Genomic DNA, 57,671 nt, shown 5'->3' on the forward strand with positions numbered 1-57,671 from the left:
GGCAAACCGGTCGGCCTTGTTCGTGGCTTCGGGGCGGTCGAGGGTGTGCGGCTGAGAGCCGCACCTACGAAAATTGAAGGGTGATTTTGTCGAAAGCCTTGAGGGAGTTGTTCGGTCTTATGACGGTTTCACGCGAGAACTCAAAAGCGGTCTATCAGGGCATCAAGGACGCCGGCGTGCGTTCGATTTCGGCGCTGCCGGAGACCTGGCTCGTCTATCTCCTGCAGCTCGCCAGCAACGACCCGGAGATGCACCTGATCGAGGTGGCGAAGGAAGAGGAGGCGATCGGCATTGCAGCCGGCGCCTATTTCGCCGGCGAAAAGCATATTCTGCTCATGCAGAATCACGGCTTTCTGGCCGCCATCAACGGCATCGTCTCGCTGGCGCAGCTGTATAAAATTCCTCTGTGCATGTTGATTGCGCTGCGCGGCCACTGGGGCGAGCCGTACCCATGGCACACGCGCGGGGGCATCGTCACCGAAGAAGTGTTGCGCGCGCTGCAAATTCCTTTCGAGTATGCGCGCGATCCGGCGAAAGTCGGCAGGCAGATCCGCGAGGCGTACACCCTGGCGCACAGCGCGCTGTGGCCTGTGGCGCTGCTGTTAACCCGCGACCTGATGGAGGATTGAATCATGCAACGCGCCAAATGCATCGAAGCCATCTACCCCGAACTGCACGATAAACTCGTCGTCACCAACATGGGAGCGTGTGCGCAAGAGCTGTATAATCTCGGCCACCGCGACAACTTTTTCTACCTGCAACATGCCATGGGGCTGGCCTCGTCGATCGGGCTGGGGTTGGCGCAGAGCCTGCCACAGGTCAAGGTCGTGGTGTTGGACGGCGACGGTTCGGTGTTGATGAATCTGGGCGCGCTGGCGACGATGGCGCGCTACAAACCGACGAACCTCATCCACATCATCTTTGACAACGGCAGCCTGCTTTCCACAGGCGGCTTCCCTTCCCACACAGCGGAGGGCGCCACCGATCTCGCCGCCATTGCGCGCGGGGCGGGCGTGCCGCACGTCGACAGCGTGAGCACCCCTTATGACTTCATGGAGGCCGCCGCCGACGCCTTTGAGCGCAACGCACTGAGCGTGATCGTGGCAAAGGTTGAAGCCGTCGGGCCGGATCACTACGGGATGCATTTTCAGTTGCCGGAGAATGCGTTCCTGTTCAAACGCTGGATCGCCGAACACGTCAGGAAGTCGTCTCACTCACCATCATCAACGCAAGGAGGAATCAAAGCATCATGAGCAACGCTGTTCTTTCTCAACTGGTCGAGGCGCTGCGCAGCGGCGCAGTGCGCGTCGTCGATCTGACGCAGCCGCTTGGGCCGGACACGCCTGTGATCGAGCTGCCGCCGATCTTCGCCTCGTCCCCCGGCTTCAGCATGGAGGTCATCTCTCGCTACGACGACAAAGGGCCGGCGTGGTACTGGAACACGATCCACCTCGGCGAGCACACCGGCACGCATTTCGACGCGCCGGTGCACTGGATCACGGGCGCCCAATTGCCAGACAATACGCTGGACAAAATCCCGGCGAGCAAGCTGATCGGCCCGGCCTGCGTGATCGACTGCAGCAAGGAGGCGGAGGCCGACAACGACTTTTTGCTGACGCGGGAGCATGTGCTGGCGTGGGAGGCCGCGCATGGCCGAATTCCGCCCGGCTCCTGGCTGCTGATGCGCACGGACTGGTCCAAGCGCAAGGGGCGCGAAGCGTTTCTGAATATCCGCGCGGATGGTGCGCACTCCCCTGGCTTTACGCCCGACTGTGTGCGTTTTCTCGCCTTCGAGCGCGATGTATTGGGCGTGGGCGTCGAATGCGTAGGCACGGACGCCGGCCAGGCGGCGAGCTTTGACCCCCCCTTCCCGGCGCACAACATCATGCACGGCTCCGGCCGCTTTGGGCTTGCCAGCCTGGCAAACCTCGATCAATTGCCTCCCACCGGCGCCATTGTCATCGCTGCCCCGCTCAAGATCGTCGAAGGTTCGGGCAGCCCGGCGCGCGTGCTAGCACTGGTTCCCTGAGATGATGCTACGGGCGGTCACTTCCATCGAGGAAATTGAGCACTTTCAACGACTGGAGCAGCTTATCTGGCAGTCTCCGCCCGATGAGCTCATGCCGGTTCACATGGTGATCACCGCCATCCACAACGGCGGCGGTCTGATCGGAGCGTTCGCCGAAGATGGGCCGGCGGAGACCGGCGGCATGGTGGGCCTTGCCTTCTGGTTTCCGGGGCTGGGCGTTCCGACGACGTCGCAGTGGCGCCGCGCCGGAGGAAGCGCCGGGGACGCGCCAGAGATTTCTGCGCCTCAGGGCGCACTCCAACTCAAAATGTGCAGCCACATGGTGGGCGTTCTGCCCGGCTGGCAGGGCCGCGGTCTGGGCGTGCAGCTCAAGCTGGCGCAACGCCGGGCGATCCTGGCGCAAGGGATGACGGATTGGGTGACCTGGACCTATGACCCGCTCTTTCGCGTCAACGCCGTGCTCAACATCCATCGCCTGGGGGCGGTCTGCAACACCTATCGGCGCAACTGGTACGGCGTCATGAAGGATGGCATCAACGCCGGCCTTCCCAGCGATCGCTGTCAGGTGGATTGGTGGATCGCCAGCGAGCGGGTGCGCCGACGAATCGAGGCAGGCTCCAGAGCCGATAACAGCGGACGGTCAGCCGCGTTCGCTCGCCTGGCGGAGGAAATGCACGTGATTCCGACGACGGCGAGCGGCGCTCATTTCCGCGCGCCGCTCGAGGTGGAGCCGCCCCTGGACGGACGGCCGCTTGCGCTGCCGATTCCGGACGACATTGCCGCAATCCGCCGCAGCGATCCAGCGCTGGGGATGGCGTGGCGAATGGCGATGCGCGCTTATCTGGAGCAGACGTTCGAGGCCGGCTATGTGATGACCGACTGCGTTCACCTCCCCGACCGAGGGTGGCACTATGTGCTGGAGATGCGCCCTGGGGAGCATGAAGCAGCCGGAGCGTAATGCTTTTGCAATCAAAAAGCGGGTCGAAAGGCGCCTCTCGACCCGCTTTTTCTTAAATACCCAGCAGCTCTCTCACCGCCTCTCGCTCCTCCAGCAGCTCGTCGCCGGTGATGCGAATCATCTGTTTGTCGAAGTCGCTCAACTCCAGCCCCTCCACGATCGTATATTTCCCATCTTTGACGGTGACCGGATAGCTGAAGATGACGCCCTCCGGCGCTCCGTAGGCGCCGGTGCTGGGGATGGCCATGCTGACCCAATCGCCCGCCGGCGTGCCGCGCCACCAGCTCTGCACGTGGTTGATGGCGGCGTTGGCTGCGCTGGCGGCGCTGCTTTGCCCGCGCGCCTCGATGATGGCTGCCCCGCGCTTTTGCACCGTGGGGATGAAGACCTCCTTGATCCAGGCGTCGTCGTTGATCACGGCGGGCGCCGGTTTGCCGCCGATCTCGGCGTGGAAAGCGTCGGGATATTGCGTGGCGCTGTGGTTGCCCCAGATCGTCACCTTCTTCACCTCGGTCACCGGCACGCCCGCCTTGATGGCGAGCTGGCTGACGGCGCGATTGTGGTCGAGTCGCGTCATGGCGGTGAAGCGCTCCGCCGGCACGTCGGGCGCGCTGCGCATGGCGATCAGGGCGTTGGTGTTGGCCGGGTTGCCCACGACCAGCACGCGCACGTCGGAGGCGGCGCGCTCGTTGATCGCCTTGCCCTGCACCGTGAAAATAGCGCCATTGGCGCTGAGCAAGTCCTTGCGCTCCATGCCCTTGGTGCGCGGCCGCGCGCCGACGAGCAACGCCCAGTTGGCGCCGTCGAAGGCGATGTTGGGGTCGTCTGTGAGCACCGTGCCGGCCAACAATGGAAAGGCGCAATCCTCTAGCTCCATGGCGACGCCTTCCAGCGCTTTCATGGCGGGCGCAATCTCCAGCAATTGCAAAATCACCGGCTGATCGGGCCCAAAGAGATCGCCATTGGCGATGCGAAACAGCAGCGCATAGCCAATGTTGCCGGCGGCGCCGGTTACGCTCACCCGAATTGGAGTCTTCATATGTCTCACCTCCGTCAGAAAAGGATGTTTTGATTTGGATTCGGAACGTTTCAATTGGGGTGCACGTTGCTTACTGTGTACAATGCGATGGATCGATTCACAATCGATGGAACCAGGATACCGCTACTTATAGTTTTTGGCTAATGGAGTCCGCCTGATTTGAATTTTAGGGCGCAGCGTCCAGCAATGACATTCTAAAAACACTTTTAACCAAAAGGGCGCAGCCCCAGAGACCTGGCGCGCAGGCCTTCCTGTGCGCTCAAACTGATGATGTTGACGTGAAAGGAGAGAAGTTGAAATGCGACGACCATTGCGTCACAGGCTGCTTTCCGTGGCAGCGCTGCTCATCCTGTGGCTTTCTCTGTTGCCAGCCGGATCGCTGCCTCCCCAGACGGCGCTGGCTGAAGGCGAGGCGGCCTATACGCCGCAAGCCTCCGGAGGCGATGTCGCCAAAGAGATCATCTACACCGATCCCGACGGCTTCATCCGCATCCTGGACCCTTACCACCCCGGCCAGCAGGTGCAATGGGTCAGCCCGACCGGCAACTGGCGCAGCATCGCCGTGGGCGACTTCAACAACGATGGAGACATGGAAATCGTCGCCGTGCGCGGCGCGCCGGGCACCTCGGTGGCGCCGGAGCTGGCCATCTTCGATCCGGTGGTGGCGCGCGGCTCTACGCCGGCTGATCCGAAGATCAACGGCATTCCCTGGCGGCAGCTTGCCAGCATTCCGCTGCCGTCGAGGCCGGAGCTGGTTTTCGCCGGCAACTTCGACCCCAATGTGCCGGGTGATGAGATCGGCGTCCTGCGCGCCGTCGTGCCGGAGGATGGCGCGCCCGCCGGCACCGTCCTGCGCGCAGTGATTTATAAGCAGACCAGTCCCACGCCCGACGGGACTTCCTGGACCGTGCATCAGTTCAGAGATTTCAGCGAGCCGTGGGAGCGGGTGGCCGTCGGCAACCTGGATCGCACGGGCGGCGATGAAGTGGCGTTCGTCTCGCCGGACAAAGGCGAATTCTCGGTCTTTCGACCCGACGCCGGTTTCAGCAAGATCAGCGGCCCTGGCGGCAGCAATAGCCGTCCTTTCCGCGATGTCGCTTTCGCCCAGTACATTCGCGGGGGCAACTTGGAAATCGTGGCCGTGCGCAGACAGGACAACAGAGGTTCGCCCACGTTTGAGGTGTACAGCTACGATGGAACTCGCCTCAACCTGGCGGTCAGCGATGTGCTGGTGCCCGGGCCCAACGTCGTCTTTGCAGGCGACATCAACGGCGCCAACGAAGATGAAGAGGCCATGATGATCCGAAGATGCGCCGGCGATTGTGTGCGTTTCATCGTGCGCAACGATGGACCGGACGGCGTGATTCAGGAATTCCTCAACGGTCTGCGCCTCGATGACGACGATGGCTGGAGCCTGGGCGCCGCCGGCGACATCGACGGCGACGGCCGCGCCGAAATTGTGTTGATCCGAGACAACAAAATTCGCTGGTATCCGGACGCCCACAACTCCCCGCGCTTTGAGGAAGTGAGTGCGTCCACCAATCGTCGCAACCTCGTGTTAGGGGACGTAGACCGCATCGGCTTCATCTCCGGGCCGGCGTTGGCGGCGAACCCGGCCAGCGTCACCACAGTGGCGTACAAAGGCTTCACAAAGACCGGGACGATCCAGCTGCAGAACCCGGCTACGGCCGACGCCATCCCCTTCACGGCGACGCGTGACCGAGATTGGCTGTCGGTGTCGCCGGTTTCTGGCCTTGCCCCGGGCAACACGAGCGCGCCGCTCAATCTCACCTATCAGATCGACACTTCCTTGCTCGTCGTAGGTCAGCAATACACCGGCGCCCTCATCTTCACCAGCCCAAACGCCACCAACAGCCCGTTGACGGTGCCTTTCACGGTCACGGTCGAATATCCACCTTTCGGCGCCACGCCCTCCAGCATCACCACCTTGTACCTCCCGTGCCAAGAACCGCTGGAGGAGAGATCGGTGACGGTGCAGGTGGTGGGAGTGCCGGGCAACCCCTTCAAAGCGCAGGTGCTTGCGCCGGTGACGGCGGGCGCAGCTGCCGCGCTGCAGGGCGAGATCCTGCTTGTGGAGCCGACGGACGAGGGTCTTCTGCTGACCGATCGCACCGGCGCGCAAGCGGCGATGGCCGACCTGGGCGGCGAGGTGATGGCCGCCGCCAACACCTGGCCTTCGGAAGTGGCCTGGATCTCCAACGTTTCGTCGAACGCCAGCACCCTTCCCGCCACGCTGACCATGACCATCACCCCGACGCTGCGCACCTCGAATCTAGAGCGCGCCTTCCTGTTCCTGCGCACGCCGGACCCGCAGCAACCCGGCTCTGAGCTGGCCAGCCTGCATCCAATCACGTTGCTGTGCACATCCAATGGTTTGTGGATGCCGGTGATCGCCAGATAGCACAAACGGGCATTACGGAAGGCAAGGCGGAGACGACCGGAAACGGGTCATCTCCGCCTTGTCTTTTCGAGGTTTGCACCGCGCATCGTGGACTCCTTGACGCAATCTCATCGTCAAGGTAACATCTTTCCCGAAGAGGACAATTGGCTTTTGTTTTTCATGTTCCAGAATGCGTGGGAAATCATGCTCTCGAAATATGGACGCGACTGGATAGCGACGCCGCTCAATCAGATCACCCGCGCCCTGGAAGGGACGGGCGTCAGCCCCAATGCGTTGACAGTGATCGGCTTTGTCCTGACGGCGGCCGTTGCGCTGATTCTAGCCACAGGCAATCTCTTTGTAGGTGGCCTTTTGTTGATCTTTGCGGCGCTCTTCGACACGCTGGACGGTGCACTGGCGCGCAACACCGACCAGGTGACAGTCTTTGGCGCTTTTCTCGACAGCACACTCGATCGCTACTCCGAAGCGGTGACCCTGTTGGGGCTGATCTATTTCTACAGCGGGCGTCCTGACGGCGCCCTTTACATCTTGCTCCTGGCCTTTACACTTGTAGGCTCAATGATGGTCAGCTACACGCGCGCGCGCGCCGAAGCGGTCGGGATTGAATGCAAGGAGGGATTCTTTCAACGCACGGAGCGAATCGTTGTGTTGATCGTTGGCCTGCTCACCGGATGGATGCTGCCTGTGCTGTGGATTCTGGCGGTCTTCACCAATCTCACCGCCCTGCAGCGCATCCTCGACGTGTACGCCAAAAGCAGGTCCATTTCATAAACGAAAAACTTGCAACGTAGGCGGGCGTCGCACCCTCACACCCTTTTCAGACGCTCGCCCCCCATGCAGACGCCTGCCATGCAGGCGATGGAACAGCGCCAATCCCGTTACGAATTCTCCAAATCGACCGTTATTTTTTATAACGATTTTCGTCATCATGTTCAAAGGGCGTTCGCATCCAGCTCATACTGAAGCACCCACGCCTGTCGCCGACGCCAGCGAGGAAGCGCTGTTAGAGGCTGCTGCACAATACGATGAAGCGGCGCTGGGTGAGCTGTATGACCGGTACGAAGCCAAAATTTTCAATTATATCTATCGTCGCACCGGGGATGAGTCCCTTGCAGAGGACCTGACTTCTCAGGTCTTTCTCAAAATGTTGGAGGCGATCCGCGATCAGAAGGCATGGCGATCTTCCTTTTCTGGTTGGCTCTATCGAATCGCACACAATCTCGTGATCGATCACTATCGACGGAAAGGGAGACAGGGAACGGTGGATATTGAAGAAGCGACGCCGGCGACTGCGCAGGAAACGCCGCTCGACGCCGTCGTCGAACAATCGCTCGACATCGAACGCCTGCGCGCCGCCATTCGGCGCCTCACCGACGAACAAGCAGAAGTGGTCAGCCTGCGCTTTTTGGAAGGATACAGCATCAGCGAAGTCGCCAAGATGATGGATCGCTCCGAAGGCGCAATCAAAGCGCTGCAATATCGCGCCGTGGCGACGCTGCGCATGTTCCTGTATGGAGGAGAGCCTTGAATCTCGTTCGTGCACAGCAAGCCAACGCCGTCAACCGAATCGAAGATCGAAGAAGTGGGCCAAGCGCAGTCGCCCGGAGCGAGAAACTCAACTGAAAAGTTTTATGTCCATGGAAGATTATTTCGCCGAAGCGGTCGACAGACTGCAGGCGGGGGAAACCATCGAGCAGATTCTCGCCGACTATCCTGATGAGGTGGCGCAGGAGCTTCACCCCTTGTTGCTGGTGGTGGAGCTGGCGGAGCAAACGGCGGCGCAGGCGCCTCCCCAGCGCCTGCCGTTGAATCGCCTCGCCGCGCGCGTCGCCTTTGCACAGCGCGCCGCCGAGCTGCGCGCCGAGATGGAAGCGGAGCGCGCCAGAGCCATGCCCTCGCAACAGCGGGAAGCTGCGCCGACGGCCTCCTTTTTCGCACGCCTTGAAGCCCGGCGCCGCCAGCTCATCCACGCATGGCCCATAGCCGCTCCGGTGATGCGGCTGGCCCCGCTCACGTTGTTGCTCGTCGTCGTCTACCTGTTGACCTCCGTCGTGGTCGCCGTCGCACAGGAAGCGCTTCCCGGCGAGCCAGCCTACCCGGTCAAGCTCTGGATCCTCGAGCAGCAGGTGGCGACTGCGCCGGAAGACCAACGCGCCGAAGCGCGCTGGATGGCGGACAGGCGGCAGTCGGAGGATGTGGCGCGGCTGGCCAGCCGGCTTCAAGCCGACCCGAACGCAGCTCCTGTCACCGCCATCACGATCCAGCAGTTCCGCGGGTTCGACGGAGAGCAGCTGCTGATCGGCGATCTGAGGGTGATTCCGTGGCATCAACCCCCTGGAGCCGATGCGTGGCTGCCGCTTGAAATCGACGGCGTGCTCGAACCGGGCGCCGTCGTCATGCTGCGCTACCAGGCGATCCCCGGAGCGCCGAACGTCGTGCAGGGCATTGCCCTGCGCGTCATGCAGGCGCCGCCGGTCCCAACCCCCGAACCGACGCCGACGCCGACTCCGGCGGCGAGCCTTGTCTGTCAGCGCATCCAGCCGCCCCATTGGGTGGAATACATCGTGCGGCCCGGAGACACACTGAGCCATATTGCCGCACGTGCGCAGACATCGGTGGCGGAACTGCGCCGCGTCAACTGTCTGACGGACGGCGTCCTGCGTGCAGGAACAACCATCCTCGTCCCAATCAGAATTCTGGGACAGGCGCCGACAGCGCCGCCGCCCGCCGTGATCACGGCCCTCCCAACACAGCTATTTACGCCGACGCCGGCGCCAGCCACCCAGACGCCTGCGCCGATTGAAACGCCCACCAACACACCGACAATGGAGCCGACCGCCGCGCAACCGGGAGGCGAGAACGAAACGGTGGAGCCAACGCCGACGACCGCGATCGAAGAGACCACGGCGCCGGACGTCACCAGCAGCCCCACGGAGACGCCAGCCCCGGCAGAGACGCCGTCGCCCACGGAGACGCCGTCGACGCAAGCCGGGCCGACCGAGACGGGCGCCCCGCCCCAAACAGCGCCGGCGAACACGCCGACAACGACTCTTCCCGCGACCGAAACGGCCGCCGCAACGGCGACTGCAACAGCCCTGGCAACCGAGACCGCAGAGCCGCCCATCGAGGTGACCGCCGCCGCCTTGACGGAAACGGCGCCGCCTGCGACCGCCACGCCTGAACCGACTGCGACGGTCGGCGCTCCCAGCCCCACGTCCACCCTTGCACCGACGTCTACGGCGACGCCTCCCCCGCCATCTCCCCCATCACCCACCGGGGAGGCGTCGCCGCTCGCCGAGCCACCGGCGGCAGGCGAAGAATAGCGCCGTTTTGGCAAGACGCGCGTGGTATGACCGCTTCACCGCTTTCCGACGTCCGCGTGCTCGATCTCTCGCGCATCCTGGCCGGCCCCTACTGCACAATGGTGCTGGCCGACTATGGCGCAGACGTGATCAAAATTGAAGAGCCGCTCACCGGCGACGGCACGCGCGCCTGGGGGCCGCCTTGGGTCGGCGACCAGAGCGCCTACTTCCTCGCCGCCAATCGCAACAAGCGCAGCGTCGCCGTCGATCTCAAGCGGCCAGAAGGGCGCCGGATCGTGCATGAACTTGCCCAACGAGCGGACGTCGTCATTGAAAACTTCAAAGTCGGCGGCGCGGAAAAGCTTGGCGTCGATTATGCGACGCTATCCGCCTTGAACCCGCGCTTGATCTACTGCTCGATCACGGGCTATGGCCAGACCGGCCCTTACAAGGACCGCGCAGGCTATGATTTCATCATCCAGGCCGAAGGCGGCGTTATGTCGATCACCGGCCCGGAAGAAGGCGAACCCTACAAGGTGGGCGTGGCGATCGCCGACATCACGGCGGGGCTGTTTGCTGCAACGGCGATCCTGGCGGCGCTGCACGAGCGCGAACGCAGCGGCAAAGGGCAGGCGATTGACGTGGCGCTGCTCGACGCACAAATCGCCTGGCTGGCGAACGTAGCGCAAAACTATCTGGCGACGGGCGAGCCGCCCCAACGCTACGGCAACGCCCATCCCAGCATCGTCCCCTATGAGACCTTTCCCACCGCCGATGGGCGCATCGCGGTCGGCATTGGCAGCGACGCGCAGTTTCGCAAGTTTTGCGAAGCGGCGGAACGCCCCGAACTGGCGGAGGACGAACGATTTTGCACCAATCGGGCGCGCGTCGAGCATCGACGGACGCTGATTCCGTTGCTGCAGGCGCTCTTTCGCACACGCACGTCGGCGGAGTGGCTATCGCTCCTCGCAGCGCTGGGCATTCCCGCCGGCCCCATCAACGACGTTCCTGCGGCGCTCAACAGCCCACAGGTGCGAGCGCGCGCCATGGTGCAGGAGGTTGACCATCCGACGCTCGGACGCATTCGCCTGCTTGGCCCGGTCGCCAAATTCAGCCGCACGCCTGCACAGATTCGTCGCCCGCCGCCCCCGCTCGGCTATCACACCGACGAGGTGTTGCGCACCCTTCTCGACTATAGCGACGATCAGATCGCTGCGCTGCGCCGCTCTGGCGTCATCGCCTGATTTCATCATCGCCTGATTTTATCGACGTCGCCCCTGGGAAGAGGACAAATTGTCGAGCGCATTCATGTCGCACCAAGCTTCACCGGCGCAGGCGCTATAATACATGCTATGGAACAGGCTATCGCCTATCTGCCGCGTGATCGTCGTCAGGCGTTGTTGACCGGCCGACCGCTGCCGGAGCGGGCCGTCGGCGCCGTGCTTTTCGTCGATATTTCCGGCTTCACCCCCCTCACCGAAGCGCTGGCGCACCAGTTCGGACGAAGTCGCGGGGCCGAGCTGCTGACGCGTGCGCTGAATGCAGTGTACCAGACGCTGATCGATCAGGTCGATCGCCACGACGGCAGCGTGATCGGTTTTGCAGGCGACGCCATCACCTGCTGGTTTGACGGTGAAGGATCGCTGCGGGACGCCGCCCTGCGCGGTCTGGCGGCTGCGCACGCAATGCAACGCGCATGCGCCCAATTCGTCGCGTATGAAGTCGCCCCCGGCGTCGTCGCAGAACTGGCGCTGAAAATCGCCATGGTCAGCGGAGAGGTGCGCCGTCTGTTGGTGGGCGACCCCTCGATCCAGGTCATCGAGGCGCTGGCAGGCGCAGCGCTCGACCGCATGGCTGCGGTGGAGCATGTCGCCCAACGCGGCGAGCTGGTCGCCGATCGAGAGACGATCGACTTGCTGGATTTACATGCATTCGTCGGCGTCTGGCGCCCTCTCGAAAGCGGCCAGTGGGCCGGCGTGTTGACGGGATTGGACGATTATTTTCTCGACCAGAATTTCGGTGCGTCCGAAGGGAGCGCCGAAGCGTCCCCCCTTGCAGCTGCGTTGCCTGCAGAACAATTGCGTCCCTGGCTGCTGCCGGCGGTTTGGAACAATCTTCGCCAGGGGGAAGAGCACTATCTCGCCGAATTAAGGCCGGCGGCGGCCCTCTTTCTGCGCTTTTCCGGCATCGATTTTGAGCACGATCCTGCGGCGGGCGCACAACTGGATGCATTCATCCGCTATGTTCAGCAGTTGCTTGTCGAACACGAAGGCGCGCTGATTCAACTGACGACGGGCGACAAGGGCAGTTATCTGTACGCAGCCTTCGGCGCCCCCATCGCCCATGACGACGACGCTGCGCGCGCCGTCGCTGTGGCTCTGGCGCTCCGCAACAACGCCGGCCGCTTTGCGTTCATCCGCCAGATGCAGTTCGGCGTCGGCGCCGGCATGATGCGCGTCGGCGCTTACGGGAGCAGCACGCGACGCACCTACGGCGTGCTGGGCGATGAAACCAACGTGGCGGCGCGCCTGATGATGCAAGCTGCGCCTGGACAAATTTTGATCAGCGCGCGCGTCGCCGAGTTGGTGCAGGCGCGCTATTTGCTGGAGCCGCTCGGCCTGAGAACCTTCAAAGGCAAGCGCGAGCCGCAGCCCGTCTACGCCGTCACCGGCCTTCGCACCCCCACCACGCTTCAACTTGCGGCGCTTTATCCAGAGCGCCCGATCGGTCGCGAGCGCGAAGTCGAGGCGATTGCAGGCGCGATCCAACGCGCAGCTGCCCAGCAGGGCAGGTTGGTGCGGATCGAGGGAGAAGCCGGCATAGGCAAAAGCCATCTGGCTGCGACGGCCGCACACCTTGCCTCTCAACAAGGATTCACCTTGTTCTACAGCTCCTGCCAAAGCATCGGCCAGCAGCCCTATGGCGCCCTGTCGGAGCCGCTGGCTCACCTGCTGGGCTTGGCCGGTTTGCGTGCAGAGCCTGTCGAGACGCAGATTGCCCACCTGCACTCGACCCTGCATGCACTGGACCCCGCCTGGAGCGTGCGCTTGCCGTTGCTCGGCGACCTCTTTGACCTCCCGATCCCGGACAACCCGACCACCGCAGCGTTTGACGTTCGCCTCCGCCGCGCTGCACTCACCGCGCTGGTGGTTGACCTGCTTAGCCGGGCGGCTCAGCGGCGGCCGATCTTCCTGTTGGTGGAGGATGTGCACTGGTTAGATGAGGCGGATCAGGAGATTGTTCTGGCGCTGGCGCGTGCGACGATGAACCAGGCGTTGCTCTTCTGCATGACCCATCGCTCCGTCAACGCCGCCGAGAGCGCATTTTTCGATGCGCTCGAGAAAATTCCGGATCAGCTGCACCTTTCGCTGGGCGAGCTCAGCGCGCCGGCCATCGCCGCCCTGACGGAAGAGCGCCTGCAAGGTCCGGTGGCGACGCTGGTGATCGACCTGATCTACGCCTACACCCAGGGCAATCCATTCTTCGCAGAGGAAATGATCGACGCGCTGCGGGAACATGGGCAAATTGCGCTGCGCGAAGGCGTCTGGCAACCTTCACGTCCGTTGTTGCACGCGCTGCACGAGGCCGGCGCGCTCGAACGCATGGACGAGCAATGGCGATTGCGCCCCAATGCCCGCCTGGACGCAGTGTCGTTAGGCATTCCCGACACCGTGCACGGCCTGGTGCTTGCGCGGTTGGACAGCCTTTCTGAAGAGACCCGACTCACGCTGAAGGTGGCGGCGGTGATCGGGCGCGCCTTTGAGCCGGCGGTGCTGCGCGAGGCGCATCCGCGGCGCCCTTCCATGGAGACGTTGCACCGCCAGATCACCGAACTGGAGCAGCGCAATTTTATCTACACCGAGCCGCTGTTCGCCGAACCGGTTTACGTCTTCAAACATAGCATTTCACAGGAGGCTCTCTGCCAGACGCTGCTGGAAAGCCAGCGTTGCGAGCTGCATTTGGCCGTCGGTGAAGCGCTCGAACGCCATGCCCCCCATGCCGTGGAGCGCCTGGCGCATCACTTTCTGCAGGCCGACGACAAACATTCTGAAGTGCGCAGCAAGGTCATTCGCTATCTGGACGCTGCGGCCTGGCGTGCCAAGCGATCCTTCGCCAATGAAACGGCGCTGGCGTATTTCGAGCGGGCCTTGTCGCTGGAGACGCGCTGGCAATGGCTGGCGGGAAAAGCGGAAGTGTTGCATATCCTTGGGCTGCGCCTCCAAGAAGAGGCGACGTTGATGGCGCTTGAGGCGCTGCCGGGCAGCGATCCCATGCGCACGCTCGAACTGTGGGCCGATTTTTATGAAGCCACCAGTCAGCTTTCCCAGGCGCGCGGCGCATTGCAGGAGGCGCTGGTGCGCTACGAAACCCGGCAGGACTTGCTCGCTCAGGCGCGTATCCTTTCGCGCATCGGCGAAATCGCACTGCTCGAAGGCGACATCGACGAGGCGGAGCAATACTACCGTCGCGCATTGACCTTGCTTTCTGGCGCCGACCGGCGCGAACGCCTCTCTACAGACGAAAGCCGGGCGACGCTCCCCTCGGCTTCGGACGCCGCCGGCCTCGATAGCCTGCGCGCGCAGGCGCTGCTGGGCTTAGGCGTCGTCATGCGCCAGCGCGGCCATTACGACGAGGCAGCCGCTATGCTCACGGAGGCGTTGCGACTGTACGAGCAGGAAGGCAACCAACCGGAAGTGGCGACGGCGTTGACGCGGTTAGGCGGGGTCGCCTACTTGCGCCGCAATTTTCCAGAGGCGTTGGCGGCTTGGGAAAAAGCGTTGGCGATCCGCCGAACCATCGGCGACCGCGAAGGGGAAGGGAGCAGCCTGCTCAATATCGCTCAGGTGCACACCAGCCTGGGCGACTACGCCGCTGCATTGCCGCTGCTTCATCAGGCCTTGGACATTCAACGCACGGTCGGCAACCGGTGGTGGGAAAACGCCGTCTGGAACGCGCTCGGCATCATCGCGCTGACGGTGGGAGATTACGCCGAAGCGCGACGCTGCCTGACCACAGCTGAACGTCTGAGCGCCTCGGTGGGGGACGAGTCCGGCGTCGCCATTGCCAGGTTCAACCTGGCGCAGGTTGAGCGAGAATGCGGCGATGATGCGGCTGCCTTTGCGCGGCTGCAGGAGGCGCAGCAGTGGGCGCACGAAAATGAGGATCGGGAGTTCGAGGCGCAGTGTCTCACCGAATTGGCGTTGACCGCGGAGCGGACCGGCGAACTGGACCAGGCCGAAGCCTTCGCCAACGCTGCGCTGCGCATCTATGAGGGTCTGGATATCCAGGCGCTGACAACCACCGACCTGGCCACTCTGGCTCTTGTTCATCTTGCACGCGGCCAGATCGACGCCGCCTGCGCCTTGATCGACGCCATCCTACGCATCTTCGACCAGAGCGAGATTCATCAGATCGAGTATCCACAGCGGGCGCTCTACGTCGCCGCCTGCGTTGCGGCGGCTAACCGTGACCAGCCTCTGGCGAAACGCTGCCTCCATCGCGCTCGCAGCTTCATCCTCGAACGGGCTGCAAAGATCTCCGACGAGAAGTTGCGCCGCTCCTACTTGGAGAACGTGCGCATCAATCGGCTCGTGCTGGAGGCGGCGCCGTCGGCGTAATCCGTTGCTTGCGTCGATCAGTGCTTGCATCGCTCAATCGTCAGAAAGACGTCCTGAAAGCGTCCGAACAAAGTCGCGCGGCTGAGACGTCGCAGGCGTTATAATTTTTTCACCTTTTGGGCGATGTTCGAGCAATAAACATTCCCGAGCGGAAAATTGCATGATCTCGGTACATCGATGAGATGGCCCGGCGCATCAACCAGGTTACGCCGGGCGGGTTCGACCCCAACCGAAACCCCGCCATCACGGATACGGCCATGTGCCGGTATCTGTGGCATCACTACGTCCACGTGATTCGTCTGGGCGAGCGCTATCTGCAGCAGCCCTCGCGCGGCACGGCGCAACAGACGCTTTGGAATCAGTTGGTGCGCCACGTCGATCGCAACTACACCATCCCCACAGGGGTGCTAACTGGTAGTCTTGATGGTTGGGAGGGGCGAAATGTTGCCCACGTCATCGCCCTCATCGGCTACGACGCAGACCTGGTGAATGCAATTTATCCTGTCGTTATGCATTCGGTGCGCTATACAGAGCCTGCCGACACCATGGCCGGTTACAAAGGAGGCAAGTTTAAGATTTGGCTTCCTGGTTGGCGTATGTGGCAAGCGATCAATGGGGAACCCAACAACTCTAACAACACGCAATGTCTACTCAGGTCAGACTTGTAACCTCAGGCAGTGCATCGAGCAATAGACCAATGGCCTTGAAAATGCAGAGTCGCCTTTGACGGAGAGGCGCCAGAGCTGAGAGGAACGGAGAAACAGCGCAGGATGCACCCTGCACGAAACCCACTCCGCATCTCTGCGCCTCTTGATTTCCAATAGTTGCAAGGCTTTCTATGCGATGCCTGCCGACTCTTTGAGAGAAAGCGAGATTTTACATGCTGAAGCATCTACGGCTGTTGTGTTTCCTATTCACATCACTGTGGATCATAGGCTGCAACCAGACGCTTTCTTCTCCGACGCCTACGCCGACCAAAACGCCTTTAAGCGATGTTTCCCCGGCGACTGCTCATGCCAGAGCAACGCCAACTCCAGAACACCTTCTTGAATCCACTCCTACACCGTCGACCGTGGCGGCCTACGAGCTGCGGTTAGAAAAACTCGAGATGCGTGCTACATGGCTGGACAGCGACGACACATACCTTTACTGGACTTCGGCCAGTCGCTTTGACTGGGAGTCGGGTGAACCTCTCGATGGCCAAATCTATCGATATCCACTGATAGGCGGCGAAATTACAGCACTCGTTGCAACCAGATATCCCGAAGGCTCCGTAGCCACTCTTCGTCCAGCAATCCATGGAGAATGGATGGTGTACGCCGATCAGGAATCCTGGTATTTATATTCTCCCTACATCCTCTATGCGTACAATCTGCGCAGCGGCGCCTTGATTGAGCTTTTCTCCGACCCAAGACCACAAGCCCTCCCTCCCGCCTACGCGCTGGCGGGCGAGTGGGTCGCATGGACGACCCTGATCGAGAGCCACAAGGACGGCTGCAGCGCCGACAGCGTCCTCGTCCTGCAAAACATCGCGAGCGGCGAACGCCGAGAACTGGACAGAATTTGCATCGACGACAACTACATGTGGAAAGCCATCAGCGGCATCGGCATGACGGAGCAGTACATCGTCGTCGAACAGCAGATTGCAGACAGCCAGGGAGGCGGCCATTTCATCCATCTCTTCGATCGACAGAGCGGCCAACGCCGACGACTGTCGGAAGGCTACGGCCGCATGCCCGCCATCAACGGCGACTGGGTGGCCTGGCGCGACATGCGCGCACTGGACGACGCCGACGGCGTCACCATCGCACTCAACCTCAAAACCGGCGAGCGCAAGGAGATTCCATACCCAACCTCCCCAGATGAAAAATATCCCTACCTGCGCATCGACGAGCCTTACATCGTCGGGAACCGGTGGCTCTACTGGGATGTCATGGGAGACATCTTCCTGCCCGTGTATGACCTCACAACCGACAAAATGTACATGGTGCGTTCGACGCCGCTATCCCCATACCACGTCGGCCTCGGCAGCGCCTGGCATCTGTCCGAGCGCCTGATCGCCTGGAGCCTCGACCGCTACGAGCACGGCTTTGGCCGCCTGGTCGAAAGCACGCTGCACTGGCGCACCGGCCCCGACCTCTTGACCCTCCTGGAGTCGTTGACGCGTTGAGATGAGGTGCGCAGAATGTACTCTCTGGCGATGCTCGGAGCAGCGCTTCTTCGATTCATCCAATGCTTTGGGGACCGCCAGGGACGTGCGGGCGCGAGCCGCATCTACGATGAAACCGACGCCTTCGCGCAGGCGCTCCCCTCTCCCAGCATTGGGAGAGGGGGCCAGGGGGTGAGGGCCTCCACTTGCGGGCCCTCAGGAACGTGCGGCTGCGAGCCGCACCTACGATGAAACCGACGCCTTCGCGCAGGCGCTCCCCCTCTCCCAGCATTGGGAGAGGGGGCAGGGGGTGAGGGCCCACTGCGCCCCTCACCGCCACTGGGCGTAGGGGGAGGCGGCGATGACGCCGATCACCGGGCGCAGCCGCGGGGAGGCGCTCGTCACCGCGGCCTGGGGATTGCCCGCGCCCAGGTAGTCGATCAGCGCGCTGCGGTCCTGGGGATCGATCCTGCGGCCTACAAACCGGTCGAGCAGGCGGTCGATGACCTGAGTGGCCGTAGCTGGCGCGGCGATGAGCTGATCGAGCGCAGCGTTGACAGGCGCGCTGTCCACTTCCGTCTGATCGCCGAAATAACGGCTGATCAGCGCATTGGCGAGCGTCCAACGGCCAAAGACCTGGTTCGTGTTCCACCAGGCGAAGCGCACGTCGGGCAGGCCGGTGGGCGCCGAAAACTCAAAGAGCTTCTGACCTAGCATCTCGATCTGGCTCTCGAAGAAGCGCGCGCCGAGCGCGTCGTGCCAGTCGTCCGGCAAAAAGTTGATCATCTCCCGAAGCCCCAAGGCGCGCATCGTCGAGATCAGGAACTCGAAGGGGCGTTTGATCTTCTGCCCCCAGCTCGCTGCGAATTTCGGATGCAGCAGGATGGCGCGCAGGGTGGCGCGGATATCGCCGTGCGTGCTCAAGAACGCCTGCGCGCCCGCCTCGATGGCGTCCGGACAAAAGGCGTCGGGGAAGTCGCTGATGAAGCGCCGACAAAGCTTGAAGGAGATGAAATAGGCGGTGCTGGGGTGCTCCGCCAGAATGTCGAGCAACTGTTCGCCCTGCTCTTCGCCGCCGTAGGGGAAGTAGTAATAGTCGTCGTTGCCCAGCCACATGCGTTTTTCATGCCAGTGATGCGACGGCCAGGCGCGCCCGGCGTTGAAGCGATAGGCGTCGTCGGGCGATCCCATCGTCGTCCAGCCGCTGAGGATCTGCGCGGCGGTGTGCACATCCTCCTCGGTGTAATTCGGTCGCATCAGAAAGCCCGGCCCCGGCACGCGACTGTAGCTGCCCATCGTATGAAGCTCCATCAGCTCGCGCGCGTAGTTTTCGTTCGGGTTGGCGCCGTCGCTGTAGGTGTTGCTCAGGAAGTAGAGCATCGACGGGCTTTTGGCGCTGGCGCCGATCAGGTCACGGAAATTGCCCAGCGCATGGCGACGAATGACGTGATAATCCTCCCAATATTTCAGACGACTTTGGAAATTCGTCTGCAAATGGTTGGTCCAGAAATCGACCATCACCTCGAACAGCTGGCGTTTGCTCAGCAACGCGCGAGCATAGGTGACCGTCCACAGATGGCGCTGCAAGTTGCCGTTGGGCCAGCCGCCCGCCGCCTCGCTGGCCTGGCGATAACGCTCGATCTCCGCAAGTGAAGCCTCCGGCGGCGGCACAGCGATCCCCTGGGGATCGGTGCGGTCGAGTCCGGCGATGTAGGCCTCGCAGGCCGAATCGTCGATGCTCTCCGGCGCGAGCTGGGCGTCCACATAGCCGGGGAAGTCAAAAGCGGAGAGGTTCGCCAGGTCCTCGGGACGCGGGCCGAATCCCAGCCGATTGTAAGCCAGCCTTGCCAGCGAAGGCGCCTCGCCGGGCGGCGTGGAAGGAGAATCGATGTCCATGACGTTCATCTCTTCCAGATGCTTCTTCTTTCGACGCTCTTCAAAATAAAAGAGACCCAGAGCGCACTGCGATCATCGTCGAACGGAAGGCAGGTAAACTTTTTGCGAAAGATCGATCGGGACGCCCTCCGTCGTCGCTGCGACGAGCGTCGGCGAGCGGCCGTTGCTGCGCGTCGGGAAGACCGCAATCCACCGCTGCCGGAGCGCGTCATAAACGACGGCGCCGGCGCTGTCGCCTTCGTACCACTGGCCGTCGTAGTCACCCTCCGCGACCCAATTCGTCGTCGCCTCGCCAAGTCGCTGAACCGTTGCCACGGCTCCGTTGCGGATCAGCGCCGCGTAGAAATTCCAACTTCCTTCGACGCGCGCGGGGTACAGCACCATCACCTCATTGTCGGGGCCGACGGCAAGCGTCGGCCTGCTGGCGGTGCTGTTATGGTGTTCTTCGTCGTCTTGCGCAATGGTGAATCCAACGCGCAGAGGCGCGCTGAAGGTGACGCCGCCATCGCTCGACATTGCATAGAAAACGTAGCTGTCGTGCGGCCACTCGTCCGGCGGGTTGCGCAACGCACAGCCGGACCAGACAAGGTGCAGGCGACCGGCGGCGTCGCTGCGCATCTGGGGATATTGCTGCAAACACCAGTTTGAGGCGACAGGCGGATTCACTTGCGTATAGCTCCAGCCGCCGCCTTGCAGGCTCCGTCGCGCCGTCATCAGACGACCACGTCCATTGTCGTCCCATTCGCCCCAGGCGACGACGATGTGAGCATCGCTGAGCGCTATCGTCACGGGCACGGTCCAGCGATCGACCATCGTCGCCGGAAGCACCGGCTGCGGCGACGTCCAGCCTGCGCCGGAGTTCCACGTCGCATAAAGCTGAGTCCAGGATTGTCCATCCCAGCGCGCTTCGCTCCACGCCACGGCGACGACGCCGTTGCGCACGGCGATGGCGGGACGGTGGCGCTCACGGCCGTCGTCCTCGTCTCCGCTCAGCCGCTTTGGATCGCTCCAACGGCCCCCTTCAAAGACGCTGTACAGGATGTGGCGTCCATAAGGCCAGAGATACTCGCTCCACACCGCATGGACCCTGCCCGCGGCGTCGACGGCGATCTGCGCGCCATGAGCGGCGATATGGCCGGCGTTCGCCCAGGTCGGCAGGCGCGTGGGCGAGGTCCAGGTCGGCGTCCCCAGGGGCAATGTGCTCGACCACAGCTCGTTGTAGCCTCGGCGATTGTCGAGAAAGACCAGATGCGTCGCGCCGTTAAAGCTGACCAGCGAAGGCGCCATTTGATACGGGCTGCGTTCGGCGGCGCTGTTGACCACTGCGCCATCCGACCAGCCCCTGCCCTGCCAGGAGGCCATGTAGATGTCGTGGTCGCCGTCGCGCGCATCTTGCCAGGCGATGCGGACGCGCGCTCCATCCGCAGCCAGCGCAGGCGCCATCTGCATGCCAGGGGCCGTCGTCACCGGCTGCTCTTCCCATCCACCGCCGTTCCAGCGCGCCGCGTAAATGTCCGGATTGCTCGCTCCATTGCGATAGTCCTGCCAGGCCACAAACAGCCCTGCTGCGCCGCCGGCGATGACAGGCGCAACCGAGCGCACGCGCGGCGGCGCAGCGTCGACGCGTTGGGGCGCATCCCAGCCGGAGCCGTTCCAACGCGCTGCGTAGATGTCGGCCGGGGCTGTCGCTGCGCCCGCGTGATGCTCCCATACGGCGAAGAGGCTGCCGTCGACGGCGAAGGCGACGGCCGGCCGCGTGGCGCTGTCGATGCGGCCGGCCGTCGTGGATGGGCGAGAGACGCGCACGTTCGGCCCCCAGGTGCGGCCCCCGTCACTGGAAAGCGCAGAATAGACCTGCGGCGCCTCGGCGCCGTACTCTCGATGATCTTCCCAGACCACAGCGACCTGCTCCCCGCGGCGGGCGATGCGCGGGCGGCGTTGGTCGCCGCGACTGTCGTCGCTGTTGAGTTTGACGTTGACGGCGTCGCAGGTCATCGCCACGCCGTTGCAGCGCGTCGCGTAGATGTCCCCGCCCTTGCTGCTGCGCCCATCGTCGCTCCAGTCCAGGTTGCGGTAGTCTTCCCAGACGACCACGAGATCGCCGGACCCGTCGCTGGCGATCTGCGGGTACCGCGCCACGGCGATCCAGTCCTCAAGGCCCTGTGTCACCTGAATCGGCGCGCCCCAGCGATTGGTGGAAGGGTTGTAGCGCACGAGGCGCACCTGCTGCTCATCGGCGTAGACGACAAAGGCGCGGCCGATCGCTTCGACGGTCGCCGCCGCGCCGAAGGGGCGCTGAACGTCGAAGTGCGGGGTGAGGTTGGTCGCGCGCGCTTCGGCGACGACCTGCTCGCCGTTCCACATCACGCTGTAAAGATCAGGGGCTGCGTTGCGCGAGTCGAGCCAGGCGACCAACGTCCGCTCGCCGGCCACGGCCACCGAGGGTTCGCTCTGAAGAGAAGGCCACTCGTCCACCGTCACCGGCGCCGGCGCGCCCCACGCCGGCAATGAATGTTGTGCAAGCGGCGCAGCGTTCAAGCTTCGCCCCTGCCACCAGGCGAACGCAACGAGCGCCGTCAGGATGAGGGTCAACTTCCAGCGCATCATATCCTTGTCTTGACCATACTCGATGACAATTGCATGGCCTATCTTGCGCTACCGAGGAACGCCGATCCCAAGGCCAGACGCATAATTCAGGCCGGGGAAGATCACGCTGTTGACCTGCTGCACCCCGACGTTCATGCGCGCGGTGAGGATGTCGGCGAGCACGCGGCGATAGTCGGTGGTGATCTGGAGACCGTCGTTGAAGCCGAAATGCTTCAGCCCAGGCCATTCGCCGTAGACCTGTCCCCCGCGGATGTTGCCGTGGCTACCGACGACCAACATGACGTTGCCGGCGCCATGGTCGGTGCCGCCGCTGGCGTTTTCATAAAGCACGCGGCCGAATTCACTCACGACGACCACCACAAAGCGCCCGCGCCAGGCCGGGTCGGCGTTCATGTCGTCGCAAAACGCCTTGATGTTGTTGGCCAGGTTGGCGATCAGGCGACAATAGCGAGAGTTGCCGCTCCAGTCCACGACGCCCTGGTTGTCATGCGTGTCGTAGCCGCCGCCCACGTCGATGGTGGCGACGCGCAGCGGATTGGCGAGCGAGCTTTTCGCCAGTTGCGCCACGGTTTTCAACGAATGACCAAAGTGGCCATAATCCGCCACGTGCGACGCATCGGTCAGATACGGCGCCGACGGCGTGTAGCTCGTCTCCAGCACGTCGCGCAACATGTCGTAATTTTGCAGGGCGGAGCGCCCCACCTGCTCGATGAAATCGCCCCCACGCTGATACATCTGCTCCAACAGCGCCCGCTGCGCCGCCTCCAGCGCCGAGGCGTTCTCGTGCGAGGTCCACTGCCGCGTCTTCCACTGTGGGCCAAAGTTTTCCGGGTCGGGAACCGCCACTGCGCTGCGACCGGTCAGCGAAAGGAGCGAGGGCGGAATGCCCCATTGCGGCGCCACCGCCAGCGCATCGTTGGGTTCGCCCGCGGCGTCGAGATAGCGCGCCAGCCAGCCGCCCTGATTGTTTTTGCCCCCCAAATCAACGTACAACTCGGTGTCGAAATGGGAGCCGGTCACGTCGGGCGAGCCGCAGGCGTCGACGATCGCCAGGTCTCCGCGCTGAAAGAGCGCATAGAGGCCGCCTGTGTCGGACGCATGGCCGTTGGGGACGTTGACGCCCGCCGCGCCGCGTGCAGCGTCGGGATGGAGGGCAAAGCGTCCGTCCAGGTCGATGGCCTTGCGCGTGGCGCTAGAGTTCGGAGCCGGCACGCTCAGCGTGGGGCGTAGCTTGTTGTAATACAGATCGCGATCTGTTGCACCGGTGTTGAAAGGCACAAGCAAATTCAGCCCATCCAGCCCGCCGCGCACAAAAATCAGCACCAACAAATCGCGCTGGAGAGGCGGCTGCTGAGGCGAAAACGCGGCGCCTGTAGGTGCAGACGCCGTCAACCGATGCGGCGCATGGCTGTCGAAGAGCAGGTTGGTGATGCCAAAGCCGCGCATGGCCGCCGCCGCGGCGAAACCCGAGCATCCCTGCAGAAACGTTCGGCGTGAAATCGGGCGAGTCATATTCCAGATTGTGGGGAGCAGAGGGGCGGATTGTCAACGGACAATTTCACGACGGAAAACTTCCGTTTCAAAGACGATGCAGCTGCGGCGCTCACTACCTAGAAATTCAATGGAATTTTCAAACTCACGGTTACCCAAAGGATGCTCGATCTTGCCCCAACCCTTTTTGCCTACCTTTCGCCGCCACCCTGGTGACCAGGCGCCTAAGACATCACCACAAAGGCACAAAGACACAAAAAACCAAAAAACCACGAGGATTTGATATCTTTTCCTCTCTCTTTTGAGTGTCCTTTGTGTCTTTGAGTCTTAGTGGTTCACCATCTTACCCGAACCCTCGCAGCGCCTCCTCGGTTCGCTCAAAAACCTTACGCCTCGCCGACGCCAGGCGCAACTGCGAGCCGCGCCCGGCGTGTCAAAGGCGCCTGGGGAATGATCGCCTCCGGCAAGACATGGCCATCTGCCGAATCAACCGGCCTCCTTTGCATACGCCTCGATCGGCAGGCAGGCGCAGACCAGATGTCGGTCGCCGTAGACGTTGTCGATGCGCGAGACGTAGGGCCAGAATTTGCGTTCGCGCACCCAGGGCGCCGGGAAAGCAGCCTGTTCCCGACTGTAGGGGCGCCCCCACGCTCCGGCGATGACGGCGGCGGTGTGCGGCGCATGTTTGAGGGGGTTGTTCTGGGGGTCGCTGCGCCCGTCGCGCACGGCGAGAATCTCGGCGTGAATCTGAATCATCGCCTGACAGAAGCGCTCTAGCTCCGCCAGTGATTCGCTTTCGGTCGGCTCGATCATTAACGTGCCCGGCACCGGGAAGGAGAGCGTCGGCGCATGGAAGCCGAAGTCCATTAAACGCTTCGCCACATCCTCGGCGGTGACGCCTGTTTCATGTTCGAGTGGCCGCAGGTCGATGATGCATTCGTGCGCCACGCGGCCATGCTCGCCTTTGTACAGCACCGGGAAATAGGGGTCAAGCCGCGCCGCGATATAGTTGGCGTTGAGGATGGCGACCTTGGTGGCCTGGGTCAGCCCTTCGGCGCCCATCATGGCGATGTAGGCGTAGGGAATCATCAAGATGCCGGCGCTGCCCCACGGCGCCGCCGAAACCGAACCGACCGAATGCGCCCCGCCGACGCCGGCCACAACTGCGCTGCCGGGCAGGAAAGGCGTCAGATGCGCCGCCACGCAAATGGGGCCAACCCCCGGCCCGCCGCCGCCGTGAGGAATCGTAAACGTCTTGTGCAGATTGAGATGGCAGACGTCCGCCCCGATGGCCGCCGGGCTGGTCAGGCCAACCTGGGCGTTCATGTTGGCGCCGTCCATATAGACCTGCCCTCCGCGGGCGTGGATGATATCGCAGATCTCGCGGATGGCGGCCTCGAAGACGCCGTGCGTCGAGGGGTAGGTGACCATCAGCGCAGCCAGGCGGTCGGCGTAGGCGTCGGCCTTGGCGCGCAGATCCTCGACGTCGATGTTGCCGTTGCGATCACACGCCACCACGACCACCTCCATGCCCGCCATCACCGCGCTGGCCGGATTCGTGCCGTGCGCCGAGGAAGGGATGAGACAGACGTTGCGATGCCCTTCCCCGCGTGAACGATGGTAGGCGCGGATCACCAGCAGGCCGGCGTACTCGCCTTGCGAACCGGCGTTCGGCTGCAGCGAGACTGCGTCGAGGCCGGTGATCTCCTTCAGCCACTGCTCGAGCCTTCTGAACAGCTCCAGATAGCCCTGCGCCTGGTCGAGCGGGACAAAGGGGTGGAGGTTGGCGAACTCCGGCCAGGTGACGGGCAGCATCTCGGTGGTGGCGTTGAGCTTCATCGTGCAGGAGCCGAGCGGAATCATCGAGTGCGTCAACGAGAGATCGCGCGACTCCAACCGCTTGATGTAGCGCAACATCTCATGTTCGGTGTGATAGCTGTTGAAGACCGGATGCGTCAAGAAAGCGCTGTTGCGCGCAAAAGGCGCCGGATAGGACAGATCTATTTGGCGCGCCAGCGCCTCCAGGTCCGTTGCGCCGTCGTCGCCGAAAATTTCGAGCAACACCTGCAACTCTTTGACGGTGGTCGGCTCGTCGAGCGAGACGCCTACGCCGCCGTCGGCGTAGAAGCGCAGGTTGATCTGATTGGCGTGCGCCAACCGTTCGATTTGCTCCTGCGTATGCGGCCCGCCGCTGACCTTGAGGGTGTCGAAAATCGGCCCGGCGTTGACGGTGTAGCCCAACGCCTGCAGTCGAGTGCGCAACAGCTCGGTCAGCAGGTGAATGCGCTGCGCGATGGCGGTCAGCCCTTGCGGCCCATGATAGACGGCGTACATGGAGGCCATCACCGCCAGGAGCACCTGCGCTGTACAGATGTTGCTGGTCGCTTTGTCGCGGCGGATATGCTGTTCGCGCGTCTGTAAGGCGAGGCGCAGGGCGGGGTTGCCTTCTGCGTCGATCGAGACGCCCACCAACCGCCCCGGCATCAGCCGCTTGAACTCTTCTCGCGTCGCCATGAACGCCGCATGCGGCCCGCCGAAGCCCATCGGCACGCCAAAGCGCTGTGCGCTGCCGACGGCGATGTCGGCGCCGAATGCGCCGGGCGGCGTCAACAATGTCAACGCCAGCAGATCGGTGGCGACGACGACGAGCGCGCCCGCGGCGTGGGCGCGTGTACAGAATGCGCTGAAATCGTGGATCGTTCCCTCGGTGTCGGGATATTGCACCAGCGCGCCGAAAGTCCGGTCGCCGAAGTCGTAGCTCGCGTGGTCCCCCACCACGACCGTGTAGCCGAGCGGCTCGGCGCGCGTGCGCACCACGTCGATCGTCTGTGGATGGCATTTCTCCGACACGAAGAAGACGTTGCCGGTGTGGCCGCGCTTCTGGGCGCGTTTTGCCATCGTCATCGCCTCGGCTGCGGCGGTGCCCTCGTCGAGCAACGAGGCGTTGGCGATGTCCATGCCGGTCAGGTCGATGACCATGGTCTGAAAGTTCAGCAACGCCTCGAGCCGCCCCTGCGCGATCTCGGCCTGGTAGGGCGTGTATTGCGTATACCAGCCGGGGTTTTCCAGGATGTTGCGCTGGATCACGCCGGGGGTCAGCGTTCCGTAGTATCCCATGCCGATAAAAGAACGGTAAACGCGATTGCGACTGGCCAGGCTGCGCAGTTCGGCCAACACTTCGGACTCACTGCGCGGCGGCTCCAGACGCAGCGGCTCTTGCAGCCGAATCTGCGGCGGGACGGCCTCATCGATCAGCGCATCGAGGCTGTCGACGCCCAACACCTCCACCATGCGCTCGATGTCGAAGGGCGAGGGGCCGAGATGACGTCGTGGGAACGTATCCAGGGGCTTGAGCAGTTCAATCGGATCGAAGTGCGGCATGATCGGGTTCTCCTTTGTTCAGAATCAACGCGTTCTCACCATCAAAAATGAAGCGCAGAAACGCTGCGGCGTCTATGCACCACAGAACAAAAAACGGGCGCCTCGAAAGAGATGCCCGTTGCCTCTGTCCTTGACCTGAGAGATTGACCGGAATCGACCGGCTTGCCCCGTGGGTGGCGGCGGTCAGCTCTGTCCCCCGCGCTTTCCAGAGTTGCCAGCACATTGCGATCCTTTTGCCTGAGAGTGTCACCGTGCAGCCGTGGCGAGCTGCGCAGCTTGCACCTTCGGCGACCGGGTTCAAACCGATTCTCTCTCACAATGTGTATGGCGTTGCTATGCGATTGTGCACATACAGTATATCACAAAATTCCAGGTTGCAATGAAAAATACTTCCAAAAGACGGGAAGGAACAATGAGCGATGGAAGGTTTCAACCCGGCGCTTTGGCGGAACAATTCTGACCGCGATCGGAGCGAGGCCCTCGGCCCCACGTTTCGGCGGCCCTAGGGTCCCGAACAACGCAGAGAAGCGCCGCTTGCAGCTGCGCCTACAAGGTTGCTTCATTCGATGGGAGGAGACTATACACAACACAACGCAGTGCGCAGCAAACTTTTCTATCTCCGAAACCAGAGGGTGCGGAATCGATCCGGCTTCCGCACCCTCCACTCGCTTCTCGTCGGCTGCACAGGAAAATGGAGGCGTCTCGCCTCATTTCAGCTCGTTGCGCGTATATCCGAGGATTTCGCGCGCAACAATCAGTGTGTTGATCTGGCCGGTGCCCTCGTAGATGTCGTTGATCTTGGCGTCCCGCATCCACTTTTCGACCAGGAATTCGGTGCTGTAGCCGAGAGGGCCGAGCAATTCCACCGCTTTTTGCGTCACGATCGTCACGGCGCGGCCGGCCTTGACCTTCGCCATGGAGGATTCCAGCTTGTTTTCCCTACGCGCGTCCAGAAGCGCGGCGGCCTTGAGCGTAAGCAGCCAGGCGGCGCGCAACTGCGCCTCCATCTCGAGCAGGTCCGCCTGGACGGCGCTCAACTTCCAGCGCGGCTTGCCGTATTCCATCTTGACACCTTCTTTGGCCAGCGTGTCGCGCGTGAACTCAAAGGCGGCGCGGCCGACGCCGATGGCGCTGGCGGCGACAATCGGCCGCGTGGCGTCGAAGGTTTTCATGGCGCCCTTGAAGCCTTTATCGCCTACGCCCGTTTTCACTTCGGCGTCGCCGAGGATGTTGTCCGCCGGAATGCGGGCGTTGTCAAAGATGATTGTGGCGGTGTCGCTGGCGCGGATGCCGAGCTTCTCTTCGACCTTGGCCACGACGACCCCCGGCGTGCCCGCCTCAACGACGAAGGGTTTCATTCCGGCGCGGCCCGCCTTTTTATCCACCGTCGCCCAGACCACCACCAATCCATCTGACTCTTCAAGCGCCAATTTCCCGTTGGTGCAGAAGATTTTCTGGCCGTTGAGAATCCACTCCTGAGTCTCCGGATCAAAGGTCGCCGTCGTCTGAATGTTGCTGGTGTCGGAGCCGGCCTGGGGTTCGGTCATGGCCATGGCCCCCCATTTCGGCTCCCCTTCGGTGTAGCGCGTGAGGAAGCGTTCGATCTGCTCCGGCGTGCCCACCGCCTGGATGGCCGCGCCGCCCAGCGCGCCGCCGGGGATGCATAGATAGATGCCGGCGTCGCCCCAACTGAGCATTTCGATCATGTGAATGAGCGAAAGATTGGCGATGCTTTCGCGTTCCTGCTCCTCTTCAGCGGGCGGCGCCTCCACCACCGCCACGCCGTGGCCGTTCGTCTGCGCTGCGCGCAGCGCTTCTTGCTTTTTGAGGGCGCGCTTCTTCGCAGCGGCGATATTGGCGCGCTCCATTTCTTTCATCCTGGGCCACATGGCGTGGATGTAGCGCCACGGCCGTTCATGCTCATGCTCGTCCAGATACCGGCTGTCTGGCCGCATCACGTGCTCGGCGATGACCTGCACGTCGCGCAGTTGGCGTTCGATCGATTCCGGCAGCTTAAATTCGATTGGCATTGTTTTGTTCCTCTTGACCGAAGTGTGAGACCTCTATTCTCTCGACTAGGCAATCACTGCCCCATCTAAGGTGGCAAAGCCGCGACCGTTGCGCAGCCACAGCTCGACCGGATGGTCGCGGATGTAACCATGTCCGCCCAACACCTGCACGGCGCCATCGGTCACCTCAAGCACCATCTTGTCTGCATAGGTCTTGGCCAGGTAGGCGGCTTTGGTGGCGTCTTCGCCGGCGTCATATTTGTAGGCGGCTTCCCACACCATCAGCCGCGTCGCCTCGATTTCGATGCGCATGTTGGCGAGCATGAAAGCGATACTCTGGCGGTGGGCGATCGGCTCGCCGAAGGCCACGCGCTCTTTGGCGTAGTTCAAGGCGTATTCATAGGCTGCGCGCGCGACGCCCACCGCCAGCGCGCCGAGCGTGATGCGGCTCAACGTCAACAGGCGTTGGATGCGAATGCCTTTCAGCCCACCTAATCGATTGGCCTTCGGGACGGCGACATTCTCGAACTCGACTTCGTACATCTCCAGCGCCTGCACGCCCATCAACTTCACGCGCTTGCCGACTTTCACGCCGCTTGCGTTCCCAGGGGCAATAAACGCCTGCGTGACGCCGTTTTCCTGAGCATAGACCAGGAAAAGCTCAGCCTGTTTGGCCAGGGGAACATAGGTTTTCTTGCCGTTGATGACGTACTCGTCGCCCCGTTTCTCCGCGGTGGTGCGCAACTCCGCCGGGTCAAACTGCACGACCGGCTCGACGATGGCGGCGGTGGCTCGTGGGAAAGCATCCCCGCAGAACATTGAAAGATATTGCGCTTTCTGTTGGTCTGTGCCGAACTGAGCGATGGGGATGGCGAAAAGGTTAGGCGTCAACAGGTGCAGCGTAATGCCGAGGTCGCCCCATGCCATCTCTTCCAGATAGAGAGCGCTGGTCAGCGCCGAATACTCTCCATAGCCGCCATATTGGGCGTCGATCAGGCCGGGCAACAGCCCCAGCTCCCAGCCCATCTGCACGACCTTCTCCGGCGTCTGCTTAGACTCTTCCGCCTCGCGATAGACGGCGCGCAGATTTTTCTCTGCATATTTGTGGACTGTGTCCACCAACATTTTTTGTTCCGGCGTCATGTCGAACGAATACATAATGGCTCCGTTTGGGAAAACTTGGACGAAGGTCGGTGTTGTCGAAGAGTCGCCCGGCGACCTCCCGTCCGTGCACCGAATGTCGAAAAGGGATTGCATTTGTAGCGTAGGGTTTTGATGTTGCGCTGCGGTTGCGAGAAGGTTGAAACGCCATCGAGCTCCGCCCCTTCGGCGTCACTCCCTCTGCGTCAGGTGCGACGCCGACGAACGGTCGCATCCTCTCCGCACGACTCCCCATCTCTCCTGTTCCATGGTACAATAGCGGCCATGAGCGCCGGTGTGCAGCAGCCGCACGACAAGCTCTTCCGCACCGTCTTCTCCGACGTCGAGGAGGCGGCGCTCTTCCTACGCGAGCACCTGCCCCCCTCGCTGGCCAGCCGGGTGGAGTGGTCGAGCCTGCGGCTGGTCGAGACCAGCTTCGTCGACGAGGCGCTGCGCGACAGCGAGTCCGACCTGCTCTATGCGGCGCAGATGAAGGAAGGCGACGCTCCGCTCTTCCTGTATCTGCTCTTCGAGCATCAGTCCAAGCCCGACCCGTGGATGCGCTTTCGGCTGCTCAAGTACATGTGTCGCATCTGGGACGAGTCGTTCAAGGAGCGGCCGGAGCAGAGCGAGCTGCCGGCGATTGCGCCGGTGGTCTTCTATCAGGGCGAGAGCGAGTGGCGCTATTCGACCGAGTTCGTCGACCTCTTCGCCGCAGGCGTGCGGGAGTATGACTTTCCGCCTCGCTTCGCCCACTATCTCATCGACCAGTCGGGGCTGGCGCCGGAGGAGGTGAAGGGCGGGCTGAAGGCGAAGGTGGCGCAGCTGCTGATGATGGCGGCCTATCAGAAGCGCATGCGCGAGGCGCTGCGGCTGGCGGCACCGTTGGTGGCGCAGCTGACGCGCACGGGCGGGCTGGACTACGTGGCGGTCTTTGTGATTTACCTGGCGTCGACGCAGGAGCGTCGGGTGGTGAACGAGTTTGCGGCGCAGGTCAAGCGCCTTGCGCCGGAGACAGGAGGGGATATGCTGACCTACGCTGAGGAGTTGCGACAGGAAGGACGCAAAGAAGGGCTGCAGGAAGGACTGCAGAAAGGATTGCAGGAAGGACTGCAGAAAGGCGAGATCAAAGGCAAAATCGAGACGATTGAGAGCCTGTTGGCGGTCGGCGCCGAGTGGTCGCTCATCACCACGGCGACGGGCATCACGCCGGAGCAGTTTGCGTGGCTGAAGGAAGAACTCCAACGGCTCGGAGACCTCCAACCCTCGGAGGATGACCAGCCATAGCCGCCAGGGGCAAGCGCTGCGCCGGAAGAGTCCGTCTGACGCCGCAAGTCGGCACGCTGTAAGGGCGGGTAGCGCCGGCTTCGTCTACGACGGCGATGGCCGACGGGTCAAGGCGACGGTCAACGGTGTGACGACCTGTTACGTCGGCGACGATTACGAGGTCTCCGGCGGCTTGGTCAGAAACACTCCAGCGCCAGAGGCCGCTGCGCATCGCGATGCGCAGCGACGGGATGCTCCTTTCACCTTCCTCATACAAAACGCAGCGTGAGCGGCGGCTGCCCGTGCATCTCCAGCACAAAAATATCGCCCTGGCGCGCCGGGATCGTCGCCGCCAGCGCGCCGGAGATGACGACGTCGCCGGCGCGCAAAGGGATTCCGAAGCTTTGCAGCTTGTTGGCGAGCCACGCCACCGCCGTGGCCGGATGTCCCAACGCCGCTGCGCCGACGCCAAAGACCGCCGGACGCCCGTTGTGACTCATCACCATGCCGACGGTTCTGAGGTCGCTCTTCCGCAGGCTGCGACTCCAAGGGCCGAGGGTCAGCCCGCCGTAGGATGCGTTGTCGGCGATGGTGTCGGCCAGACGAATGCGCCAGTTGTCGATGCGACTGTCGACGATTTCGACGGCGGCGGCCAGGGCGTCGGTGACGGCGAGCACCTGCTGCGGCGTGACGCCAGGCCTGTCCAACGTCTCGCCGATCAGAAAGGCAATCTCTCCTTCCACCCTGGGCTGCAGAAAGAGGTCGATCGGCGCTTCGGCGCGGCCGTTCACCGCCGGGAAATAGCGCGACGCCCACAACGTCCCATAGTCCGGTTCATCGACGCCCATCTGCTCCTGCACCGCTTTGCTGGTCAGCCCGATCTTGCGCCCCAGGATGCGTTCTCCGCGCGCCACGCGCAGCGCAGTCCAGCGCGTCTGGATGGCGTAGGCGGTGGCTGCATCTGTCACGCCCTCGCTTTCTGTGAGAGGCGGGATCGTAAAACGCTCTTCCCAAGCGCGATCGAGCCGCTGCGCCAGCGCGTCGATGTTCTGTTCGCGCCCATCTGCATGTTTTTCGGCGGCTGTGGATCGTTCAGACATGAGGAGATACTCCGCTATGCCACTTTTGCCAATAGAAGAGGGTCATCTGCGCTTCTCACTTCAAGGACTCCGGCTTCGGCGGGAACGGCCTGCCCCGGCGAGCCGAGAAAGACAATTTGCCCAGCGGCCAGGCCCCCTACGCTACGCGCCAGCCAGCACAGCCGCTCCTCAACGTTGCCCAGGGCGTCCATCGGCCCTTCGCAGCGCAAGACGCCGTTGAGATAGAGGCGCAGCGTTCCCGAAGGCGGCGCCTCCAGCAGGCGATTGCCCAACAGAAACGCGCCGCCGGACGCATTGTCGGCGATCACCTCGACGGCGCTGAAGCAGTAGTCCATCCACACGCTGTCCAACACGTCGACGCCGAGGAAATAACCGCCGACAGCATGGGCGGCCATGCCGGGCTCCGCCTCTGCAGGCAAGGCTTTGCGCAGAACCACAGCGATCTCCGGCTCCAGCCGCGGCTGGATGAAGTCGCTCAACCGGACCTCGCCCTCAAGCAACATCGAGCGACGAATCCGCCCGTAGATCGGCTGCTGCACACCCATCTGCGCCTGCTTGGCAGGGCTGATGAAGCCGAGTTTGTAGCCCACGCAATCAGCTTGCGTCTGCAGATGGCGCTGAATGCGATAGGCGCTGGCAATGTCTACATCCCATTCGCGTGCGCGCCCTGGCATCGAGATGCGATTTCGCCGCGCCTCGGCGATGACGTCGGCCAGGGCCTGTTCAGCAGCGTTCAGCTTCATGCTTGCGTCCAGGAGTGCGTCAAATGCGTCTTATTGAACTTCGCTGAAAAAGTGCGTCAACAGTTCATGGAAGCGCCGACTGTGCTCGATCTGCGTCCAGTGGCTGCAGCGGCCGATGATATGCATCTCCACATTTTGCAGGCGATTCACCAAATAGTAGCTGGTTTCGACCGGCACGATCAAATCGTCGCGACCGTGGACAAGCAACACCGGATGCTCGATACGGCGCAGCGTCGAATCGGGCACGATCAGGTCGTCGAGATGTTTTTGACGTGGGGAGGGGAACATGGCTGTGAAGGAGCGTCGCACTTCTTCTTTCATCGCCGCCGCGTAGCGAATGCGCACGATCTCATCCAACCGCTCGCGCAGAAAGCTATCATCGTAGACGAACCAGCGGATCGCCTGGGCCAGCAACGCCGGCGAAGGATCGTCATAGAACCCCCACAGTCGATCCAGCTCCGGCGTGAGGCGACAGGGCGCGCCGATGGCGCCCATCAGCACCACGCGCTCGAAGCGTTGGGGCGCCTCCATGAGCAGATGCAGCGCAACCGCGCCGCCCATGGAGTTGCCGACAAGATGCGCCTGCTCAACGCCCAGGGCGTCGAGCAACCCCAACATCTGATCCACCCACAGACGCATCCACCCGCGCATGCCGGTCGGCGCCGGCTCGGGGTGATGACTTTCGCCAAAGCCGATCAGATCGGGTGCAATGCAATCCCAGCGATCGCTCAGCGCAGGGAGAGCAAGTTGCCAGTTCGACCAGCCGTTGGCGCCAGGTCCGGAGCCATGAATGAAGAGGATAGACGTTGCACCTGTTCCCTCGCCCTGACGATGATAGTTGGTGACCTGCCCGCGGATCGTTATTTGTTTCGCCGATGACATAGGTTGCCTTTCGCCTGTTCTGAAAGTAGAGTCAATCCAAAGCCCCAAAGACGCAAGGAAAACCAGAGGGAGCCCACCGACTACGCCTCGGACGCCAGTCGGCCATATTGCCCCCGATAAAAGAGCAGCGGTCGGCCATCGCGGTGATGCAGATGCTCCACCTGGCCGATAAAGAGGGTGTGATCGCCGGCCGGATGGGCGTCGACGATGCGCGCAACCACATGAGCCAGTGCATCGGCCAGCAGAGGCGTCTCGCCGTGCCAGATGAACGTGGGCTGCAGCCCCTCGACCGGCCTGCCGCTGAAATGGCGGCTGTAATGCTCCTGCGCTTCGGTCAATTTGCTGACGCCATAGGTGCGACCGACGGCGAGAAGCTGGTGCATGCGCGCATTGCGGCCGATGGAGACCAACACCAACGGCGGCTCCAGCGACACGGAGAGAAAAGCGTTGGCGGTCATGCCGTGCACCTGTCCTTCCCAGGCTGTGGTGACGACGGTGACGCCTGTGGCGAAACACCCCATGGTCGTCCGAAAGAGACGCGCATCGATCACGCTCGGCTGTGGGGCGACTTCAATGTTCATTCGAGGACTCCTTTGCAAACCATCATTTTTCAAACAAGCGCTCGCCGGCGACCGGCTGTCCGTTGTTTCTGGCAAGCTCCAGCGCCACATCCAGGATCCAATCTTCCTGGCCGGCGACGGCCTGACGACGGCCCAGCTCCACCAAAATCTCGCGTGCGTCGACGCCATATCGCTCGCCGGCGCGCTTGGCGTGCAGCAGAAAGGTCGAATAGACGCCGGCGTAGCCGATGGCGATGGCGTCGCGATCCGGGAAGGGCTGGAAGGGCATGATCGGCGCCACGATGTATTCGGCTGCATCCATCAGCGCAAAGACGTCCAGCCCAGGATTGACGCCCAGGCGGTCGAGCACAGCCGCCAGCAGCTCTGTGGCGGCGTTGCCTGCGCCGGCGCCCAATCCGCGCAGACAGCCGTCGACCTGATCGGCGCCGGCCTCCAGCGCGGCCAGCGTGTTGCCGATGGCCAGGCCGAGGTTGTTGTGCGCATGGAAACCGACCTGGATGGAAAGCGCTCCCTTCAGCGCAGCCACGCGCGCAGCGGCTTCATGCGGCAACATGGCGCCTGCTGAATCCACAATGTAAACGCAGTCGGCGCCGTAGGACTCCATCCGCTTCGCCTGCTCCACCAGCGCCTCCGGTGGGCGAATGTGCGCCATCATCAGAAAACCGACCGTCTCCAGCCCCAGCTCTTTGGCCAACCCGAAATGTTGCTCGGAGATGTCCGCCTCCGTACATTGGGTGGCGATGCGCAGCACCTGCACCCCGCGCGCCGCCGCTTCTTTCATCTCCTTGCGCGTGCCGATGCCCGGCAGCATCAATGCGGCGATGCGGGCGCGGCCGGCGGTTTCACGGGCGGTTTCGATCAGGTCGAACTCGGATTCACGCGAAAAACCATATTGCAACGACGAGCCGCCCAGCCCGTCGCCGTGCGACACTTCGATCACCGGCACGCCTGCAGCATCCAGCGCCTGGACAATCGAGCGCACTTGCTCACGCGTGTATTGATGGCGCATGGGATGAGAGCCATCGCGCAAGGTGGTGTCGGTGATGCGGGGGGATTTCATGCCACGACCTCCTTCTGGGATAGCAGGCGTTGTGCAAACAGCTCGCCGACGCGCCGCGCCGAAGCCGTCATAATGTCCAGATTGCCGGCATAGGGCGGCAGGAAGTCGCCGGCGCCCTCCACCTCCAACAACATGATGACCACCGGCTGCTTCCCCCATGGCGTTTCTCGACGCTCGATCACGGGGCGATTCTTCAAGCGATAGCCGGGCACATATTGTTGCACTTCCGCAACCATTTGCTCCACAGAATCGATCACCGCTTCCTCGTCGAATGCGCCCGACGGCGCAACGTAAACGGTGTTGCGCATCAAAATGGGCGGCTCGGCCGGGTTGAGGATGATGATCGCCTTCCCTTGCGCTGCGCCGCCGATGACCTCCAGCCCGCGCGCCGTGGTGAAGGTGAACTCGTCGATGTTCTGACGCGTGCCCGGCCCCGCCGACCGACTGGCGACCGTGCTCACCATCTCGGCGTAGCGAACCGGCGTCACGCGACGGACGGCGTAGACCAGCGGGATGGTGGCCTGACCGCCGCAGGTGATCAGGTTGACGTTGGGCGCATCAAGATGTTCGCCCAGATTCACCGGCGGCACGACGTAGGGGCCGCGCGCGGCCGGCGTCAGATCGATGGCGATGCGCCCCGTCTCGCGCAGCGCCTTTGCGTGACGCACGTGCGCTTTGGCGCTGGTGGCGTCGAAGACGATGCGAATCTCCGGCGCCTCCAGGATGGCGTCGATGCCTGCATGGCTGGCGCCGACGCCCAGACTTCTGGCGCGCGCCAACCCCTCAGAATGCGGATCGATGCCGGCCAGCATCACCAGCTCCATCGAACCCGGCTGTTTCAACAATTTGTACATTAAGTCGGTTCCAATATTGCCGGAACCGAGGATGGCGACCTTGACCTTGTCGGCTTGCATACAGGCTCCTTCTCGAAGTAGCCCAGACGCTCCGAGATGCGCTGCGCGCCCTCGACAATGGCGCGGGTGTATTGCATCTTGTGCATCTGAAAGCGGTGCGTGGGCGTCGAAAAGCTAACTGCGGCCACCACCTGCCCTTCATAGTCCCGAATCGGCGCCGCCACGCAGCAGAGGCCGATGGAGACTTCCTCCAGATCGTAGGCGTACCCCTGTCGACGCACTCTGGACAGCTCGTCGGCCAGCGCGTCGAGCGATGTGATCGTGTTGGGCGTGAATGGATGAAGCTCGCCGTCTCCCACCACGCGCAGCACTTCCTCCCACGGTCGATGAGCCAGGAGCACCTTACCCACGCCGGAGCAATGGGCCGGCAATCGCACGCCTACGCCGGAAAGCTCGACCTGCAACCCCTGTTGACCGCGCAACTTTTCGAGGTAGACGACGGCGCCCGATTCCAGCACGGCCAGATGCATCGTTTCGCCCCAGCGCGCCACCATCTCCTGCATCACCGCGCGCGCCTCGTCGCGAAATTCGGTGGTCTTGAGCAGCGTCTGGCCCAACTCTAGCAGACGCCACCCCAGCCGATAGCGGCCTGGGCCGACGCGGCGCAGCAACCCATGTTCCGCCAGGCTGCTGAGCAGCTCTGAAACGCTGGATTTGGGCAATTCAAGCGCCTTCGCCATTTCACCCACCGTCCACTCCGGCTGGAGCGGCGTGAAGAGCGTCAACGCGCGCGCTGCTTTATGGAGCGTTCGCAACATAGAAAACCTCCTGACAAATCAGAACGCCGGCGATGGCCCCGCTGCGCAAGACAATCGGTTCAGGGCGGAGTTCATCCCACCCTGGGGGATGCGATGCGTCTTGAACGATGGCGAGGGGCAAAATTTAAGTATACGCCTGTTGTCCGATTTTCACCAGCAGCACGCCACGACGACTTCTCTCCGGATTTTCCATTGATAGGGCCGAAGCGACAGAGGGCGCAGCGATTTTCACCGCCCTCTGTCGCCTTCCCTGTCATGCAGGCGTCATCTCTTTCTCTTCCACGAGCGGCGTCCCGTACAGGAAGAATTCGCCGGGCAGGTTGCCGCCGAACCAGACGATGCCGGCGGCCAGCGTCTCTTCCGTCCAGACGATCGGCTTCCAGGCCGGATCGAAGATCAGATAGCCCGGGTCGCCGAAAAGCTCCACGCGATTGCCGCCCGGCTCGTAGACGTACATGAACATGGCCTGGCTGATGCCATGCTTGCCGGGCCCCGCTTCGATAAAGATCTCCTGTTCGCGGAAGACGTCGGCCAGATCGTTGAGATTTTGCGGATAGCCATACCAGTAGCAGACGTGATGGAGACGTCCGCGCGCGCCCTTGCCATCGCGCATCAGCGCGACTTCATGCACCAGGGGCGAGACGCTGAGCCAGCAGCCAGCTTCTATGCCGTTGTCGAGGACGATGTGCTCGCGCAGGCGGAAGCCCAGGCGCTCCATCATGAAGTTCTTGTTGGGCGTGACGTCCGAAGCGAGCAGGTTGACGTGATCGAGCCTGCGCACCGGCACGCCGCGCAGCGGTCGCTTCTGCGGCCGGTTAAGCAGCGGCGTCTTCTGGTCTTCCGCCGGCCGGTAATACTCCACCTCCCACAGAATCTCCATCCGATGGCCATCCGGCGTGGTGAACTGGTACGCAGGGCCATGACCGAGGTCGCCGTCCATCCAGCCCTTGCCGAAGCCGGAGTCTTCCAACGCTTTCACGCGCCGTTCCAACGCCTGCGGCGAGCTGGCGCGCCATGCCACATGCCCCAGCCCTGGCTCCTTTGCTTCGGTGATCTTCAGCGTGTGGTGATACCAGTCCTCGTACGCACGCAGGTAGACCGATTGCCCATCCTGCGTGGTGACCTCCATGCCGAGCAAGTCGCGGAAGAACCAGAGCGTCTTGTCGGGCTTGGGCGTCAAAATTTCGACGTGCGCCAGTTGATGCGTGTCAAAGATCGGTTCAGACATGGTTGCCTCCTCCTGGAACTAGAAAACAACAGAGCAAAGCGCCTGAAAAACTAACGATTGTTGACCACCATACTCACATCGTCGGGGTTGACCAGGTCGGGCGCAGTCCAGCCGTCCAGGTCATATTCGGCCATGCACTTCTCGGCGAAGGCCTTCAACCGATCGGCTACGCCCATCGCCATCGCCGCGCCGAGCGTCTCGATGCGGATGTTCTCGTGGTTGCCGGCGTAATTGCGTTCGTAAAGTTCATGGCGACCGCCGAACTCTGTGCCCATGGCGTCCCAGAGCAGCTTCATCAGTTTGATGCGGTCATGCGCACTGTAGCCGTTTGAGCCGCGCACGAATTTGTCCAGATAGCTGCGCACCTCCGGATTCTTCAGGTCGGCGGCGTGGGAGGGGAGATAAATGAGCGCGCTCGCCACGTCCTTCTCGATCAAATCCTTGACCTTGACGTAGGCGTCCGGCGCCATCACGCGATAGGCGAAGGCGGCTTCCAGATTGGGCAGCAGATAGCCATCCACCCAGGGCATGGGATTGCGCACCATCGCCTCGGTGAGTTGCCAGAAGAGATTGCGATAGGTGACGATCTCGCCCAGCCGCGCCTGCACGCCGCGGAATTCGGCGACGCCGGTCGCCTCCACCGCCTTCAACATCAGGCCGGTGATGAAGTCCAGCTTGACGGCGAAGCGCGTGCCGCCGTGCAACGGGAAGCGATGACCGAAGCCGGAAAGTGGGAAAAAGGTGTTGGTCTTCTCCACGTCGCCGTAGACGAAGACGTTCTCCCAGGGGATGAGCACGTTGTCGAAAATCAGGATGGAGTCGTTTTCATCCAGGCGACTGGAGAGCGGATAGTCGAAGGGGCTGCCCGCCACCGCCGCGTTGTACTCGTAGGAGGTGCGGGCGATCAGCTTGACGCCGGGTGAATTCATGGGCACGGCGAAGATCAGCGCGAAACGCTTCTCTTTGATGGGCAGCGGGCCGTAGTGGGCGATAAAGTTGACGTGCGTCAAGGCGCTGCCCGTCGCCACCACCTTTGCGCCGGAGACGATCAGACCGGCGTCGGTCTCTTTTTCGACATGCATGTAGACGTCGCCGACTTCGTCCGGGGGGCGATTGCGGTCCACCGGCGGATTGACGATGGCGTGGTTCCAGTAGATGAGCGCTTCCTGCGTTTTGCGATACCAGCGGCGGGCGTTTTCCTGGTAGGGCGCATAGAACTCGGCGTTGGCGCCGAGCGTGCCGGTGAAGGCAGCTTTATAGTCGGGCGCCCGGCCCATCCAGCCGTACACGGCGCGTTGCAGCTCGGCGATGGTGTCGCGCGCTCTGACAAGCTCCTCCACCGTGCGCAAGCCGGCGAAGAAGGGGTGCGTCCACCCTCCGCTGCCGGTGTCGGTCGGCTGCGTCCACTTCCAACGCTCCGGGCCGCCGCGCGCCACATCTTCCTCGTGCAGCTCGTGGAGGCGGTCGTACCAGCGCGCCACCATGCGCGCCGAATTGCGAAAGGCGGGGTGGGTGGTGATGTCCTTGACTCGTTCGCCCTGAAAATAGACGACCCGTTCGTCGCGCAGGCTCTCCAGATACTCGCGACCGTTCATAGGCCGTGCGGCGGCGACAGGCGTCTCCAGGGCTGGGGCGCGTACTGCCACAGTCATACTCAGACCTCCTTGTTGAAAACAGGCTCCGAAAGCGATGGCGGTCAAATGCTCAACTGCGTTGCGGTGAAGCCATCATATCGAATCAACGAGGAAGGCGTCGATAGAAGAATTCGGAATATCCGAACAGAGGGCGATTTTTCCGCCAACTTCGAGAAAACTTCCATTGACAAAGACCTCGGGCGCCCACATCCGGGCGTCGTCTTTGGCGTGACGCAACGATCTCACGGTCCGTCCGGCTGGAAGCCGAACCTCTGACTGTATCCGGTTTGCTTCGATTCGTCAGATTCCAGGGAGCCTGACGAAAGGAGTGAGCAGGGGCGGCAGAAGGAAGATCAAAGATGATGCGTGCAGGCGGAACGCCGAAAAACCTCGCTCCGCCTGCACCTTTTATGTGTGATTAAGAAACGCAAAGATTCTGCTCGTGGCTCACGCCGCTTCTTTGGCCGCAGCCGCCTGCGCCTTGGCCGCCTGGCGAGCCTCGGCGGCGGCCCAGTCTTCGCCCTCGCGTACGACGCCGACCTGGAAGGTGGCCGTCACGTCCGGCATCAGGCGAATGGAGACGGTGTGAATGCCCAGCTCGCGGATGCCGTGATCCAGCTCGATGCGCCGGCGATCCACCTCAAAGCCCAGCTCCTGCGACAATTTTTCGGCGATGTCCGCCGTGGTGATGGAGCCGTAGAGACGGTCGTTCTCGCCAGCATTGGCGGTGAAGAGCAACCGTTTGCCCATGATCATCTGCGCCTGCGCCTCGGCATTGGCGCGCTCACGCGCACGCCGTCGCAGCGCCGCCGCTTTGATCTCCTCCGCCTGTTTGAGCGCACCCCGCGTGGCAAGCACGGCCAGCCCACGCGGCATCAGATAGTTGCGGGCGTAGCCGCCCGCCACGCTGTACACTTCTCCGGCGTTTCCCAACTCGGGAACGTCCTTAACCAGCAACACTTTTACACGCGCCATACAATTCTCTCCTTTTTCAACAAGCGCATCATACAGATACGTGGTTCGCAGCCCGATGGAATTTCACAAATCAATCTGGCAATCTGTAGGCGCTGCACAAAACCTTGCGGCGCACCGAGGGCGTGCGGCCGGGAGCCGCACCTACGATACGGCGCAAACTGGGATAGCTTCCCACCCCAGCACGTGCGCCAAGGGCGTGCGGCTGGGAGCCGCACCTACGATACGACGCAAACTGGGATAGCTTCTCACCCCAGCACGTGCGCCAAGGGCGTGCGGCTGGGAGCCGCACCTACGATGATAGCCAGATTCTGTTGTTAAAAGTCCATAGACTGCTATGACTTTGACTTTAAAATGTCAGGCGCCGAAACGCAGACAGACTTCTATCTTAACAAAGGACGCTCTTTGGGGTGAAATTTTGATGCGCCGTTTACGATTCATTCCTGGCGTCGATTCCATGCTATACTGCACCGCGTATTATGGGCGACAACCGGCTTCAACGCTTTTTGAAACAAAATCATCTGCGACGCTGCGCAGCGAGGCTTTTTGTGTTGTCAGAATCCGTCGACACCGCCGCTCCTGCAACCTGTTTCTCTCATCCTGTTTCAATCGAAAAGCAAAAATCGCTCCACCGGCGCAAGAGGCTGGCGGGGCTGGCGGCCATCCTCCTGTTGTTCGGGTCGACGTTGGGCTGCGCCTTCGTAGACCTGCTGGCGCCGCCGACGCCGACGCCCGTGCCCACGCGCACCCTGGCGCCGACCTTTACGCCGACGCCCGAGGCGCTGCTGCCGCTGGTCGTCGTCACGCCCCCGCGCGACGGCACGCCCGGCGTGATTGTGATCCAACCGACGCTCGACGCCGACCGCATCGTCATTGCGATTCCGCCCACCGACACACCGACGCCACCCCCGACGGAAACGCCGACGCCGACGGCGACGCTTTCACCGCTGGAACAGACGGCGACCGCCGTCTTTCTCGAAGCGCAGTTGACTGCGCTGGCGCAGCCCGGGGCTGCTCCCATCTTTTTGCCGACGCCGACGGAGACTCCCACGCCCGGCCCAACGCCGACGCCGTTCATCATCGTCGAAAGCGGCTTCGTCGCCCTGCGCACCGGGCCAGGCGTTCAATATCCTCTGGTGGCCCAGCTCGGCCCCGGCATCCCGATCGCCATCATCGGCCGCAACACCGAAGGGACATGGTATGAGGTCTGCTGCGTCAACGGCGTCTCGGTGTGGGTGGCGGCCACGCACGTGCGCGTCGTGAACGAGACGCAACAGGTGGCGCTGGTGGTGGCGCAGCCGCCGCCCACCTTCACGCCCACCTTTACGCCCACCGAAACGCCGACGGTGACGCCGACGCCGACCGCAACGCCCTACCCGTTCGAGCGCGCCATCGGGCCCCAGTTCTTCCCGACTGAAAATCAGTTCCTGACCATTTGGGCGTACTTCTTCGTGGGGACGCTGAACGATCCGAATCGCCCAGAGGAGCCCGCCGAAGGCTATTTCCTGGACGTGCGCTTTCGCGGCGTGGAGCGCCTCAACACGCGAGGCGAGCGTCCTAGCTCCAACGTCGTGGAGTTCAGCGCACCGCCGGGCGCAGGCAATCGCGTCAAATACAACTATAAGTATGAATATATGCCGCCGCTGCAGCCGACGCCGGCCCCCGGCGAAATCGCCACCCCACGGCCGTGCGAGCTGCTTGGTCAAGGGCCGTGGCAAGTCTGGGTGCGCGACGGCGCCGGCAATCAGCTTTCCGACGTTGTAGAGTTTTCAACGGATTGCAACAATCCGAATCGAGAGATCTATATCGGGTTCGTGCGCGTGCGATAACGCACAGCGCACCGGCCCTCTAAGGTGTTCAGAATGATGAAACGAAAGATTGCACTGTTTATTTTGGTTGGCGTCACAAGCCTGCTTGTGGCCGGCTGTTTTGGCGGAGGCGAGGCAGAGGAAGAGCCGATTGCGCCGCTGCGCTCACCGCATCCCACCTTCACGCCGACGCCTGTGCAGCCTCCGTCGCCGACGCCTCCTGCGCCCGCAGCAGTTGGCGAATCTCAAGCCCCGATGCCGAGCGAAAGCGCCTCCGGTCAACCTGCGCAAGCGCCCGCTCTCGACGCAGAAGCGCAGACCGTGCTGGGCGTCCTCAACGACGATCTGGTCAACATTCGCCGCGGACCTGGGCTGCAATATCCGCCGATTCGGCTGGGGATGCGCGGAGACCAGTTTACGATCACCGGCCGCAGCGCCGACGACGAGTGGTGGCAGATCTGTTGCGTCGAGGAGCAGCCCGCCTGGGTCTATCAATCCTTTGTCGACGTCGACGGCCCGGTGGACGCCGTGCCCGTGGTCGACGCCGATGACAACACAGGCGGGCCGGTGGTGATCAACCCAACGCCGACGCCGCCCCCTGCTCCGCAACCTCCGCCGCAAAGTGCGCCGACGGTCCCTCCTCCAGAGTCGCCCAACGAAGCGCCGCCTGCAGAGCCGACGGCTCCGGCCTTTCCCTTCGCCCTGGTTGCACAGGAGCAATTCCCCGAAAGCAACCCACTCGTGCGCATCTTCTTGTATGTCTACGAAGGCGACCGCGCGCTGCCGGGCTATAGCCTGCGCGTGAGTAAAGACGGCGTCGATCTGCCGGTCAGCGCGCTCTCCGGTGACGCCGCCGGCCTCACCTGGCCGATCACCAGCCCGCGCCAGCGCTTCCAGAACATGAAAGTCGAGTTCCCGGAAGCCAATCCGGCGGGGACTTGGGTGGTTCAGCTGATCGACGGCGGCGGCGCAGCGGTTGGACCGGCCGCCACCTTTACACTGGGGCCGAACGATGCGAACCGAGAGCTGTACGTTCGCTACGAAAAGCAGTGATCTGCCATGAGCACAGGCCTCCCATCGCCGCTTTCTGCGCGCTCAAGGCAAGGGAAGCGCCTCGTATGGTTGATTTTGGCGCTCACCGGCGTCGCCGTCCTGCTGCGGGCGCTGCGGCTTTCCTGGCAGCCGCTCTGGTGGGATGAAGGCTACAGCGTTTATTTCGCCACCGAGCCGCTGGCGCGCATGCTTGACCTCACGGCGCACGACATTCATCCGCCCCTCTACTATGCGCTCTTGCACGGATGGATCGCGCTTTGGGGAAGCGCAGCGCCGCCGATCCTGCGCCTGTTGTCTGTAGCATTGGGTGCGCTTGCCATTCCTTTGCTGGCGTGGATGGCCTGGCGGCTCTTTCCAGGTCGGCCGCGCATCTGGCTGCTGGCGGTCGGCCTGCTCGTCCTCAACCCGATGCACCTCTTCTACAGTCAGGAGGTGCGCATGTACGGGTTGGGCATGGCGCTCAGCATTGCCAGCACAGCGTTTTTCTGGGAATGGATGCAGCCGCCGAGCAGGGAGCGCACGGGATGCTGGCCGCCGGTCGGCTATGCGCTCGTCACCGCAGCAGGGCTGTATACGCTCTATTATTTCGTTTTCGTCCCGCTGGGTCACCTGGCATGGACGCTGATTGCGCATCGGCGCAGGCGCCATCGCATCTGGCCGGTCGTCGGCGTGCAGGCGCTGATCGCGGCGCTGTTTGCGCCCTGGCTTTTCTACACCTTGCCCAAACTCACCGCCTACGTCGGTCACAAGGTGGCCTCCGACCGAGACAGCCCACTCGATCCGCTCCAGTACGCCGCCCGCCATCTGGCCGCCTTCAGCGGTGGACACATCGCCTGGCCGGTGGGGGGCGTCCCGTGGCCGCTTCTCTTCGCCGGGGCGACGCTGTTTTTGCTCCTGATAGCGCTCCTTCTATGGCGCCGCAACCAGGCGCCGTCTCGCAATTCCGGCAGCGCCTTCACGCCCGACCACGCGCCGGAGCGCAGCGCCGCCGGCCTGCTCAGCCTTCTCGTCGTCACGGCGCTGGTCGGCGGTTGGCTGGTGAACCTGCGCTTTCCGTTCTTTCCAGAAGGCGGCGAGCGGTTGCTCCTGTTTGCGCTGCCCTATGCGCTGCTGCTGTTGGCGGCGGGCGTCGATCGCTTCTGGAGCGTCGCATCCTTGGGAAAAATGGCGCTGCTCCTGTGGGTGATCGCCGGAGCGGGAGGCGTCGTCGCTTTTTATGTCACCCCTCGCTACGCGAACGAAGATTATCGTCCGATCGTGCGACAGATCATCCAACAGGGGCGCAACCAGGACGCCATGCTCGCCATCTTCCCATGGCAGGTGGGCTACTGGCGCGCCTACGCACCGCAGCGCGATCCGCGCGTGACCGGCCCTGCGCCGTTGTTGCTTTCCGATCGCGTTGTCGGATGGTCGGCGGAAGTGCAGGCGAGGATCGACGCTGCGCTGCAGAAGGGAGTCCTCTGGTTCCCTGAACCACTGGCCTTCGGCGCCACGCTCCCGCATGAGATCGAGGCGTATCTGGCAAAGCAGGCGTTCAACCTGGAAAATCGCTGGTACGGCGCCACGCGGCTGACCGCCTGGGCGAAGCTGCCGGCGCCGCTGAGCAGGGGAGAGAAGGTGATCGATTTCGGTGCCGTGAAGCTGGTTGAGGCCGGTGTGGAAGGCGACGGCGTGGAGGCCGCCAATCAGCCGATCGCCGTGACGCTTGACTGGCAGGTCGTCGAACCGGCCGATCTGAACATCAGCCTGCGCATCCTGGATGATGCAGGTCATGTGTGGAGCAGCCGTGAATATGCGGCGGATTGGTCTTCCGTTCAGCCGGGATTTCAACAGCGCCATACCGTGGGCGTAATCGTTCCGGTGGGATTGCCGCCCGGCGCGTACACGATTGGCGTCAGCGTCGCCCGGCAGGATGCGCGCGGCGAAAGCGCCGCCGCCCTGACCATCCGCGGCAGCGACGCCGTGAATGCGGCGATCGGCGGCGTCACGGTTCTTCCTCCTGAAGAAACGCAATCGCCCGCACGGCTGCCGATGCGCACGCCGTTGGAGCAGCCGGTCGTTCAGGATGGCGTCGCCTTTCTAGGCTTCACCGCCCCCGATCCTGCGACGCCGCTGCTGGCCGGAACCGAGCTGGCTATTACGCTCTTCCTGCAAGCGCAGGAAGACGCGCCCTCGGATCGTCTGCTGTACGTCAGCCTGCTCGACCGTCGGGGAAACGGCGTCGCCGGCTACGAAGGATGGCCTCTGCCGGGCGCGGCCCCCCCTGCGCTGGTCGATGGCGAACTTTTGCAGGTTCCGGTGCGCTTCTTTACGCCCGGCGCATTGAGCAGCGGCGATTACCGGCTGGCGGCGGGCTTTCAGTTGAAAGAGCAAGAGGCCAAGACGCCGCCGGTCGCGCTGGGAGCCATCCGGCTTCAACAGCGCCGTGCGGTGTTTACAGAACCATCGCCTGCAGTTCGTCTTCCCTCGCCCGCCCAGCTCGGCTCTCACGCCTTGCTCTATGGCTACACGCTCGAGCCGCTGGACGACGGTCGCATTCTGCTGCGCCTCTACTGGCAGGTGATTCAGCCGTTGCTGCCGCCGCATCATATCTTCGTGCATGTTGAAGCGCCCGACGGCGCCATCCTCGCGCAGCAAGACGGGCCGCCTGTCAACGAAGACGGTCTGGCTCCCACAGGAAGCTGGCAGCCCGGTGAATTTCTGGTCACCCAGCACACCCTTCAGGCGCCGAAGAACGCCGTGCTCAAAGTGGGCCTTTACAATCCCTCGACGCTGGTGCGGCTGCCCGTAACCATCGACGGAGAGACGATCGGAGACAGCGTGACGTTGCCGTAGTTGCTCTGCGTCTGACGATGAAAATCTCAGCAGGTGGCCGAGACACGCATTGCCAGGAAATGTGCAGGGGCGTCTTGCCTTTTTGCGCCTGCGCAGCCGCTCGTTCTCCTGTTTGCACAACTTCATCGGAACTGCACCGGAGGAATGCAACGAATTGGCGTTGCTTCGGCGAGGATGATAGACTCAAAGGTGACCGGATACGCATTTTTTGATATACGCTCGATTTTGGAGTCGTTTTGCCAGAATGCACGCAAACTAGCGGATTATGGCGACAAAAGCAGCCCAACCCACTCGAACAGCCATCGATTTTGCCGGATGCACGCCCCTGTTTCCGCCGCTGCCCGGCGGCTCTTTGCAAAGCAGCCTGCGCCTGCCCGATCTTCATTCCAAACGCCTGATCTTCAACCGACTCGGACAGCCCGGTCAGGTGCACGTCTATTCCGCCGATTGTCGCGCCGGCGAGCGCCTGCGCGTTCAACTGCTGGTGCCGATGTTGCCGATCGGAGGCGCAGTGACGCCTGCGTTTGCCATCGTCGCCCAGAGTTTGCCCTACAGCGCCGACGCCCAGAAGCTGCCGATCCCGCTGCCCGCAGGCTATAGCGCAGTGGTCGCCACGCCGCCGACGCAGCTGGTGGCGCCCATGAAAGACGTTTTGACGCGCGCCCGCTACTATCCCGGCCCGGTCATCGACACGCGCGCCCTGGTGAGCGGTCGCGCCTACATTGTGGTGTGGAGCCCCCATCACCACATGGGCAAATATGTGTTGCAGGTGGGTCATCGATGGCCGTTCCACTGGACGTACTGGATGCAGCTGCCGTATTACTGGTGGCGCATCCGCGGTTGGTTCGGGCTGAGCCGCGCAGCGATGACGTTGGCTTTTGCGGCCGTCTTTCTGTTGATTGCCGTCATTCTCGCCAGCCTGACTCGACGAGAACGGTCGAGCGTTCATCCGGAATGAAGGAGTGCAACCGCTATGCGCATCATTCTCTACCTGGGCAAGGGGGGCGTCGGCAAGACCACGACGGCCGCCGCGTCCGCCATTCGTTGCGCCGACCTCGGCTATCGCACTCTGGTGGTCAGCACCGACATCGCCCACAGCCTGGCCGACAGCCTGGATGTTCCGCTGCGCGCACAACCGGTCGAAGTTGCGCCGAACCTCTATGCGCAGGAGATCAACGTCGTCGAGGAGGTGCGCGAGCACTGGGGCGAGATGCAGGGCTACGTGGGCAACATCTTGCGCCGTCAGGGCATGAGCAAGGCGGTGGCAGAGGAGATGGCCATCATCCCCGGCATGGAAGAGGTGGTCAGCCTGTTGCATATCAACAAACAGGCCAACGAAGGCCGCTTTGACTGCGTCATCGTCGACGCGGCGCCGACCGGCGAGACGATGCGGCTGTTGACCATGCCCGAAAGCTTCCAGTGGTATGTGGCGCGGCTGCGCAGCTGGGGCGATGCGCCGATCCGCATCGCCGCCGGCTTGCTCAACCGCCTTGCGCCGGAGAAAGACCTGGTGTCGGGGCTGAACTCGCTGGTGGAGGGGGTCAGAGAACTGCAGAAAGTGCTCACCAATCCGGACATCACCAGCTATCGCATCGTGTTAAATCCCGAAAAGATGGTGATCAAAGAGGGCGCTCGCGCCGTCACCTACCTCTCTCTCTTCGGCTATCCGGTGGATGCAGCGATCGTCAACCGCATCCTGCCCGGCGTGCAGAGCGACGGCTTCGGCAAGGCGTGGGTGGCGGAGCCAAGCGCCGATCCCTATCTGCATCACCTGCAGGAAATCCAGGCGCGTTATTTGGGGGAGATCGAGCGCGACTTCTACCCGCTGCCGATCCTGCGCTCGCGCTGGTATGACGAGGAAATGGTGGGTCTGGAACGACTGCGCCAACTCGCCGACGATCTCTTTGAAGGCCGCGATCCCAGCCAGCTCTTTTTCCGCGGCCAGGCGCAGTCGATCGAGGAAGAGGGCGAAGACCTGGTGTTGCGTCTTCCGCTGCCTCAGCTGGAGCTGGAGAAAGTGCGCTTGACCAAGCGCGGAGACGAACTGTTTATCAACATCGGCAACTTCAAACGAGAAATGTTGCTGCCGTCCGTCCTGGCGCAGCGCGAGGCCAGCAGCGCCGTCTTCGCCAACGGCGTGCTGAAAATTCGCTTCCCTCCATCCAAAGGGGATGGCAAGGGAGAAAAAGTTTAAGTCGTTCAAGCTGCAATTTCTAGCATTCAACCCTACAAAAGAGGATCGAATCGTGGCGGGAATCGTCGATGCACTGGCCAATCTGGCCGTCAGCGGAGTAGGCGCCTTTGTCGGCTTCAACGTCACGCTGCGCGCCCAGAATCATTTGCAGCCCCATCCGTTTCCATGGCGCTTCGCCGATCTCCTCGAGCATCCCTGGCGCGTGCAGGCGCTCGATCCGGGGCAGACGCTCGACATCCACGGCCTGACGGCCGGCATGACTGTGCTCGATCTCGGCTGCGGCACCGGACTTTTCACGCGCACGGCGGCGCACATGGTCGGTGAAAACGGCCGCGTTCATGGCGTCGATCTGCAGGCGGCCATGCTGGAGCGCGCGAGGAAGAGTCTGGCGGAGGCCAGCGTGCTCGAGCGGGTGGCGTTACATCATTGCGGCGCCTATGACCTGCCCCTCTCAGATGACGAAGTGGACCTTGCGATCGTGGTCTCTACATTGGGAGAAATCCCTGACAAGCTGGCGGCGTTGAATGAACTGCGCCGCGTGCTTAAGCCGGGCGCCCGTCTCGGCGTCACGGATGAATTCTACAATCCCTCGTTTACGATGCCGGGGACCGTGCGCCGACTGGCGGAGGAGGCGGGCTTCCGCTCGCTGGGGAGCGCAAGCATGGCGATCTGTTATCATCAGGTCTATGTTAACGCCAAATGAAGCTCTGCTCGGCTGCGATCGGCGATGAACACGCACATCGCGAATCACGCAACACGAATCACGCAACACTGTTTTGGAACCTCCCTTCCTGCATAACCCTTCAGCATTATGCAAAATAATATGGATGAATTGAATCTGGCGCTGCCCTATCTGACCGCCCACCTGCCCGGCGTCGGTGGACGGCTGCGGGCGGAAGCCGATCATTTTGTGGTCGAAGAAATTGCTCTCTATGAGGCGTGCGGCGAAGGACAACATCTTTATGTCAATCTGACCAAAAGCGGGTTGACCACCAGGGAAGTGCAGCTTCGTCTGGAACGATTGTTCGGCCTTGCACGCGGGGCGGTTGGCTTTGCCGGGTTGAAGGACAAATTTGCCAGGACGACGCAGACCTTCAGCCTGAACGTAGGCTATCAATCCGCCGCTTTCATCGATGAGGCGGTCCGACGCATCGAATCGGAGCTGCCGGTGCGGGTCAACTGGGCCCAATTTCACCGGAACAAATTGCGTCCGGGCCACCTGCTCGCCAATCGGTTTGAAATCACCGTCACCGACCTGGCCGTGACGCTCGATGAGGCGGTTGTGCGCAGTCAGGCCATTGTCGCCGAGATTCGACGGAGAGGGTTGCCGAACTTTTTCGGCGTGCAGCGTTTTGGGCAAAAGGGCGCCAATGCCCATCAGGGTCTGGAGCTGTTGCTGAGGCGACGATCGATCAGGGATCGATGGTTGCGTCGCTTTTTGATCTCCAGCTACCAGAGTCACCTTTGCAATCGCTATCTGGTGCGGCGGCTCGAAATCGGCGCCTTTGACCATTTGCTGGCAGGCGACGTGGCGAAGAAGGTCGCCACCGGCGGCATGTTCGACGTCGAGGAGGTGGAGCGAGAGCAGCCTCGCTACGTTGCGCAAGAGATCAATTTTACGGCGCCGATTTACGGCTCGCGCATGTGGCAGGCCAAAGCCGAAGCGGGAGCGCTCGAGCAGCAAATCCTGGCGTCTTCGCCGGTAACTCTGATGCACTTTGAAGAGGCGCGCATCGAAGGCTCGCGGCGGGTGGGGCGACTTCTGGTTCCTGACCTGGCGGTGGAAACGTCCGAAGGGAAGCTTATCGCCAGGTTTACGTTGCCCAAAGGCGCCTACGCCACCGTCGTCATGAGGGAATTGATGAAGGTCGACGACGACCACTTTTCCATCGTCAATGAAGAGGATGAAAATCTGGAGTGAGATGAAAGAGTCCCAATCGTCATTCGAGCCACCGGAATTGGAGCAAACGCGGCGGAGCCGCACCATGCAAATGCCGATCTTTCCACTGAAAAACGTTGTGCTCTTTCCCGGAATGGTGCTGCCGCTGCATATCTTTGAGATGCGCTACCGTGAAATGATCAACCGCTGCATCGAAGAGCATCTGCCCTTCGGCGTGACGCTGATTGCGCACGGCGAAGAGGTGGGCATGACGGCCGAGCCGCATCGAGTAGGCACGGCGGCCCGCATCATCCGCGTGGAGCGGCTGGAGGATGGCCGCATGAACATCGTGGCTGTCGGCGCCCAGCGCTTCCGCATTTTGCGCCTGCACCATGATCGCAGCTATCTCACCGCCGAAGTCGGTCATTTCCCGGTGATCAACGGCGCCACGCGACGGGCGATGGAGCTGAGCCAGCGCGTGCGTCCCCAGGTGCTGGAATATGTGGATTTGCTCTCCAAGGCGGCGAACGTGAATCTTACGCTCGATCGCCTTCCAGAGGACCCGCTGACGCTGGCTTTTCTGGTGGCGATCTCGCTGCAGGTCAGCCCGCAAGACAAACAAAAGCTGCTGGAGGCGGTCGGCGTGCCGGAAATGCTGGCGCTGGAAAGCTATCTGCTGGCGCGCGAAGCCAAACTGCTGGAGTTCATGATCAACACCGGCCACGCCATTCAGGCGCTGAACAGCGGCCCAAGCGGCTATCTTTTCCCTAACTGAACGGCGTCAGAATTTTGTGGTTCCCTCTGAACGTGCTATACTAAATTCTGTCTTGGGGGATTAGCTCAGCTGGCTAGAGCGCTACGTTGACATCGTAGAGGTCACTGGTTCAAGTCCAGTATCTCCCACACGGCGAACAATTGAGAAGATGAAAGCGTTGAACAGGACAGCTTGACGGCGGAAGTCCTTACAGAGAGCGATGCACGTCGGCTGGAATGCATCGCAGGCAACACCTCGTCAAGACCCCCTGGGAGCGGATAGCTGAAAGCGAGGCTAAGTAAGCTATCCCGGTTCGCCCCGTTACCGGCGATGGAAGTGGCCTTGCCTGGCGCATTGAACGGGTGAACGTTAAGACCCCGAAGAGTGCGTCCGAACAAGGCAAGATGGGTGGAACCACGCGGCGTAAGCTTCGTCCCATGCGGATGAAGCTTTTTTATTTTGGGTGAATGAGGGAGAGCGGGTGACGTTGAAAAATTTTGAAGGCGCGCCAATCCAAACGCATCTCCGGCAAGACAGGGATCGGGTCATTGAACTCGGCGTGGCGATCCAGCAGATTGCGGCGCCGACCGGCGCCGAGGCGGAGCGCGCGGCGTGGGTCGCCGGCCATCTGCGCGGCCTGGGATATGATGTGGAACTCGACGAGCTCCACAATGTATATGCGCGCCTTCCCGGCGTGCGCCGCAGCCCTGCACTCCTGATCTCGGCGCACACCGACACCGTTTTCCCCCATTCGGTCGATCTGACCGTCCAACGCGATCCCAAACATCACCGTCTCTTCGGTCCCGGCCTGGGAGATAATTCGATCGGCGTGGCGGCTTTGCTCTGGCTGGCCGAGGTCACGCGCGGCTCAACGCCGCCGGTGGACCTGATCTTTCTTGCCAACGTCGGCGAGGAAGGCAACGGCGATCTGCGCGGCATGCGCGCGGCCTTCGATCGATTGACGACCAACGATCCCCAGGCGATCGGCGCCGCGCTCGTGATCGAGGGCATGGGATTGTCACGCGTGGTGCATCGGGCGCTGGCGATTCGACGCTATCGCATCCACGTCACCGCGCCCGGCGGCCACAGCTGGAGCGATTTTGGAGTCGCCAGCGCCGTGCATGTGCTGGCGCAGCTCGCCGCCGACATCGCACACCTGCGCCCTCCCAAAAGTCCACGCACCACCTTCAACATCGGCGTCATCGAGGGCGGCACGTCGGTCAACACCATTGCACAACACGCCGCGCTGGAGCTAGACCTGCGCAGCGAAGACCCGACCGCGCTGGAGGCGATCGAGCGCGATGTGCACACGATTCTGGCGCGCTATCAGACGCCGCGCTGGCGACAGGCGGGCGTGAGCGTCGCCGCCGCCGTGATCGGCGACCGGCCGGGCGGCGGCATTCCCGACGATCATCCGCTGGTGCAGGCGGCGATCGCCTCTCTGAAGGCGTTGGGCGTCAAGCCGCAGCTCTCGATGCGCATCAGCAGCACCGACGCCAACATTCCGCTCAGCCGCGGCGTCCCGGCGGTCTGCATTGGCGTCACCGAAGGCGGCAACGCCCATCGCACCGACGAATGGATCGCCACCCAGCCGGTGGAGACGGGGTTGCGCTATCTGTTCGATCTCACGCAGTGGGCGGCGACGTGGCTGGCGGAGGGCGGCGGCGCGTTCGGCCAGACAGCTTCGCCATCCACTCGCCCGGAGGATCGATCGACGAGATCGGCCTGACGCCTTGCTTCGGCTAGGGCGTCGGTTCGCCTCGATGCAGCACTGCGCATCCGGCGTTGCCTGGGTCGTTGAGAGAATGAGCAAAGGGCGCGCCGGCGCAGCAGCGAATCGATTCGGCCCATGCCGCCTGGCTGCGCTTCACGAGAGGGATGCGCGAAGCGGCGCAACAGATTCTCACGGAGCGTTTGGTTCTAAAGTGGTCTTTGATAGACTGAAAAAAGGTTCACGGTCCATCGGCAAGGAATTCGATATGGCTCAGCAAAAAGATCGTTCACCGCAAGACGAACAGCTGTACAGGATCCGTCACAGCGCCGCCCATGTGATGGCGCAGGCGGTGCTGGAGTTGCATCCGGAGGCGAAAATCGCCATCGGCCCGCCGATCGAAAACGGCTTCTACTATGATTTCGATCTCGGCAAGGATGAAAATGGAAAGCCGCGTACTTTCACGCCGGAGGAGCTGGAGCTGATCGAAAAGCGCATGCGCCAGATCATCGCCGGCAAGCACCCGTTCGTCTACCGGGAGGTCACCGCCGAGGAGGCGCGGCGAATTTTCGCCGACCAGCCCTACAAACTCGAGCTCATCGAAGGCCTGGAGAAAGGCGGCATCGACGAATACGGCAATGAGACGAAAGAAAAGCCGGTGATCAGCACCTACCGGCACGACACCTTTGAGGACCTCTGCCGAGGCCCCCACGTCGAGCACACGGGGCAGATTCCGGCCGACGGTTTCAAGCTGATGAGCGTAGCCGGCGCGTACTGGCGCGGGGACGAGAAAAACCCGATGCTGCAGCGCATCTACGGCACGGCGTGGCGCAACAAAAAAGAGCTGAACGAGTATCTGACCATGCTCGAAGAGGCGAAAAAGCGCGACCATCGCAAGCTGGGCCGCGAGCTGGAAATCTACATTTTCGACGAGGAGGTCGGGCCCGGGTTGCCGCTCTGGCTGCCCAACGGCGCCATCCTCATCGCCGAGCTGGAAAAACTGGCGATCGAGACGGAGCAGCGCGCCGGCTACCAACGCGTGCGCACACCCCATTTGACGAAGGAAGACCTCTTCTTGCGCAGCGGCCACCTGCCCTATTACGCCGAGAGCATGTTCCCGCCCATGGAGCTGGAGGGCGTCCGTTACTACGTCAAGCCGATGAACTGCCCGTTCCATCACAAAATTTTCGCCAGCAAGCCGCGCTCCTATCGCGACTTGCCGTTGCGTCTGGCCGAATACGGCACCTGCTACCGCTACGAAAAGAGCGGCGAGTTGTTCGGGTTGATGCGCGTGCGCTCGATGCAAATGAACGACGCCCATATCTATTGTTCGGAGGAGCAGTTCGAGCAAGAGTTCATGGCGGTCATCGATCTCTACCGTTACTATTTCGAGATCTTCGCCATCGACAAATTCGTCATGCGGCTGAGCACGCACCACCCGAAGGGGCTGGGCAAAAAATATGTCGACAACGAGCGACTGTGGCTCAAAACCGAGGAAATGGTGCGCCGCGCCATGGACAACGGCGGCGTGCCTTACGTCGAGGCACCCGATGAAGCCGCCTTCTACGGGCCTAAAATTGATGTCCAAATTTGGAGCGCCATCGGTCGCGAATTCACGCTGGCGACCAACCAAGTGGACTTCGCCGTGCCCGCGCGCTTCAACCTCGTCTACACCACCCGCGAGGGCAAGGAAGAGACGCCGCTCTGCATCCATCGGGCGCCGCTCAGCACCCACGAGCGCATGGTCGGCTTCCTGATCGAGCACTTCGCCGGCGCCTTCCCGGTCTGGCTGGCGCCCCAGCAGGTGCGCGTCATTCCGATCACCAGCGACCACAACGACTACGCGGCGCGGCTTGCCCAGGAGTTGCAGGTCGCCGGCGTGCGCGCCGACGCCGACCTGGGCGCCGAACGCATGAACGCCAAGATCCGCAGCGCCCAGTTGATGAAGGTGCCTTACATGCTCGTCGTCGGCGATCAGGAGGCGGCGAACGGCACCGTGTCCTTGCGCAAGCGCGATGGCTCGCGCATCAATGACATGAGCTTTGACGCCTTCCTTGCGCTGGTGAAGGACAAAATTGCAACTCGAGCGCTGACGCTATAGGAGCCCCGCCGATCTGTGCGCTCTCCTGGAAAAACACTTGACGCTCCAGAGAGGGGATGTTATACTTTTCAATATAGTGTAAGAGTGGCGCAGTGCACTCACTGGAGATTCGCCAAAGAAAAAAGTGAGTGTGCTGCGCCTTGAAGTTTCAGGCGCGAAAGGAGCCTCCTTATTAGCAAGAGACCAGGTATGCAACGTTCAGGCTCAACTGCGGATTCAACGCGCATCAATTCGGAAATTCGAGCGCCCCGTGTGCGCGTCATAGACAGCACCGGCAAACAGCTAGGCATCATGTCCACACGCGAGGCGCTTGCGCTGGCGACGGAGCAAGAGCTGGACCTCGTCGAAGTGGCGCCCAACGCCGATCCCCCGGTCTGTCGGCTGATGGACTACGGCAAGTACCTCTACGAAAAACAGAAGCGTGAACGCGAATCGCGCAAGGCGCAAAAACAGATCGAAGTGAAAGAACTGCGCCTGCGGCCCAAAACCGATGAACATGACATCAATGTCGTGATCTCGCGCATCCGCAAATTCGCCAAAGAAGGGGCCAAAATACGCGTGCGCATTCGCTTCCGCGGGCGAGAAATGCAACATCCTGAGGTGGCGCGCTCCCTGCTTGAGCGCGTGGCGAATGACACCGCCGACGTGGTCACCGTTGAGTCGATGCCGACGTTCGATGGCAACAGCATGGTGATGGTGCTGGCGCCTCAGAACTGACCGCAAATTTCACCCATCCATGAATTGACATTCCAGCCATTGTCGAGTATTCTGAGCGACTGCGGTTCGCAACAAACGGGCCTTTGCGCCCGTTTGTTTTCTGTAGGCGCGTCTAATGTATGCACGGAAATGCGCGCATGAAAACGTGTGCATGGAAAACGTAGAAATTGACAAGAACGAGAGGAGGCCATGATGCCGAAGATGAAAACACACAAGGGGACGGCCAAGCGTTTTCGCCTGACCAAGAACGGCAAGGTGATGCGCATGCTCGCCGGTCGCTCGCATCTGCGTCGCCGCAAGAGCGCCAGCAAGAACCGCGCGTTTCGCCACGCCGTTCCCAGCGACGTGAAATATATCGTCAAGCAGGTTAAGACAATGGCTGGCAAGGCCGCCGAATAATTTTCTAAGAGAATGAATCGTCGCCACACGTGAACGGCTATGTAAGCGGCTCAACAAGCGCATCGGTTGTTGACCCGCCTTCACGAAAGGAGAGGAAAAAATATGCCACGTTCCAGACCGAAGGTCTACGCCCATCGGCGCCATAAAAAGGTGCTGAAATTCACCAAAGGGCAGTTTGGCACGCGCTCGAAACTTTTCCGCCGCGCCAACGAAGCCATGTTGAAATCGCTGTTTTATGCGTATAGAGACCGGCGCAACCGCAAACGCGACTTCCGCAGCCTGTGGATTCAGCGCATCAACGCGGCGGCCCGGCAGAATGGTCTCAACTACAGCCAGTTTATCCACGGCCTGAAGAAGGCGGACGTGCAGGTGGACCGCAAGGTGCTCGCCAGCATCGCCTACAACGACGCCGCCACTTTTGCCCGACTGGCTGAAGTCGCCAAAGCCCAGTTGAGTTGACGCCGCTGATTTGCCAATCCACGCTTTTCCATGCACACTGCTTCGGCGGGAGTCTCAAGGCTCCTGCCGAATTTTTTTGGCTCGAATTGTAGAGGGTGAAATGATCACCAGCACGGCCAATCCGCGCATCAAAGAGGCGCGTAAGCTTCATACGCGCAAAGGGCGATACGCTGCGGGCAGGGTGCTCGTCGAAGGGGTGCGCCTGGTCGGCGATGCGTGGCGCAGCGGCGCACGGCCGCTTTACGTCTTTTACGCGCCTGACCTGTTGACCTCGGAGGAGGGACAGAGGCTGTTGGCGCAATTGAAGGAGGCGGACTGCGAGTGCCTGCCCTGCAGCGCTGCGGTCTTCGCCACGCTCAGCGAAACCACAACGCCGCAGGGGATCGCCGCCGTGCTGCCGCTGCCGCAGCTGAGCTGGCCGCAGCGCCCCAGCCTGCTCTTGATCCTGGACGGCGTCGGCGATCCGGGCAACGCCGGGACGCTGGTGCGCAGCGCCGAGGCGGCCGGCTGCGAAGGCGTCATCTTTGCGCCGGGCGCCGTCGATCCGTTCAACGATAAGGTGTTGCGCGCAGGGATGAGCGC

45 protein-coding genes, 1 tRNA gene and 2 riboswitches (1 of these 48 running past the window's edge) are annotated in these 57,671 nt (G+C 62.5%); of the genes, 29 read left to right on the forward strand and 17 right to left on the reverse strand.

The window, feature by feature from the left end; translation table 11 throughout:
- Positions 1-119 precede the first annotated feature (119 nt).
- The 4 genes from Q0367_RS02615 to Q0367_RS02630 are packed head-to-tail and all read left to right on the forward strand — an operon-like array spanning position 120 to position 2,987.
- Complete coding sequence (locus Q0367_RS02615) at positions 120-629, forward strand: thiamine pyrophosphate-binding protein (RefSeq protein WP_297633375.1); 510 nt, start codon at positions 120-122, stop codon at positions 627-629.
- A 3-nt stretch (positions 630-632) separates the two neighbouring features.
- Positions 633-1,253 (forward strand): thiamine pyrophosphate-dependent enzyme, encoded by a 621-nt coding sequence (locus tag Q0367_RS02620; protein ID WP_297633373.1) that lies wholly within the window; start codon positions 633-635, stop codon positions 1,251-1,253.
- A complete protein-coding gene (locus tag Q0367_RS02625) occupies positions 1,250-2,029 on the forward strand; it encodes a cyclase family protein (RefSeq protein WP_297633371.1) in 780 nt (259 codons plus the stop codon). The genes Q0367_RS02620 and Q0367_RS02625 overlap by 4 nt, the downstream gene beginning before the upstream one ends.
- 1 nt (position 2,030) lies before the next feature.
- On the forward strand, positions 2,031-2,987 hold the full coding sequence (locus tag Q0367_RS02630; protein ID WP_297633369.1) for a hypothetical protein: 957 nt from the start codon (positions 2,031-2,033) through the stop codon (positions 2,985-2,987).
- A 52-nt stretch (positions 2,988-3,039) separates the two neighbouring features.
- On the opposite strand, the gene Q0367_RS02635 is transcribed toward Q0367_RS02630, so the two are convergent.
- Positions 3,040-4,026, reverse strand: coding sequence for a malate dehydrogenase (locus tag Q0367_RS02635; RefSeq protein ID WP_297633367.1), 987 nt, complete (start codon positions 4,024-4,026; stop codon positions 3,040-3,042).
- Between the two features lie 298 nt (positions 4,027-4,324).
- Between Q0367_RS02635 and Q0367_RS02640 the strand changes: the two genes are divergently transcribed.
- The 8 genes from Q0367_RS02640 (at position 4,325) to Q0367_RS02675 (ending at position 17,538) form a co-directional block, all read left to right on the forward strand.
- A complete protein-coding gene (locus Q0367_RS02640) occupies positions 4,325-6,448 on the forward strand; it encodes a BACON domain-containing protein (RefSeq protein ID WP_297633365.1) in 2,124 nt (707 codons plus the stop codon).
- A gap of 183 nt (positions 6,449-6,631) precedes the next feature.
- Positions 6,632-7,219, forward strand: coding sequence for a CDP-alcohol phosphatidyltransferase family protein (locus Q0367_RS02645; protein WP_297633363.1), 588 nt, complete (start codon positions 6,632-6,634; stop codon positions 7,217-7,219).
- A gap of 157 nt (positions 7,220-7,376) precedes the next feature.
- Positions 7,377-7,976 carry a sigma-70 family RNA polymerase sigma factor gene (locus Q0367_RS02650; RefSeq protein WP_297633361.1) on the forward strand — a complete coding sequence of 200 codons (600 nt, stop codon included), beginning with the start codon at positions 7,377-7,379 and terminating at the stop codon, positions 7,974-7,976.
- A gap of 103 nt (positions 7,977-8,079) precedes the next feature.
- Complete coding sequence (locus Q0367_RS02655; RefSeq protein WP_297633359.1) at positions 8,080-9,771, forward strand: LysM peptidoglycan-binding domain-containing protein; 1,692 nt, start codon at positions 8,080-8,082, stop codon at positions 9,769-9,771.
- A gap of 26 nt (positions 9,772-9,797) precedes the next feature.
- Positions 9,798-10,994 (forward strand): CaiB/BaiF CoA-transferase family protein, encoded by a 1,197-nt coding sequence (locus Q0367_RS02660; RefSeq protein WP_297633357.1) that lies wholly within the window; start codon positions 9,798-9,800, stop codon positions 10,992-10,994.
- Positions 10,995-11,102: 108 nt separating this feature from the next.
- Positions 11,103-15,368 (forward strand): tetratricopeptide repeat protein, encoded by a 4,266-nt coding sequence (locus Q0367_RS02665; RefSeq protein WP_298980838.1) that lies wholly within the window; start codon positions 11,103-11,105, stop codon positions 15,366-15,368.
- 182 nt (positions 15,369-15,550) lie between these two features.
- Positions 15,551-16,036: a hypothetical protein gene (locus Q0367_RS02670; RefSeq protein ID WP_298980839.1), complete on the forward strand. Its 486-nt coding sequence runs from the start codon at positions 15,551-15,553 to the stop codon at positions 16,034-16,036.
- A gap of 641 nt (positions 16,037-16,677) precedes the next feature.
- Positions 16,678-17,538 carry a hypothetical protein gene (locus Q0367_RS02675; RefSeq protein WP_298980840.1) on the forward strand — a complete coding sequence of 287 codons (861 nt, stop codon included), beginning with the start codon at positions 16,678-16,680 and terminating at the stop codon, positions 17,536-17,538.
- Between the two features lie 309 nt (positions 17,539-17,847).
- Here the strand turns inward: Q0367_RS02675 and Q0367_RS02680 are convergent, their stop codons facing one another.
- The 6 genes from Q0367_RS02680 to Q0367_RS02705 all read right to left on the reverse strand — a co-directional run bounded on the left by Q0367_RS02680 (position 17,848) and on the right by Q0367_RS02705 (position 30,059).
- Positions 17,848-19,413 carry a DUF1800 domain-containing protein gene (locus tag Q0367_RS02680; protein ID WP_297633348.1) on the reverse strand — a complete coding sequence of 522 codons (1,566 nt, stop codon included), beginning with the start codon at positions 19,411-19,413 and terminating at the stop codon, positions 17,848-17,850.
- A 72-nt stretch (positions 19,414-19,485) separates the two neighbouring features.
- A complete protein-coding gene (locus Q0367_RS02685) occupies positions 19,486-22,020 on the reverse strand; it encodes a hypothetical protein (RefSeq protein WP_297633346.1) in 2,535 nt (844 codons plus the stop codon).
- Positions 22,021-22,068: 48 nt separating this feature from the next.
- Positions 22,069-23,466: a DUF1501 domain-containing protein gene (locus Q0367_RS02690; protein WP_297633344.1), complete on the reverse strand. Its 1,398-nt coding sequence runs from the start codon at positions 23,464-23,466 to the stop codon at positions 22,069-22,071.
- A gap of 531 nt (positions 23,467-23,997) precedes the next feature.
- Positions 23,998-26,892, reverse strand: coding sequence for an aminomethyl-transferring glycine dehydrogenase (gcvP, locus tag Q0367_RS02695; RefSeq protein ID WP_298980841.1), 2,895 nt, complete (start codon positions 26,890-26,892; stop codon positions 23,998-24,000).
- A gap of 122 nt (positions 26,893-27,014) precedes the next feature.
- A riboswitch (glycine riboswitch) is annotated at positions 27,015-27,103 on the reverse strand.
- A 4-nt stretch (positions 27,104-27,107) separates the two neighbouring features.
- Positions 27,108-27,218: riboswitch (glycine riboswitch) on the reverse strand.
- A gap of 381 nt (positions 27,219-27,599) precedes the next feature.
- Entirely contained in the window at positions 27,600-28,922 is a 1,323-nt protein-coding gene (locus Q0367_RS02700; RefSeq protein WP_297633340.1) for an acyl-CoA dehydrogenase family protein, read from the reverse strand.
- A 45-nt stretch (positions 28,923-28,967) separates the two neighbouring features.
- Positions 28,968-30,059: an acyl-CoA dehydrogenase family protein gene (locus Q0367_RS02705; RefSeq protein ID WP_297633338.1), complete on the reverse strand. Its 1,092-nt coding sequence runs from the start codon at positions 30,057-30,059 to the stop codon at positions 28,968-28,970.
- Positions 30,060-30,326: 267 nt separating this feature from the next.
- Between Q0367_RS02705 and Q0367_RS02710 the strand changes: the two genes are divergently transcribed.
- Together Q0367_RS02710 and Q0367_RS02715 are read left to right on the forward strand one after the other, a co-directional pair.
- Positions 30,327-31,328, forward strand: a complete 1,002-nt coding sequence (locus Q0367_RS02710) for an Rpn family recombination-promoting nuclease/putative transposase (protein ID WP_297633336.1) — start codon at positions 30,327-30,329, stop codon at positions 31,326-31,328.
- Positions 31,315-31,596: a hypothetical protein gene (locus Q0367_RS02715; protein ID WP_297633333.1), complete on the forward strand. Its 282-nt coding sequence runs from the start codon at positions 31,315-31,317 to the stop codon at positions 31,594-31,596. The genes Q0367_RS02710 and Q0367_RS02715 overlap by 14 nt, the downstream gene beginning before the upstream one ends.
- On the opposite strand, the gene Q0367_RS02720 is transcribed toward Q0367_RS02715, so the two are convergent.
- From Q0367_RS02720 to rplI, 10 genes are all read right to left on the reverse strand, one after another.
- The gene (locus tag Q0367_RS02720; RefSeq protein WP_297633331.1) at positions 31,577-32,407 is read right to left on the reverse strand and encodes a 2-keto-4-pentenoate hydratase; all 831 of its coding nucleotides are present in this window, start codon (positions 32,405-32,407) and stop codon (positions 31,577-31,579) included. The two genes, Q0367_RS02715 and Q0367_RS02720, sit on opposite strands and share 20 nt — an antisense overlap.
- 14 nt (positions 32,408-32,421) lie before the next feature.
- A complete protein-coding gene (locus tag Q0367_RS02725; RefSeq protein ID WP_297633328.1) occupies positions 32,422-33,150 on the reverse strand; it encodes a 2-keto-4-pentenoate hydratase in 729 nt (242 codons plus the stop codon).
- A gap of 30 nt (positions 33,151-33,180) precedes the next feature.
- Entirely contained in the window at positions 33,181-34,032 is an 852-nt protein-coding gene (locus tag Q0367_RS02730; RefSeq protein ID WP_297633326.1) for an alpha/beta fold hydrolase, read from the reverse strand.
- An 80-nt stretch (positions 34,033-34,112) separates the two neighbouring features.
- Positions 34,113-34,613, reverse strand: coding sequence for a flavin reductase family protein (locus Q0367_RS02735; RefSeq protein ID WP_297633324.1), 501 nt, complete (start codon positions 34,611-34,613; stop codon positions 34,113-34,115).
- Positions 34,614-34,635: 22 nt separating this feature from the next.
- A complete protein-coding gene (gene dmpG / locus Q0367_RS02740; RefSeq protein ID WP_297633322.1) occupies positions 34,636-35,673 on the reverse strand; it encodes a 4-hydroxy-2-oxovalerate aldolase in 1,038 nt (345 codons plus the stop codon).
- Positions 35,670-36,587, reverse strand: coding sequence for an acetaldehyde dehydrogenase (acetylating) (locus tag Q0367_RS02745; protein WP_297633320.1), 918 nt, complete (start codon positions 36,585-36,587; stop codon positions 35,670-35,672). The genes dmpG and Q0367_RS02745 overlap by 4 nt, the downstream gene beginning before the upstream one ends.
- On the reverse strand, positions 36,527-37,345 hold the full coding sequence (locus Q0367_RS02750; RefSeq protein ID WP_297633318.1) for an IclR family transcriptional regulator: 819 nt from the start codon (positions 37,343-37,345) through the stop codon (positions 36,527-36,529). Before Q0367_RS02750 ends, Q0367_RS02745 begins: the two co-directional genes overlap by 61 nt.
- Positions 37,346-37,598: 253 nt before the next feature.
- Positions 37,599-38,573 carry a catechol 2,3-dioxygenase gene (locus Q0367_RS02755; protein ID WP_297633316.1) on the reverse strand — a complete coding sequence of 325 codons (975 nt, stop codon included), beginning with the start codon at positions 38,571-38,573 and terminating at the stop codon, positions 37,599-37,601.
- 50 nt (positions 38,574-38,623) lie between these two features.
- Positions 38,624-40,225: a 4-hydroxyphenylacetate 3-hydroxylase N-terminal domain-containing protein gene (locus Q0367_RS02760; RefSeq protein WP_297633314.1), complete on the reverse strand. Its 1,602-nt coding sequence runs from the start codon at positions 40,223-40,225 to the stop codon at positions 38,624-38,626.
- Between the two features lie 429 nt (positions 40,226-40,654).
- The gene (rplI, locus tag Q0367_RS02765; protein ID WP_297633293.1) at positions 40,655-41,182 is read right to left on the reverse strand and encodes a 50S ribosomal protein L9; all 528 of its coding nucleotides are present in this window, start codon (positions 41,180-41,182) and stop codon (positions 40,655-40,657) included.
- A 545-nt stretch (positions 41,183-41,727) separates the two neighbouring features.
- On the opposite strand from rplI, the gene Q0367_RS02770 reads away from it, so the two are divergent.
- The 15 genes from Q0367_RS02770 to Q0367_RS02840 form a co-directional block, all read left to right on the forward strand.
- Entirely contained in the window at positions 41,728-43,008 is a 1,281-nt protein-coding gene (locus tag Q0367_RS02770; RefSeq protein ID WP_298980843.1) for an SH3 domain-containing protein, read from the forward strand.
- A gap of 33 nt (positions 43,009-43,041) precedes the next feature.
- Positions 43,042-44,040, forward strand: coding sequence for an SH3 domain-containing protein (locus Q0367_RS02775; RefSeq protein WP_297633289.1), 999 nt, complete (start codon positions 43,042-43,044; stop codon positions 44,038-44,040).
- Positions 44,041-44,046: 6 nt separating this feature from the next.
- Positions 44,047-46,875, forward strand: a complete 2,829-nt coding sequence (locus tag Q0367_RS02780) for a hypothetical protein (protein WP_297633287.1) — start codon at positions 44,047-44,049, stop codon at positions 46,873-46,875.
- Positions 46,876-47,140: 265 nt separating this feature from the next.
- Positions 47,141-47,833 (forward strand): hypothetical protein, encoded by a 693-nt coding sequence (locus Q0367_RS02785; RefSeq protein ID WP_297633285.1) that lies wholly within the window; start codon positions 47,141-47,143, stop codon positions 47,831-47,833.
- A gap of 15 nt (positions 47,834-47,848) precedes the next feature.
- Entirely contained in the window at positions 47,849-49,069 is a 1,221-nt protein-coding gene (locus tag Q0367_RS02790; RefSeq protein ID WP_297633283.1) for an ArsA family ATPase, read from the forward strand.
- A gap of 52 nt (positions 49,070-49,121) precedes the next feature.
- Positions 49,122-49,772: a class I SAM-dependent methyltransferase gene (locus Q0367_RS02795; RefSeq protein WP_297633281.1), complete on the forward strand. Its 651-nt coding sequence runs from the start codon at positions 49,122-49,124 to the stop codon at positions 49,770-49,772.
- A 120-nt stretch (positions 49,773-49,892) separates the two neighbouring features.
- Positions 49,893-50,990, forward strand: coding sequence for a tRNA pseudouridine(13) synthase TruD (locus Q0367_RS02800; protein ID WP_297633277.1), 1,098 nt, complete (start codon positions 49,893-49,895; stop codon positions 50,988-50,990).
- Between the two features lie 64 nt (positions 50,991-51,054).
- Complete coding sequence (locus Q0367_RS02805) at positions 51,055-51,723, forward strand: LON peptidase substrate-binding domain-containing protein (RefSeq protein ID WP_297633275.1); 669 nt, start codon at positions 51,055-51,057, stop codon at positions 51,721-51,723.
- A gap of 54 nt (positions 51,724-51,777) precedes the next feature.
- Positions 51,778-51,851: transfer RNA gene (locus Q0367_RS02810), tRNA-Val, on the forward strand.
- A gap of 332 nt (positions 51,852-52,183) precedes the next feature.
- Positions 52,184-53,431: a M20/M25/M40 family metallo-hydrolase gene (locus Q0367_RS02815; protein WP_298980846.1), complete on the forward strand. Its 1,248-nt coding sequence runs from the start codon at positions 52,184-52,186 to the stop codon at positions 53,429-53,431.
- A gap of 250 nt (positions 53,432-53,681) precedes the next feature.
- Positions 53,682-55,514: a threonine--tRNA ligase gene (gene thrS, locus Q0367_RS02820; RefSeq protein ID WP_297633270.1), complete on the forward strand. Its 1,833-nt coding sequence runs from the start codon at positions 53,682-53,684 to the stop codon at positions 55,512-55,514.
- Between the two features lie 189 nt (positions 55,515-55,703).
- Complete coding sequence (gene infC / locus Q0367_RS02825; protein ID WP_297633269.1) at positions 55,704-56,231, forward strand: translation initiation factor IF-3; 528 nt, start codon at positions 55,704-55,706, stop codon at positions 56,229-56,231.
- A 192-nt stretch (positions 56,232-56,423) separates the two neighbouring features.
- Positions 56,424-56,630 carry a bL35 family ribosomal protein gene (locus Q0367_RS02830; RefSeq protein ID WP_363325826.1) on the forward strand — a complete coding sequence of 69 codons (207 nt, stop codon included), beginning with the start codon at positions 56,424-56,426 and terminating at the stop codon, positions 56,628-56,630.
- A 102-nt stretch (positions 56,631-56,732) separates the two neighbouring features.
- A complete protein-coding gene (rplT, locus tag Q0367_RS02835; protein ID WP_044276420.1) occupies positions 56,733-57,089 on the forward strand; it encodes a 50S ribosomal protein L20 in 357 nt (118 codons plus the stop codon).
- A gap of 100 nt (positions 57,090-57,189) precedes the next feature.
- A protein-coding gene (locus Q0367_RS02840) for an RNA methyltransferase (RefSeq protein ID WP_298980848.1) crosses the window boundary here: on the forward strand, positions 57,190-57,671 show its 5' portion. The gene runs 316 nt beyond the window's last position; only the first 482 of its 798 coding nucleotides appear in the window; the start codon lies at positions 57,190-57,192; its stop codon lies beyond the right edge, outside the window.

It is taken from the genome of uncultured Caldilinea sp. (assembly GCF_937128415.1).
Taxonomy (GTDB): domain Bacteria; phylum Chloroflexota; class Anaerolineae; order Caldilineales; family Caldilineaceae; genus Caldilinea.

Excerpts from the sequence above, each read along its gene's own strand:
- Q0367_RS02675 (WP_298980840.1), top strand. The coding sequence starts at position 16,678 with ATGGTGTACGCCGATCAGGAATCCTGGTATTTATATTCTCCCTACATC.
- Q0367_RS02640 (WP_297633365.1), top strand. The coding sequence starts at position 4,325 with ATGCGACGACCATTGCGTCACAGGCTGCTTTCCGTGGCAGCGCTGCTC.
- Q0367_RS02680 (WP_297633348.1), bottom strand. The coding sequence starts at position 19,413 with ATGGACATCGATTCTCCTTCCACGCCGCCCGGCGAGGCGCCTTCGCTG.
- Q0367_RS02700 (WP_297633340.1), bottom strand. The coding sequence starts at position 28,922 with ATGCCAATCGAATTTAAGCTGCCGGAATCGATCGAACGCCAACTGCGC.
- Q0367_RS02755 (WP_297633316.1), bottom strand. The coding sequence starts at position 38,573 with ATGTCTGAACCGATCTTTGACACGCATCAACTGGCGCACGTCGAAATT.
- Q0367_RS02630 (WP_297633369.1), top strand. The coding sequence starts at position 2,031 with ATGATGCTACGGGCGGTCACTTCCATCGAGGAAATTGAGCACTTTCAA.
- Q0367_RS02655 (WP_297633359.1), top strand. The coding sequence starts at position 8,080 with ATGTCCATGGAAGATTATTTCGCCGAAGCGGTCGACAGACTGCAGGCG.
- Q0367_RS02805 (WP_297633275.1), top strand. The coding sequence starts at position 51,055 with ATGCAAATGCCGATCTTTCCACTGAAAAACGTTGTGCTCTTTCCCGGA.
- Q0367_RS02800 (WP_297633277.1), top strand. The coding sequence starts at position 49,893 with ATGGATGAATTGAATCTGGCGCTGCCCTATCTGACCGCCCACCTGCCC.
- gcvP (WP_298980841.1), bottom strand. The coding sequence starts at position 26,892 with ATGCCGCACTTCGATCCGATTGAACTGCTCAAGCCCCTGGATACGTTC.
- rplT (WP_044276420.1), top strand. The coding sequence starts at position 56,733 with ATGCCACGTTCCAGACCGAAGGTCTACGCCCATCGGCGCCATAAAAAG.
- Q0367_RS02665 (WP_298980838.1), top strand. The coding sequence starts at position 11,103 with ATGGAACAGGCTATCGCCTATCTGCCGCGTGATCGTCGTCAGGCGTTG.
- Q0367_RS02615 (WP_297633375.1), top strand. The coding sequence starts at position 120 with ATGACGGTTTCACGCGAGAACTCAAAAGCGGTCTATCAGGGCATCAAG.
- Q0367_RS02730 (WP_297633326.1), bottom strand. The coding sequence starts at position 34,032 with ATGTCATCGGCGAAACAAATAACGATCCGCGGGCAGGTCACCAACTAT.
- Q0367_RS02750 (WP_297633318.1), bottom strand. The coding sequence starts at position 37,345 with ATGTTGCGAACGCTCCATAAAGCAGCGCGCGCGTTGACGCTCTTCACG.
- Q0367_RS02650 (WP_297633361.1), top strand. The coding sequence starts at position 7,377 with ATGTTCAAAGGGCGTTCGCATCCAGCTCATACTGAAGCACCCACGCCT.
- Q0367_RS02660 (WP_297633357.1), top strand. The coding sequence starts at position 9,798 with ATGACCGCTTCACCGCTTTCCGACGTCCGCGTGCTCGATCTCTCGCGC.
- Q0367_RS02720 (WP_297633331.1), bottom strand. The coding sequence starts at position 32,407 with ATGTCTGAACGATCCACAGCCGCCGAAAAACATGCAGATGGGCGCGAA.
- Q0367_RS02780 (WP_297633287.1), top strand. The coding sequence starts at position 44,047 with ATGAGCACAGGCCTCCCATCGCCGCTTTCTGCGCGCTCAAGGCAAGGG.
- Q0367_RS02690 (WP_297633344.1), bottom strand. The coding sequence starts at position 23,466 with ATGCGCGGCTTTGGCATCACCAACCTGCTCTTCGACAGCCATGCGCCG.
- Q0367_RS02715 (WP_297633333.1), top strand. The coding sequence starts at position 31,315 with ATGACCAGCCATAGCCGCCAGGGGCAAGCGCTGCGCCGGAAGAGTCCG.
- Q0367_RS02710 (WP_297633336.1), top strand. The coding sequence starts at position 30,327 with ATGAGCGCCGGTGTGCAGCAGCCGCACGACAAGCTCTTCCGCACCGTC.
- Q0367_RS02635 (WP_297633367.1), bottom strand. The coding sequence starts at position 4,026 with ATGAAGACTCCAATTCGGGTGAGCGTAACCGGCGCCGCCGGCAACATT.
- Q0367_RS02670 (WP_298980839.1), top strand. The coding sequence starts at position 15,551 with ATGGCCCGGCGCATCAACCAGGTTACGCCGGGCGGGTTCGACCCCAAC.
- Q0367_RS02620 (WP_297633373.1), top strand. The coding sequence starts at position 633 with ATGCAACGCGCCAAATGCATCGAAGCCATCTACCCCGAACTGCACGAT.
- Q0367_RS02760 (WP_297633314.1), bottom strand. The coding sequence starts at position 40,225 with ATGACTGTGGCAGTACGCGCCCCAGCCCTGGAGACGCCTGTCGCCGCC.
- Q0367_RS02645 (WP_297633363.1), top strand. The coding sequence starts at position 6,632 with ATGCTCTCGAAATATGGACGCGACTGGATAGCGACGCCGCTCAATCAG.
- Q0367_RS02775 (WP_297633289.1), top strand. The coding sequence starts at position 43,042 with ATGATGAAACGAAAGATTGCACTGTTTATTTTGGTTGGCGTCACAAGC.
- Q0367_RS02735 (WP_297633324.1), bottom strand. The coding sequence starts at position 34,613 with ATGAACATTGAAGTCGCCCCACAGCCGAGCGTGATCGATGCGCGTCTC.
- Q0367_RS02685 (WP_297633346.1), bottom strand. The coding sequence starts at position 22,020 with ATGATGCGCTGGAAGTTGACCCTCATCCTGACGGCGCTCGTTGCGTTC.
- Q0367_RS02705 (WP_297633338.1), bottom strand. The coding sequence starts at position 30,059 with ATGTATTCGTTCGACATGACGCCGGAACAAAAAATGTTGGTGGACACA.
- dmpG (WP_297633322.1), bottom strand. The coding sequence starts at position 35,673 with ATGAAATCCCCCCGCATCACCGACACCACCTTGCGCGATGGCTCTCAT.
- Q0367_RS02745 (WP_297633320.1), bottom strand. The coding sequence starts at position 36,587 with ATGCAAGCCGACAAGGTCAAGGTCGCCATCCTCGGTTCCGGCAATATT.
- Q0367_RS02725 (WP_297633328.1), bottom strand. The coding sequence starts at position 33,150 with ATGAAGCTGAACGCTGCTGAACAGGCCCTGGCCGACGTCATCGCCGAG.
- Q0367_RS02790 (WP_297633283.1), top strand. The coding sequence starts at position 47,849 with ATGCGCATCATTCTCTACCTGGGCAAGGGGGGCGTCGGCAAGACCACG.
- infC (WP_297633269.1), top strand. The coding sequence starts at position 55,704 with ATGCAACGTTCAGGCTCAACTGCGGATTCAACGCGCATCAATTCGGAA.
- rplI (WP_297633293.1), bottom strand. The coding sequence starts at position 41,182 with ATGGCGCGTGTAAAAGTGTTGCTGGTTAAGGACGTTCCCGAGTTGGGA.
- Q0367_RS02785 (WP_297633285.1), top strand. The coding sequence starts at position 47,141 with ATGGCGACAAAAGCAGCCCAACCCACTCGAACAGCCATCGATTTTGCC.
- thrS (WP_297633270.1), top strand. The coding sequence starts at position 53,682 with ATGGCTCAGCAAAAAGATCGTTCACCGCAAGACGAACAGCTGTACAGG.
- Q0367_RS02830 (WP_363325826.1), top strand. The coding sequence starts at position 56,424 with ATGCCGAAGATGAAAACACACAAGGGGACGGCCAAGCGTTTTCGCCTG.
- Q0367_RS02625 (WP_297633371.1), top strand. The coding sequence starts at position 1,250 with ATGAGCAACGCTGTTCTTTCTCAACTGGTCGAGGCGCTGCGCAGCGGC.